This is a genomic window from Archangium sp. (genome assembly GCF_057119385.1).
This window is the reverse complement of sequence record NZ_DBNGVP010000164.1, coordinates 1-56,771: the sequence shown is the minus strand read 5'-3', so window position 1 is coordinate 56,771 and position 56,771 is coordinate 1. Positions and strand designations below refer to the sequence as shown.

The following is a 56,771-nucleotide window of genomic DNA, read 5'->3' as shown; positions in this document are numbered from 1 at the left end:
GCCCTCGACGGGGCAGCGCTCGGAACAGGTACCGCAGAACGAACCCTGCCACGCGAGGCAGAGCTGGGGACGCACCCGCACGGTCATCCCGGCCACGGGCATTCCGATCCGGCTGATGCCCTCCTGCGGAACGGCGAGCCCCTCGCGCAAGGAGAACACCGGCAGCTCGCGGCCCGTCACCTCGCCCGAGCGCGCACGGGAGGAATAGAACGCCTCGAGCGAGAAGCCGGGCTCGGGCGCGGCGTGAGCGGGCACGGGAGCCGGAGCCGGAGCCGGAGCCATCGGGGGCTTGGGCTCCTCCTGGCGCCGACGAAACCCGAGGAACGCACGGCGGCTGAGCGTGACCTGGGAGCTCATGGCCGAGCCTCCATGGCCAGACCGGGCCCCCCTGCCCCACTGACGCGCTGGTCGAGCCGCGCCGAGGAGCCATGGCACTGCTGGCAGTTCTGCCGCTCGGGGTGCGAGGTGCGCAGCCCGGGGAGACCGCGCGGACCGTGGCAGCTCGCGCAGTTGTCCCGCATGAGCGTCGGGTGGGGCATGGTCGGCGGAGCCCCTGGCCACGCCCGCTCGCCCTTCCCCGCCGAGGCCAGTCCCACGAAACCATTCCTCGGAGAGTCCTTGTACGGAGCCAACGGACGCGGCGAGTCCCCCACCACATGGCACTGCGTGCAGCTCTGGTACGGCGGATGGCTGATCTTCGGAGCCACCCGGTTGCCCAGCTTCATCCCCTCGCCATGGCAGGCCAGACAGCCGGGCACCTCGCGCTGATCAATCTCATGGGGAATGGTGGGCGGCGCTCCGTCATAGGCGCGATGGCCCTGACGCTGTGCCACTGCCTGTGCGCGCTGCTCGGGGGTGGCCACGGGCAGCGGCTTCACCGGAAACGGCTCTTCCGCCAACGCGCCGATGGCCCCCTCGTACATGCGCGCATTGGCCCCTCGCCGCTGCTCTCGCAACTCGCCGTAGCTCGGAGCACGCTCGGCCCGTTGCGCGTGGGGATCCGAGGCCACCGGACGCTCCGGCATCTCCGGCGCGCGGATGCCCGCGAAGTACCCCGTGGCAGCGAGCGCCACCGCCACGGCGGCGCCCACGTGGAGCCAACGCGCTCCGAGACCACTGCCCTGTCCACCCTCGGGGCTCATCCCTGCTTCTCCGCGACGAGCTCACGCCGTCGCACACGGGCCGCGCACTTCTTGTAATCGGGCTGCTTGGAGAACGGGTCATGCTCGTCGAGGGTGAGCCCGTTGATGAGCAGCCGCTCGTCGAAGAACGGAACGAAGAGCGAGCCCTCGGGCGGCTCACCGCGGCCGCCGACCCACACGGGCAGGTCCAACTTCCCGCGCCGCGTCTCCACCGTCACCTGGTCCCCATTGCCCACCCCGAGCCGCCGCGCATCCGCGCGGTTCATCTCCACATACGCCTGGGGCATGGCGCGCTGGAGCTGCGGAATCCGCATGGTCATCGTGCCCGAGTGCCAGTGCTCGATGACGCGGCCGGTGCACAGCCAGAAGGGAAACTCGGTGTCGGGGGACTCGGGAGGAGGCTCGTAGGGGCTGAACCAGATCTGCGCCCGGTCGTCGTGCGTGGTCGAGTGGTAGAACTGGATGTCCCGCCCCTTCTTCACGTAGGGGTCATCGAAGCCGGCGAAGCGGAAGCGCGTCTCGCGCCAGCTGCCGTCCGGCTGCTGCACCACGGGCCAGCGCAGGCCGCGCGCCTTCACGTACTCCTGATAGGGCGCCAGGTCCTTGTGCTTGATGCGGGTCGTCTTCCGGTACTCCTCGAAGAGGTGCTCGTCCACGTTGACGTCGTAGTAGTGGGCGAAGTCCCAGAGGGGCACGGGCTTGCCGTCCTTGCCCTTCACCTCGAAGAGGAAGCGGCCGTCCTTGTCCTTCATGCCCTCGAAGCCAAGCTCGAGGAGCCGGTGGGCCACGGCGATGAGCTGCCAGGCGTCGTCACGGGCCTGGCCGGGAGGCTTCACCATCTTGAACCACTGCTGGGTGCGCCGCTCGGAGTTGCCCACCATGCCGTTCTTCTCCACCCACATGGCCGAGGGGAGGATGAGGTCCGCGATGCGCGCGGTGGCCGAGGGGTAGACATCCGAGACGATGAGGAACTTGTCCGCCAGCTTCCGGCTGGGGTCCACCAGCTTGTGCGTGTTGGGCAGCGTCTGCGCGGGGTTGGTGACCTGGACCCAGAGGGTGTGGATGTCGCCACCCTGCTCGGTGGGCGTGGAGAAGCGCTTCCACATCTCCAGTGTGTGGTAACCGGGCTTGTCGTGGAGACGGCCCTTGGGGACGTTCCAGATCTCCTCCATCTGGGCGCGGTGCTCGGGCCTGGCCACCACGCGGCCACCGGGGAGCGCATGGGCGAGCGTGCCCACCTCGCGCACGGTGCCGCACGCGGAGGGCTGGCCGGTGAGGCTGGTCGGCGCGTCCCCCGGCTTGCCGAAGTGTCCGCTGAGCAGGTGGAGCCCGTGGACCAGGTTGTTGATGGCCGTGCCCCGGGTGTGCTGGTTCATCCCCATGCACCACAGGCTGGTGATGCGCACGTCGCGCCGGCCGAACAGGTCCGCGAGCATCCGCAGGTCCTTCGCCGGCACACCGGAGATCGCCTCCACCTTCTCCGGGGTGTAGGGCTTCAGCAGCTCGCGGTACTCCTCGAAGGTGATGGCCTTGCCCTCGAGCGCGGCGGGCTCGCTGGGGGCGCGGAAGGCACAGTGGGCCTCGACGAAGGCCTTGTCGTAGGTGCCGTTCTCCACCAGCAGGTGGGCGATGCCACACGCGATGGCCAGGTCCGTGTTCGGCTTGAAGCGCAGCGAGTGGTCGCAGAAACCGCTGGTGCGCGTCTTGCGCGTGCCGATGTCGATGAGCGTCACCTTCTCCCCGCGCGAGCGGCGATCGATGACGCGCGAGAAGAGGACCGGGTGCATCTCCGCGGGGTTGTTGCCCCACATGATGAGCACGTCGCAGGCGTCGAGGTCGTCGTAGCAACCGGCGGGCTCGTCCACGCCGTAGGTGGCGAGGAAGCCCGTCACCGCGGACGCCATGCACAGCCGCGCGTTGGCATCCAGTTGGTTGGAGCCCAGGCCGCCCTTGACGAACTTCGAGGCGGCATAGCCCTCGGGGATGGTCCACTGGCCGCTGCCGTAGAGGCCGAAGCCCTTGGGGTCCTTCAGCACGCGGCGGGCGACGATGTCGATCGCCTCCTCCCAGCTGATGGGCACGTGCGTGTCACCCTTCTTGAGGAGCGGCGTGGTGAGCCGGTCGCTCCCGTAGAGGGCGAGCCCCACGTGGTAGCCCTTCACGCACAGCAGGCCCTTGTTCACCGGCGCCTGTTGATCACCCGCGATGGCCACCACCTTGCCGTTCTGCACGCCCACCTGCACGTGACAGCCGGTGCCACAGAAGCGGCAGGGCGCCTTGTTCCACTGCACGCCCTGGCCACCCGTGACAGCGGGCGGAGTCCCCGCCGCCTTGTCCTGGCCATACGCGAGGCGGCTGGCGGCGAGCGTCGCCGCCGTCATGGCCGTGCCCTTGAGGAAGTCCCGGCGATCCATGGTTCAGCGCTCCTCCTCGGAGAAATCCACCATCACGACGTCCACGAAGCTCACTCCGGGGAGATCCCTCAGGGACTCCGCGAGCGCCTCGCCCTCGGAAAGACTGCCGGTGTCCGTCACCACCGGAAGCCAGCGCTCCTCCAGGGGAGTCCCCAGGGTGATGCGCGGATCTCGAGCGACTTCACGAAGCGCGCTCGCCCTCCGTTCGGGAGAAGCATCGAGGGTGAGCACCAGACTGCTGATGGGCATACAGGCTCCGTCCATTCGGGCATGACCCCCAGGAGCAAGAGGTGGACCACCCCGGCCCCCGAGAGGAGCCGGCGGAGGTGACGCAAAGCCTGCGTTCAAAGCTGCCTCGCTGATGCAGGTTTTTCGCGGGCAGGCGGGCGGACCGGGACGTCTTCACGGTGGGCCCACAGGGACGGGAGGTGCTGGCACGGACGCTGCTTTGCGCAAGCACCCGTGGAGAATCCTCTCGACAGATGGATGCGCCCGGCGTTCGCCGCCGTGCTGCTCGCGTTCGGCGGGTGCGGGAAGGATCAGCCCGCTCGCTTCCAACCGCCCCCGGGGGCGCCCACCGGCAAGGAGACGCTCCACCAGCCGGCGAAGCTCACCTCGGTGGAGAGCGACCAGAAGGACGCGCTGGGCCGGCCGCTTCGCGTGGCGTGCGAGAGCTGCCACTCGCTGCGTGAGACGAAGCCCATGCCCTCGCGGCCCGAGGAGCTGAAGGAGTTCCACCAGGGCCTCCAGTTCCGGCACGGTGAGCTCGCCTGCACCTCGTGCCACCAGGCCAGCCAGCCGCGCTCGCTGCACCTGGCCACGGGCGAGCCGCTGCCGATGCCGGAGGCGGTGACGCTGTGCGCGCAGTGCCACGGGCCGCAGTACCGCGACTTCAAGGCGGGGGCGCACGGCGGCATGACGGGCTACTGGGATTTGTCGAAGGGAGACCGCACGCGGAACCACTGCGTGAGCTGCCACGACCCACACTCGCCGAAGTACGCGGGCGGGCATCCGGTGATGCCTCCGCGCCACCCGTCCGCCCAGGGCGAGCCGGACACGAAGGAGCCCCAGCACCATGAGTGACATCTTCTCCCGCCGCACCGTGATGAAGGGCGCCGGGGCCACGCTCGGGGCCGCGGCCTTCGCGCACGCGATGGCGCCGCTCACCGAGTGGACACAGGACCTGAGCGTCGATGCGTTCCTCCAGAAGCACTACAAGGAGCTGACGCGCGACGAGATGGCGCGAATCCTGGTCCACCTGAAGGCCGAGGCGAAACAGAAGTACGGCCGGGACGTGGACATCCAGGACCTGCCGCCGCAGGAGGGCGTGTCGTTCGGCTACGCGCTGAACCTGAGCGTGTGCATCGGCTGCCGCCGGTGCGCCGAGGCGTGCCACCAGGAGAACAACCACGACCGGAGCACGGGGAACTCGTACATCCGGGTGCTGGAGATGCAGCAGGGCAGCCTGGACCTGGAGCACGGCAACGCGAACTACGACCATCCGGTGCCGGCCGAGGGGAAGTACTACCTGCCGGTGCAGTGCCACCAGTGCGACAACGCGCCGTGCGTGAAGGTGTGCCCGGTGCAGGCGACGTGGAAGGAGCCGGACGGCATCGTGGTGGTGGACTACAACTGGTGCATCGGCTGCCGGTACTGCGAGGCGGCGTGCCCCTACCACGCGCGGCGCTTCAACTGGACGAAGCCGGAGATTCCGCCCGAGGAGCTCAACCCGGACCAGGGCTACCTCTCCAACCGCGTGCGTCCGCGGGGCGTGGTGGAGAAGTGCACCTTCTGCCTGCACCGCACGCGGGCGGGCCGGCTGCCGGCGTGCCTGGAGGCGTGCCCCACGGGGGCGCGGGTGTTCGGCAACCTGTTGGATCCGAAGAGCCCCATCCGCTGGGTGCTCGAGAACAAGCGCGTCTTCGTGCTCAAGGAAGAGCTCGGGACGCGGCCCCGCTTCTTCTACTTCTTCGACAAGTGAGCCATGGCCGCTACCCGACACCTGCTCGACTACCCGCGGTTCCTGGGCCGGCTCCTGTGGATGAGCACGGATGGGAGCTGGCGCTTCTACACGTGGATGACGGTGCTCACCGCGATTGCCCTGGTGGGTGCCAATGCCTGGGCACACCAGCTGGCCGGGGGCATGGCCCTCACGGGGATGAGCGACCATGTCTCATGGGGCCTGTACATCGCCAACTTCACCTTCGGGGTGGGACTGGCGGCGGGCGCGGTGATGATGGTCATCCCCGCGTACCTGTACCACGACCACGAGATGCATGACGTCACGCTGATCGGCGAGCTGCTGGCGATCGCGGCGATCTCCATCTGTCTGTTGTTCATCGTGGTGGACCTGGGGCGTCCGGACCGCTTCTGGCACATCATGCCAGGGATTGGCCGGTTCAACTGGCCGGTGTCCATGCTCTCCTGGGACGTGGTGGTGCTCAATGGCTACCTGCTCATCAACCTGCACATCTGCGGCTATCTCCTCTACATGCGGTTCCTGGGCCGCAAGCCGCGCAAGCAGTGGTACCTGCCGTTCGTCTTCCTCTCCATCTTCTGGGCCATCAGCATCCACAGCGTGACGGCGTTCCTCTACAGCGGGCTCGGGGGCAGGCCGTTCTGGAACTCGGCGCTGCTGGCGCCACGGTTCATCGCGTCCGCGTTCATCACGGGCCCGGCGTTCGTCATCGTGCTGTTGCAGGTCATCCGCCGCTTCACGGGGCTGCCCATCGGCGAGGGCCCGCTGCGCACGCTGACGTCGGTGATGCGGGTGACGGTGCTCCTCAACCTGTTCATGCTGGGCTCGGAGCTGTTCACCGCCTTCTATACGGGCGGCTCGCACGCCACGGCGGTGCGCTACCTGTTCTTCGGCTCGCACGGACACCATGCACTGGTGCCGTGGATCTGGTCGGCGGTGGCGCTCAACATCGCCTCGGCGGTGCTGGTGCACCTGCCGGCCACGCGGAAGCACGTGGGGCTGCTCAACCTGGCGTGCGCGCTGGCCTTCGCGGGTGTGTGGATTGAAAAGGGCATGGGCCTCATCATCCCTGGCTTCGTCCCGAGCACCCTGCACGAGGTGGTGGAGTACGTCCCCACCCTGACGGAGTGGAAGATCACCGCCGGCATCTGGGCCGTCGGACTGATGGTGCTGACGGTGGCGGTGAAGGTGGCATTGCCAGTGCTGAGCGGCCAGCTCGCGGCCTCGCACGGGAAGAGCGGGCACGGCGACGTGGCCCCCGAGGCACAACAGGCGGCGTAGGCCCTCAGGAGCAGAAGGGCGTGGAGCTACCTACCAGGGATTCGTGTGGAACGCAGGAACCGATCCTGGAGCAGACCGTACTCGAGAGCGGTGGCATGTCCGGCCCGCACCGCGAGCATTCGCTCGGACGGGTGCCTGCGCCAGGGCGAGGCCGCCCCGGCACCCGTCATTCATTTCGGAACAACTCCGGAGAGATGCCCAGCGCCGCGAGGATCCGCTCGGGCGAGTGCTCGTCTTTGATGGTACTCACCGCCGGCATGAATGAATCCTCACGAGGCGGCAGCGAGAAAAGGCCGATGCATTCTCCGCCCCGAAGAACGGTGACAAAGAACATATCCAGGCCTGGTGAGGCAACTACTCCATAGGCCGTTACATGTGGAAGCCATTCTGAGAGGGTGATGTCAGCGAAGCCTACGTCGCCAGTTCCGCTGGAGATCCGGAGCCCTTGCGGCGTGTCCTCGAAGCGATAGCGCCCCGGAGTGAGTGGCTCGCCAACATCCTCCTCCAGAACCCGAATCGCCTCTTGTGCCCGGACTCCTTCCACCACCGAGACCTTCCGCAGGGGATTTTTCGCGCTGCGGTTAGCCGCTTCCTCGCCTCCTGGCAGCGGACAACCAAGAGACTTCGCCAAGCCGTCTGGGCTCACCTCCAAGATTTCAAGCGCACCGTTTCGCCACGACATGACGGTCCAGGGGTCGTTGGCGCGCTCAATCGAGTACACCGGCTCATCGCATTCGAGCGACAGGGCTTTGGCGATTTGCATCTCGGCGCCGATGTCGATGGGGTCAGCTCCCACAATGGCATGGTAACGGCCACTGCCCAGGACGAACTCGAAAGGCAGTTCTTCTCCGTCCTCTTCGTCCCAGTCCGGCATCGCAAGGGCTAGGGCGCGGCTCTCCAGCCGTGTGGGCTCGCCTGGAGCCAAGACCGCCCAGATAGGCCACCGGTTCATGGCGCACCTCCGGACAAATCCTCGGGAAGCTTGAATGCGGCGCGCAACTGCTTCGTCTGCTCCAGTATTCGGGCTTCCTCCACTTCAATGACCTGTGTGCTCGGCGAGTGGTTCAACAGAAAGCCTTGAAGCTTGGCCTTGGTCGGCCCACTTAGCTTGTCGGTGATAACGAGAAAGGGTTTCCCCCGGGGCGCCTTCGCTGCATCGGCGAGTTGTTCGAGTAGGCGCTGCAGTTGATCTGCTAGTGCAGCCTGCTGGTCGCTGATTGGTTGCGCGCCTTGCTTGGCATACCATGCATTGAGCGCCATGCGCCACCTGTCTTTGTTCCAGCCCTTTGCTTCCACTCCATGTTGGAGCCGCGAGCCAAGTATTGCCGTTATCTCATTGTCGATGACGTGCCCCCCTTTCAATGGAACCTGTCGCCCCGTGAGCCGGAAGCCCGGGAAGAGCTTCTGTGCGTTGCGCTCTGTCAGCATCTCCATTGCGATGCCTCGGAGTTGCTCACGCGCCCGTCGTTGCACCGCTAAGTTCCACGGTTCCGCTGCCGCCTGCTGGAACAGTTTCCAAGCCGTCTTCTCGTTCCTGCCTAAGAAGTTGAGGTACTCCAGGGGAAGCCCCGTTGAGCGCAGCCAGCCCAGATCCACTCTGTCCCTACATGCCTTCCCCGCAAGCTTGGCCACGGCCTCGGCGTCCAGCTCCGGGTGGCTGACGAGCCACTCGGCTTCCTTCATGAAGGCGAGCGAGTCCACCAGGCTCGGCGCTCCAGAGCGCCTCAGCAACTGCGCCAGCGCAGGCTTCGCCGCACTGCGCGCGGAGGAGCGCAGTGATTCCACGGCGGCGAGGTACGCTTGGGCTTTGTCCGCCGGCAAGGCCGCCGCGCGCCGCGCCACTGCACCGTAGGCGCTCGCCATTTCCTGGCTCTCCGCCGACAACTGCTTGAGCGCCTCCAGCGTTTTCTCGGCCTCCTCGGCCGCGAGCCCCGCGCCGCGTATGCCCCCGAGGGCCCGTGCGGCGGCCATCTCTCCGCGGACGGCGAAGAAGGCCTGCTTGAAGGCCTCCGCGCCGCCAGGAAGGGAAAACCGCAAGCCCTCCGGCGTCGCAACGGCCTTGCCCTCGGCGAGCATCCGCTCCAGCGTTTTCACCAGGGCCTGGAGGGATTCCACCGACTCGCGCAGCCCGGACGAGGCCCGGGCACCCGCCGCGCTCAACACCAGCCCTCCCCGGTACACCAGCTCGCGTCCTATGCCCGAGGTGGTGAGCTTGTAGATGTCCCGGGCAGCCAGCGCCACCATGGCCGCGTCGTGCACTGCGAGAAAGTCCCGTCCCGCTGGCGTCCGCGACAGCTCGTCCCGGTACGTGTCCACCACCGCCAGGGCCGCCACCAACGAGATGCGGCCCACGAAGAGGCGGACCGCCGCTCCCCGTGCCGCCGCCAGCGTCCCGCCTTGCGCTGCCGTGGCCGGCACTCCTGTCAACAGCGGCGCCCGCGCCAGGGCCGACACGGCGCCGTACACCATGTGCATCTCGCTGATGCGGCCCACCGCCGACCAGACAGGCGACGTGTCCGGTGTGGAAGCGAGCAAGGCCAGCTCCATGGCCGTCATCAGGTGTGAGCGCGGCTGTGGCCCATGCACTTCCACCCGCACCCATTCCAGTGGGTGCAGAGCCCGGCTGCGCGGCGCCTCGTCCACCGAGGACAGGTAGCGGGCCTGGAATTCCTGCCGCACCGGCTGGAAGTACAGGGCCATGCGCCTGGAGGGCCCCGCCACTTCTCCGGCCAGAGCGGGTTCGGCCCCGAGGCGCACCCCCTGCTGCTCCTCCCACGCCTCCGGCGCCACCAATGTCGTGGACACCAGTCCAGAGGGGACGTTGAGCAGGTATGCCCTCTCGCCCTCACGCCCCAGGTGGAAGGTGGGCAGGGACTCGAGGAGCTCCAGCGTGAGGGGAAACGAGGCGAGTGCCTTCTGGGTGAAGGCCTGTCCCAGCGTCACCTTGCTGTGTGGCGCGTTGCTGCCAAGCAGCTTCTCCAGCGCCCCACCGGAAGTGAGCTTGCGCTCCAGCGGGGGAAACTCCATGTCGGGCGTGGACAGCAGCACACGCGCCAGCAGGTGCACCGCGTCCTCCCTCATGTCGGAGCTGAGCGCGGGGCCCGTGAGAAGGGTGTTGAAGACGCCCAGGCGCTCGTCCGGGGTGAGGAGGGAGAGCACGTCATGGTCGAGGGCGACGAGGGGCTGGGGTGCTTGCGGTGTCGCCGTGGCGAGGGCTGTCTGGAGAAGCTCCCGTCGCAGGGCCGCCAACCCGCCCGTACCGGGGAGCCCCGGCCGCCAGTCTCCCGGGCGGATGAGGAGCGTGCCCGGGTAGTACCAGTAGACGTTGCCTTTGGGGTCCTCGAGCGGCTCGGAAACTCCGGCGGCGGTGTTGAATTCGGCGCTGTAGCCCCGCCAACGGCCGTCCTCCCCGGGAATGATGACGCGCGGGCTTCCACGAGGAGCGTTGCGCACGCGCAGCTCCGCACGCGCCATGGAGCTCTCGTCGGTGAGCAGCAGCAGGGTACGCACCTGGACGCTGGAGCCGTCGGCGAAATAGAAGCGGCCCACCACGCTGCCCGGGGTGAGGACGGGCGCGCCATCCGTGACGTTGTCGCTGGCCTTGAAGCGCTTGGAGCGAAGCGCAATGGCCTTCCGCAGGGGCTCGGCGGCTTCGCCGAGGAGGTGCCCGCGCTGCGACTCGTCCCTCAAGGGCTCGAGCGCCTGGAGGTAGCGATCGAAGTAGCTCTCCCCTGCCCCATCTGGAATGTCCGAGCGTTGAGCCCAGCGCAGGCCGCGCTCCACCAGCGCGGCGGCCCCGGCCCTCTCCAGGGAGGACGCCGAGAGCTGGGAGCGGCTCCACGCCACATCCGCCTCCACCTGAGCCTCGAGGGCGCGGCGCAGGGTGGCGAGCAACTCCGGCGCGAGCGCTGACGGGTGGCGCACGCGCACACAGGCTTGGAGGCCCTCCTCAGCGCTGGAGGGAGACGCTCGGGGCTCGAAGTCGAAGGCGCCCGCCGCCGCGGCGTCCCCGAAGAGCCGCGAGGCGATGTCCTCGCGCGAGGCGTACCCGGGAACCCAGAGCAGCTCGGGCCGAGCCGGGTCCACCTGGACGGGGAGCGGCGCTGGTTCGGGCGAAATGACGGCCTGCGCGCCGGCTTCGTCTTCGAGCATGTCCTCTCGCTCGGGCTCGGACGGCTCGTCCTCCAACCACTCGGGTGGAATCTCCTCCGCAGGGGGGAGGCGCCAGGAGCGCACCAGGGCGGGCTCCCCCGCGTGCTTCCAGTCCCACTCATAAGAAAGCGTGAGGTGCTCTCCAGCGCCCACTCCCTCCGGGACGTCTACCTCCACCTCCTCCCGTCCGCGCTCACGGTTGACGACCCGGGGCAAGGCCTCGGGCGGGTAGGCCTCGAGCGAGTCCACCCGCAGCCGCTGGTCCTCGCCCCAACCGAGCGCCGCCGCGGCGATGACTTCCGCACCTGCCTTCACCACCAAACGGCCAGGGTCCACCACACGCAGGGCGAGCACGCCCTCCCTCCAGTCTTCCAGGCGGGGGCTGAGGGCTTCCGCTCGCGAATGCGCTTCGGCCGAGAGCGTCACCCGCCCCCGTCTCGACTCCTCGCCGGTCGCGCTCATGCTGGCGACGAGGCAGCTCACCGCCAGGAGGACTTGGAGGCTGCCTGCCGTGAGCGGGTGGAGCCTGTTTCTGCTCTTGCTCTCTTCTCGCCCACACCGGCCCCGCGCTGCATCGCCTTGCCCAACACGAGGGCCCGGCCGGCTTGGCGCCGGCGCGCTCCTCGCACGCCCGCGGGCGGACCTGCTCCACCGCACTGGCGCCTCGAGGGGCGGGACGAGTGCGCCGAGGTTGCCCGGCAAGGGGCGCTTCCCGGCGACGAGCGCGTGGTGTTTCGCCATGTGGAGTGGTCCCTCGAAAGGACAAACGCCCAAGAAGATAGCCCGCCGAGCAGACTCCTGAGAAAGGAGGGTAGCTCCGTTCCCCTTTCAAGTGGCCCCCTTTCAACTCTGTCGGACTGGTCGGGCACTGCCCTGGAACCTCCTCCGCCGCGGACCCCGAGGGCTGCCCAGGCGCTGGAGATCTCAACTCGCCAGGGGGCTCCGTCGCCGCGTCACTCGCCATCCGCGACACGATGGAGTACGTGCAACCGCCCATCACCACCCTCTGCATGCGTCAGTGCCACGGCACGGCCGCGATCCTGCTCCCCCGTCCGCCCGCCCGGCTGGCGGACACAGCGGCGTAGCCAGCGCAAGGGGCCATCCAAACATTGAGCGAAGCGTCTTTGCTCCCCACCAGGAGAGGGCTGATGGCTTCGTCCAAACAAGGAAACACCCGACAGTTCGCCGTCGTGACCGGTGCCTCCAGCGGCATCGGCTACGAGCTGGCCAGGCAGTTCGCCCAGAACGGCTTCGACGTGCTGATCGCCGCCGAGGACGATGGCATCACGGAGGCCGCGCGGAGCCTCTCGAACGGCGCGCACATCGAGAGCCTGAAGGTCGACCTCGCCACCTATGACGGCGTCGAGCGGCTCTACGCGAGGATCCAATCGCTCGGCCGTCCCGTGGATGCCATCGCCATCAACGCGGGCGTGGGCGTGGGCGGAGAGTTCACGGAGACGAAGCTGGAGGACGAGCTCAACCTCATCCAGCTCAACGTCACCTCGGCGGTCCACCTGGCCAAGCGGGTGGCCCGGGACATGGTGAAGCGCGGCAGCGGCCGGATCCTCTTCACCTCGTCCATCGCGGCCATCATGCCCGCGCCCTTCGAGGCGGTATACGGCGCGTCCAAGGCCTTCCTGCTCTCGTTCTCGGAGGCGCTGCGCAACGAGCTGGCCGACGCGGGCATCAGCGTCACCGCGCTCCTGCCGGGCCCCACGGAGACGAACTTCTTCCACCGCGCGGGGATGGATGACACGCGGGTGGGCCAGCAGAAGAAGGACGATCCGGCCCAGGTCGCGCGCCAGGGCTTCAAGGCGATGATGGCTGGCGAACAGAAGGTCTTCGCCGGCTCGGTCAAGACGCGGCTCCAGGCCGCCGTGGCCCGGGTCCTTCCGGATCCCGCCAAGGTCCAGATGCACCGGCTGATGTCCGAGCCCGGCTCCGGATCCGCTCCAGAGCCCGAGCACAAGTAGTCCGGAGTCAAGGGGCTCCCCAGGGCGACAGTCGGCGCGGTAGGGTCGGACCTCCCTCCACCCTCCGCCCGCCATGAAATCCGCTCTGACCATCCCCGGATTCCTCCGCGTCTACGCGCTGCCCGCCCTGTGGCTCTTCGCGCTCCCCGTCTTCGGCCTCTGGTTCTCCAGCCACGCCACCTCGCGCTTCGACCAGACATTCCTCTCCGCCGTCGAGGGGCAGCTCTCCGAGGACACCTCGCTCGAAGAAGGGACGCGGCAGGAGCTGCTGCAGTTCTTCCGCGCCGTCCCGGCCTCGGAGGCCTGTCTCTCGACGTCGGAGGAGCTGGCGGGCTTCCGCGACAAGCTCGGGGAGGCGTGCTCGGACCTGGAGCAGTTCGACTTGATGGGCCTGCTGGCGCTGGGTGCCGTGTTGCTGGGGCTCGTCTCCGGGATGATCGCCCTGGCGTGCGCGCTGGCGGCGTTCATCTCGCGGCCCTTCCAGTACGGCAGCTTCGTGGTGGGTTGGAACGTGCTCCGCATCACCGGGGCGCTGCAGGTGCTCGCCCAGGGCGTGCTGGCCGTGTGGCTGTCCTACTGGGTGACGGCGGTGTGGTTCGAGATCTACATCCCGAAGCTCATCGGCATCATCGGCCTGCTCGCGGCCTTCGCCCTCTTCCAGGTGGTGGCCGCCATCTTCCGCCGTCCCGCCATGGACTTCGAGGTGGAGGCGGAGGTGCTCGAGCCGTCGAAGGCGCCGGAGCTCTGGGCCCACGTGCGCCAGCTGTGCGAGCAGCTGAAGACCCAGCCGCCGGACCACATCCTCGCCGGCATCGACACCAACTTCTTCGTCACCGAGAGCGAGGTGCACGCCGGAGGGCGGACGCTCACCGGCCGGACGCTCTTCGTGAGCCTGTCCCTGCTGCGCCTGCTCGAGAAGTCCGAGGCGGACGCGGTGCTCGCGCACGAGATGGGGCACCTGCTCGGAGGGGACACGGGCCACGGCAAGCGGCTCGCGCCCATGCTCGCGCGCTTCGGCAACTACCTCCAGGCGCTGCGCGAGGGCGGGCTCACGCTGCCCATCTTCCACTTCATGCTGGCCTACCGCGGACTCTTCGAGCTGTCCCTCGGCCGCAGCCGGCGCGCGAGCGAGCTCGCCGCGGACCGGCTCGCCGCGGGCGTCACGTCGGGCCGGGACATCGCGCGCTCGCTCGTCAAGGTGGGCGCGTACGCGAGCTTCCGGGACCGCGTGGAGGCGGACCTCTTCAACCGCGGCGAGCAGCAGCAGACGGTGGCCATCGCGGAGCGGGTCGCGCTCGGCTTCGCGCAGTACGCCGGCTCCGAGGCCGTGCACGGAGACCTGAATGGCTCGGTGACGCCGCACCCGTTCGACTCCCACCCTCCGCTCGCCGCGCGCCTGGAGAACGTGGGCGAGGCGCTCTCGCCGGATGACGTGGTGAAGGTGCTGCTCGAGCCCACCCACTCCTCCTGGGTGAGCGCCATCCTGGAAGCGGAGGCCATCGAGGCGCGGCTGTGGGGCGCGTACGAGGAGCGCTTCGCGAGGGCGCATGATCTGGCGCTCGCCTACCGCTACGAGCCGGCCAACGAGGCGGAGCGGCAGCACGTGGAGAAGCACTTCCCTCCCCTCACCTTCCAGGGCAAGGAGGAGAAGTTGGAGGTCCGCCTGGACTACGCGCAGGTGAGCTGCACCGAGTGGGAGGAGCCCGTCCGGCTCGAGCAGGTGAAGACCGCCACCACCGAGGAGCGCCTGTTCAAGAAGTACCTGGACCTGCAGCTCGAGGGCGGCGGCCTGTTCAAGGGCAAGCGCTCCATCTGCCTGAGCAAGCTGCAGGACCCGGACGGGATGCTCAACGCGTTCGGGCACTACCTCGGGCGCCACAGGACCATGGAGGCGCACCGCAAGAGCACCCAGCAGGCGGCGTGAGCGGGCCTCACCGGGAGGGGGTGGCGGGGGACGCCACCAGCAGCTGCGCGAGCAGGTCGCTCTTCTGTCCCTCGGGGATGAGCGTCACGTTCGCGCTGCCCTCCTGGATGCGCTGCAGCTCCAGCACCTCGAACATCGCCGCGGCGACGGCCGGGTCCTGGGAGATGCGCTGCAGCGCCGCGCCCACGATTCGAGGGCGCAGGGCCGCCGCCTTGGCGAACTCGATGGCGGCCTGACGCTCGGCGGTGCTGGTGATGATGCTCACCTGGTTGGCGCCGTCCTGGCGGATGGCCGACGTCACCTGCCGCAGCCGGTTCACCACCTTCTCCTCGATCTGGCGGATCATCCCCACGTCGCGGAAGTGCACCTTGCGGATGTAGACGGAGCCGAGCTGGTAGCCGTAGGCGTGCGACATGGGGGAGACCTCGGTGCTCACCGTGCGGCTCATCGCGTGGCGGCTCTCCATCATGGTGGCCAGCTTCATGTTGGACAGGCAGCGCACGGTGGCGTTGCTCACGTTGGCCGCCAGCGAGCCGCGCGGATCCGCGTTCTCGAACAGGAACTTGAGGGGATCCGAGATGAACATCTCGTACCAGATGCCGATCCCCATGGGCGCGCCCTCCTCGGAGTTCACCGCCTGGCTGCGCAGGTACTGCTGGTCCAGGCGCAGATCCAACACGTAGCAGCGGCCCACCCAGTTCACCAGGAACGCCTTCCACCCCAGCCGCTGCCACAGGAGGTGCAGCCCGGGCTCGTCCAGCACGGCCACCACCTTGCCGAGCAGCACGTAGACGCGGCACGTGCGCTCCTCCACGGTGACGTAGAGGCCGAACACCCGGCACAAGCCCAGGAAGAGGGGCACGCCCACCCCCATGGCGACGAAGCCGAGCACGGCACCCACGAAGAAGCCCATCATGACTTCACCCCCAGCACCACGCGGCTGGCCTTGGAGAAGAGGCCGAGGCGGATGTTGCGCAGGTAGGACTCCAGCGCGCCGGGTCCGCTCTGGTGGAGCAGGGTGAGCTGCGCGGCCAGGGCGTTCAGGGGCTCCACCTCGGCCTGGGCCCGGAGGGTTTCAATCTCCACGGCGCGGCGCGACTGGACGATCTTCTGGTCCGCCGCCGCCTGCGCGAGGCTGATCTCCGAGGAGACGTGGTTGTGCGCGGTGTTGATGGCGGCGAGCGCCGACTCCACATCCCCTGGTGGATCGATGCCCGTGATGAGCGTGGCCTCCAGGGTGATGCCGTAGCGCGACAGGCTGCCTCGGCACTCGCGCTCCATGTGCTCGTTGAGATCCCTCAGGTTCTTGCGCAGGTCGTTGATGGAGACGCCGGACACGGCCGTGACCTCGACGGCCTGCAGGGTGCCCTCGACGACGGGCTCGGGGGGCGCCTCGAAGCTGGCGATGCGCTCGCGCAGGATGGAGATGAAGTAGCCCATCACGTGCGCGATGGGGTTCTTCACCGCGAAGAGGTACGCGTAGAGGTTCTGCTCGGACACGCGGTAGCGCAGCTGCCCGGTGAGCCCGGTGTTGAGCTGATCCTTGGTGACGGCCTCGAGCACCTGTCCGCCCTGGTTGGCGGTGGGGGATTCGGGGTCATGCGCCAGGCTGAGCGTCTGGGTGGCCACGGACACCTTCACCACGCGCTCCCAGGGCCATTTGAAGTAGGGGCCCCCGGGTTGGATGACCTCGAGCTGGGGGTAGACGTAGCGATCCTCGTCCGTGCGCGCGAGCCCCTCGCTGACGGGACCCCGCTTCGTGGTGGGCTCTCCGGCGAGCCGGACCGCGCGGCCGAAGCGCACCTTCACCGCTCGCTCGCTCTGGTCCACCGTGAAGAAACCGGTGATCACGCACCGCAACACGAACCAGCCCACGGCTCCAAAGACGATGCCCGTGCCCAGACCCACGGGCCCGAGCCCCAGCGTTTGCAGGAAGTCCATCCACCCCTCCTCGGAAAGTGCCGCCACCGCGCGGACATCATCCGCGAAGCGCCGCCTGCCCGGTCGTCCCAGTTCCGCACACCTGTTGCCCGGAAGACGGCGGTTGCTCGCACGCCCTCCCTCGCGGGTCCAAGGGAAGCCCTATTCCTCCTGGAGCCCTGGAGATAGAATGACAACCACCCGGCACCGCCCGCCTTCGCGGACCCGGACGGCTTGGATGCCTGCCCATCGCGAGCACATGGAATTGCTCCTCGTCAGTCCGCACCCCGGGTGCTCCATGGGCCAGCTCCTCTCGGACTGGGGGCACGCGGTGCGCCACGCTCCGGCGGCCGGGCAGGCGGCCGCGCTGCTCCCGGGCGTGGAAGGGGTGCTGGTGGTGGGCACCGGCCATGCGGTGGCCGAGGAGATGGCCCGGTTGCGCACCGCGGACATGCGGCCCCGGCCCTTCCTCCTGGCGCTCGTCACCGCGTCGGCGGAGCAGGTGCCGCTGGATGCGCTGCTCGCCGCGGCGGTGGATGACTTCCTGCTCATGCCCTTCGAGCCCGCCCAGCTCCAGACCCGGCTCGAGTGGCTCTCCCGGCGCAGGCGCGTGGGGATGCAGGCGCCCCTGGAGGCTCCCCGCTCGCGGGGCGTGCATGACCGGCTCTCGGCCATCATCCAGACGCAGAGCGACATCGCCAACGCCGGCCTCGAGCTGGACAAGGTGATGTCGCTCATCGCCGAGCGCGCCATGCGGCTGTGCGGTGCGTCCGGAACGGCGGTGGCCCTGGCCGAGGGCGACGAGCTCGTCTACCAGGTGACACACGGCAACTCGATGCCGCATCGCGGCTTCCGGCTGAAGCTCGCCCAGAGCATCACGGGGATGAGCATCCTGCGCGGCGAGGTGCTCCACACCCGGGACACCGAGGACGATCCCCGGGTGAACGTGACCGCCACGCGCGCCACCGGCATCCGCTCGATGATCATCGTCCCCCTGTACCGGGTGGGCAGCACCGTGGGGGCCATCAACGTCAGCTACCCCGAGCCCAACGCCTACGATGCCCTCGACGTCCGGACGCTCGAGATGATGGGCCGGCTGCTGGGCGCGGCGCTGAGCAACGCCGCCGAGTTCGAGGCCAAGCAGGCCCTGGTGGACGAGCTCGCCGCCACGCTCGCCGCGCTCCAGCAGAGCCAGGAGCTGTTCCACTCCTTCATGAACCACAGCCCGGTGCTGGCCTTCATGAAGGACGAGAAGGGCCGGCGCACCTGGGTGAACGAGCCCTACGCCCGCTTCTTCCACCGCGACGTGGAGTCGATGCGGGGAGTCGAGGACGCCGAGCTGCTGCCGCCCACGGCGGCCGCGCGGCTGAAGCGGGAGGACCGGGCGGTGCTCGCCAGCGGGCTGCCCCTCCAGTCCGAGCAGGTGGTGCCCTCTCCGGACGGGTCTTTGCACCACTGGCTCAACCACAAGTTCACCCTGCGCGATGCGAACGGCCGCCGGCTGCTCGGAGGCGTGTCCATCGACATCACCGCGCGCAAGCACGCCGAGAAGGCGCTGCGCCGCTCCGAGGAGAGCTTCCGCGCGCTCATCGAGGGGCTGCCGGAGGCCATCTTCGCGCACCGCGAGGGCAACCTGCTCTACATCAACCCGGCGGGGCTCGCCTTCCTGGATCAACGCTCGGTGGAGGCGCTCGCCGGACGCTCCCTGCTGGAGCTCATCCACCCGGATGACCGGGGAGCCGCCGCCAACGTGCTCGAGGGCTCGCTCGAGCAGGGCCCCGCCACCATGCGCGAGGTGCGCTTCCTCCGGGCGGGCGGCCAGGTGATGACGGCGGAGCTGAGCGCCCTGCGGCTGCTCTTCGACGGCGAGCCGGCCACGGTGGTGAGCGCGCGCAACGTCACCGAGCGCAAGCAGATGCAGGCGCGCCTGCTGCTCGCGGACCGGCTGGCGAGCGTGGGCACCCTGGCCGCGGGCGTGGCGCATGAGATCAACAACCCGCTCGCCTTCGTGCTCTCCAACCTCGGCTTCCTCGAGGAGGAGTGCCAGCTGCTGAAGGACCTGCTGCCGGAGGATCGGCTGCGCGAGCTGGAGGACGTGCTGCGCGAGACGAAACAGGGCGCGGAGCGGGTGCGGCACATCGTGCGCGACCTGCGGACGCTCTCGCGCGATGAGGGCGAGCAGCTGTGCGACGTGGACGTGCGCGCGGTGATCGAATCGAGCCTGGGCCTGGTGCGCAACGAGCTGCGCCACCGCGCGCGGCTGGTGAAGGACTTCGAGCCGGTGCCGCTGGTGCGGGCGAGCGAGGGGCGGTTGGGGCAGGTGCTGCTCAACCTGCTCATCAACGCCTCCCAGGCGGTTCCCGACGGACGGCCCACCGAGCACGAGGTGCGCGTGCGCCTGCGCGCCATCGCCGGGCGGGTCGTCATCGAGGTGCGGGACACGGGGTGTGGCATCGCCCCCGAGGTCCGCGACCGCATCTTCGATCCCTTCTTCACCACCAAGCCGGTGGGGACGGGAACGGGGCTGGGGCTCTCCATCTGTCACGGCATCGTGACGGGCATGGGAGGCGACATCTCCGTGGAGAGCGAGCTGGGACGCGGCAGCACGTTCCGCATCACCCTGCCCATTCCCCAGGCCTCCTCGGGCGAGCCCGGGTCGAAGGACGCGATGCCCGCGTGACGATTCCGGAACATCCCTCGTAACGCGGAATCCCTGTCAGACCCCCATGTTAAGAGCGCGGTCCCCCCAAGGAGGGCCTCTCGGGGCTCTCGACAAGGAGTGCCGCATGAAGTCCAAGTCCCTGAAGACGATGCTCGGAGTGCTGGCCGTCGTCGCCGCGCCCGCGGCCCTGGCCGGCCTCAGCATGACCCAGCCCATGTTCGAGTCGCGGATGAGCACGGCGCGCTCGGCCACCAGCCCCGAGGGCGCTGTCGTCAACCGCTCGGAGATCCGCGGCGCGCTGGGCAGCTTCCTGTATGACGACAGCCTGGTGGACAGCGGCGAGCGCGCCTATCTGGCCCCCAAGGTGAACGACGCCACCTTCCTCACCGGCTTCACCACCGACGCGCGGTCGTACTTCTCCAGCTTCTACGAGCTGAACGACGCGGCCACCAGCAGCGCGCCGCTGTCCGTCTACCCGGTGGACGAGACGCCCGCCCAGGCGTTCGGCGTCAGCGGCGTCCTGTCCAACAGCGCCGCCATCCAGGAGGGCTTCATCCCCTCCAACCAGGGCGTGGCCAACCAGTACACGCTGCAGTGGACGTACTACAGCTCGTTCGACATCACGAACGTGGGCACGTTCGACCCGAAGTCGGAGGCGGAGCTGAGGAGCGAGCTGGCGCTGCCCGGCGCCACGCAGGCGGAGATCGACGGCGCGGTGGCCTACATCAACCAGATCGCCGGCAACAGCAAGCGCATCTACATCGCGAGCTGGAAGAACGAGTACGGCCGTGGCGCCCCGGGAGACCTGGGTGGCTTCGTGGTGGCCGCCGTCAGCACGGACCGCCGCTTCGTGCGCTACGTCGAGTTCCAGACCTGGTCGGAGTAGCCGTCTCCGAGTAACGCCCCCCTGCCGGGCCTCAGCGCAGGCCTGGCAGCCGGGCCTTGAGCGAGGGCAGCACCACCCGGTCGTCCATCATCCGCTGGTCGAAGACGAAGTGCTCGGTGGGCTCCACCTGCCACCGGCCTCCGAGCCGCTCGTTCAGCGCCTGGACGATCTCGTAGTACGTCCACCGCTCGTTGGCGTCGAGCAGGTAGAGCCCCGGCTCGGCCCACGCGAGCGCCTGCAGCGCCCGCACGGTGTCATCCAGGAAGGAGCAGGCGGGAAACCACCGCGTGCTCGCCTCCACCCTGCCCCGCTCGCGCATCTGCGCCTCCAGCGAGGCCACCATGTTGTTGCCCGAGGGCCGCTCGTCGATCTGCCACCCCAGCCGCACCACGCGGGCCTCGGGGTTCTGCTCGAAGGCCCGCGTCTCGGCGCGCCGCTTCTCGTACCCGTAGCCCTCGGGCGCCTCCGGCTCCGAGTCCACCGTGAAGGGCCCGCGCGCATGGTTCGAGAACACCATGGCCGTGCTGGAGAAGACGAAGCGCACGCCGAGCTGCCGGGTGATCCACGCCAGCTCGCTCGTCCACTCGTAGTTGATGAGCCAGGACTCGTTGGCCCGCCCCGAGGGCCGCGAGGCCGTGGCCAGGTGGAAGAGCACGTCCGGCGCCACCGAGCGCACGAAGCGCTCCATGGCCCAGTAGTCGTCCACCGGGACGCTGTCCCGATCCCAGCAGGACACCTCGACGCCGTGGCGCCGCAGGTCCTCGCACAGCCGTGAGCCGACGGTGCCGGTGGCACCCGTGACGAGGGCCCTCATGGTGTCTTGCGTCCCTTGTGCGTGCGCGGGAGCGCGTGGTGGATGAGCTCCAGGTAGTCCACCGTCTGCGCCGGAGGCGGCGGGGGCGGCGTGCCCAGCGCGGCCAGGCGCTTGGTGAAGGCGGAGATGATGTCCGGCACCGGCCGCAGCGCCTGGATGAGCGTGTTGGGCCCCTCCAGCGCCTGCACCAGCGCCGTGGCCGCCTGCTGCAGCGGCAGGCCCCGGCGCAGCAGATCCTGGAACGAGTTGGACAGGGTGATGATGTTGTGCCCCGCCGACTGCACCATCTCCACGGCGATCTTGATGACCTGGGGGGCCGTCAGGTGCCCGTCGGCCAGCAGCACCAGGGCGGCCTGGAAGTAGTTGAAGATGGGCACCACGCGCGGGCCGTAGTTGGCGAAGTGCGCGGGCGGCGTCAGCCGGTCCAGGTGGATGAAGATGCGCCGCACGGGGTCCGCCACCGGCGTCTTCTTCCACGCGGAGAGCACCCGCTTCGCCTCGTCCGGGTACACCGCGGCCGCCTCGAGAATCTGCTGGAGCACCCGCTCGTCCACGCGCCCGGCGATCATGTCCGCGTAGAGCGAGTAGATGAAGGCATCCGCCTCGGCGTCATCGCCGAAGAGCACCTCCTCGGCCTCCACGGGGGCGTTGGCGCGGCTCTCCAGGAGCGCGGGCAGCTTGTAGCCCACCTGCCCGCGCAGGGCCCGGAAGCGCCCGCGCATGAGGTTGCCCACGTTGTCCTTGAGGACGAACTCGTCCCACACCACGCCGTCCAGCTTGAGCTTCTCCTCCAGCACCGAGCGCAGCTGCTTGGGGCTTCCGGAGACGATGCACAGCCGCGAGTCCCCGTTGGAGGCCAGCTCGCGGATGAGCGCGGACGCGCCCGGCACGGCCTGCTTCTCGTGGGCCTTCTGGAAGGCGGTGCGCAGCAAGTCCCGGAGCGAGTCGAACTCCGTCTGCAGGTACGTCTTGTCCAGGTCCCAGCGGTAGATGCGGCGCGGGGGCCTGGGATCGATGCGATCCGGAAGACTCACCGCGCCAGACCCTGCTGGATGGCCTTGCCCAGGTCATGGGCCACCGCCTTGGCGGCCACCTTGCCGGCATTGGAGATGGCCCGCGCCTTGGAGCGGCCATGCGCCTTGATGAAGATGCGATCGAACCCGAGCACCGGTGCGCCCCCGTACTGTTCCCAGTCGGTGATGTCCTTGATGCGCTGGATGCCCCCGGACAGCATCGCCAGGCCGGCGCGCCAGCGCAGGCTCTCCTTGTAGGCGTACTGGGCCAGTTCCACCACCGTATCGTGCACGCCCTCGAGCATCTTCAGGCACACGTTGCCCACGAAGCCGTCCGTCACCACCACGTCCGCGGTGCCCTTGGGGATGTCCACGCCCTCCACGTTCCCGATGAACTGCAGCCCCTGCATGGCGGACAGCGCCGCGTGCGCCTCCACCACCTGGCGCGGGCCCTTGTTGGGCTCGGTGCCGTTGGACAGCAGCGCCACCTTGGGATTCTCGTTGCGTGAGATGATGCGCGCGTACGCCGCCCCCATCACCGCGAACGTCACCAGGTCCTCGGCCGTGGCCTCCACCGTGGCCCCCACGTCCAGGATGAGCGAGAACGGATCCGCCTTCTGTCCGTGCCTGTCGCGGGTGGGGTACACGGCCGCCAGCGCCGCGCGCCGCACCCCGGGCAGCAGCTGGAAGTGACGGGCGCACGAGAGCACGCAGGCCCCCGTGTTGCCGGCGGACACGAGCGCATCCGCCTCGCCCTCGGCCACCAGCCGCGCCGCCACGGACACGGACGCGTCCGGCTTGCGCGCCAGCGCCTCGCCGGGCTTCTCGTCCATGCCCACGTGCTCGGAGGCGTGCTGCACGGAGATGCGCTCCCCGCTGTGCTTGGTCTCGGCGAGCGCGTCGTCGATGAGGGCTCTGTCCCCCACCAACAGCGCGTGGATGTGTGGTGACTCCAGCGAGAGCTGCGCGGCGCCCCTGACTACCTCCGCGGGGCCGTGGTCGCTCCCCATCACGTCGAACGCAATGGTGATGAGCTTGGTGGCCATGACAGCACCATCTTACACGTTCGTGGCAAACGCAAAGGGGCTGGATCCACTCGGATCCAGCCCCTGAGTTACTGGGAGTCCGGGCTCAGTTGCTCTCGCTGGCCTGGATGGTCCGGTTGGCGGTGTCGCGCTGGATGCAGCCCTTGGTCAGGGTGTACTGGTAGGTGCCCAGCTCGTCGCGCCAGTACTCGCCCTCGTACGGCCAGTACAGCTGGTCATCCGCCACTGCCACCGAGAACCTGTACTTCTTGACGACGGCCGTCTTGCCACCCGCCTTGAGCTGCTCCTCCAGGAACTCCTTCTCCTTGGTGACGGTCTCGAACTTGATGCGCAAACCGTTGGCCAGCAGCTGCTTGAGCGCCACCAGCTCCGTCTCCAGCTTGCCCTTGGCCATGATGCCGGCCTTCTCGATGAGGCTGGTGCGCTGCACCTTGAGGCCCTCGAGCAGTTGCTTGGACAGCTCGGAGTAGCGGAAGGTGTCGCCCTTCTCGCCGAAGGTGTCCATCTCCGTCTCCAGCTCGAGGATGGACTCGTTCGTCTTCTTCAGGTCCTGATCCGTGAGGGCCAGCCGGAGGATGCGCTCGAGGATGACGTCCGTCTCGCCCTTCTCCAGCCCCTCCTTGTTCTTCTTCTGCACGTCGGAGAGCACGCCGTAGTACTCGCTGGCCTCCAGCTGCTTCTTGGTGATCAGCTCCAGCTGATCATGCACCGGCAGGTAGGTGCGCTCGAAGTCCTGGAGGATGAGGCTGGATTCCCGGTAGCGGCAGTTCTCGTAATAGATGACCGCCTTGAGGATCATCGCCTCGGGGAAGTACTCCTCGCGGAAGAAGGGCGAGGACAAGGTGATGAGATTACCGAGGGCCTGCTCGTACTGGCCGACGCGGTAGTTGGCCCAGCTGGACTCGAACATGGACTCGAGCCACTGCGAAGTGCCGCGCTCCACCTTGTTGAAATAGAAGAGGGCGTAGCGGTTCTGCTGCATGCCGTAGTGGGTACGGCCCAGCTGCATGAAGGCCAGCTCGCGCAGCTTCTGGTTGGCCGTGGCCTGCTCGGCGTCCAGGCCCGCGCCGGAGCGGGTGACGCGGATGATCTCCTTCATGGCCTCGATGGCGCCCACGGTGTTGATGTCCGTGCGCCGGGCGGCCGCGCTGGTGGCGCGGTTGCCGAAGCGGAAGAAGGAGAGGCCCTCGAGGTACTTGGCGCGCGGGTAGAAGACGTCCGTCTTGGGGATGAGCAGCGTGAGCCGCTTCACCTCGTTGAAGCTCTTGTCGGCGTCCTCGGTGCGGCCCACCTGATCCAACGCCTTGCCACGCACGAAGTGGTAGCGGGCCAGCAGGTAGTGGAACTCGGTGCGGAAGCGCTCGGGGAACTCCTGGTTGGCGTACTTGGCGATCTCATCCAGGATGACGGTCTCGTTCTTCGTCTTGCGGCTGATGAAGAAGAGCCACTCCAGGCTGGTGCGGAAGAACTTCGTCTCGGGACCGACGGCGAGGATCTTCGAGAACTCGCCCAGGGACGAGTGGTACAGGCCCATGCGGTAGAGGGCCTTGGCCAGCACGTAGCGCGCCTCCAGGTGGAGGCCGGCGAGCCTGGCGTCCTGGAGCATCTCGAAGGAGCTCATCGCCGCCTTCTCGTACTCCTCGTTCTTGAAGAGCGAGATGGCCACGTCCAGGCGCTGGCGGTCACCGCTCTTGCCGGACACGTCCACCGCGTCGAAGGACATGGTGGGCGCGGCCTTGGGCTGGCTGGGCGTCTCCGCCGTCAGATCCAACCCCATGCCGCCCGGGTTGGCGGACGCATCCTGCGCCGCGGGAGCCGCGGGAGTGGCCGTCGCCGTGCCGGTGTCGGCCGGGGTGGTGGCGGAGGTGTCACCCGAGTCCGAGTCGGAGTCCTCCTCGGAGGCCTGGGTGGCCGTGGGCTTCTTGCCCTTGGGCGGCTTGCGGGAGGCCTTCTTCTTCTTCTTGGAAGGCTGGGAGAGATCCAGTCCCTCGAAGCTCTGAGCGGGCGAGGGCGTCGCCCACGCCAGCGAGAGCCCGAGGGTGGCGAGACAGAGGGGCCGGAGCAGACGTTTCATGGCTCGGGATGGGCGGAGGGGAAGAAGAGGGACACACCCAGCTCGAACATGAGCTGGTTGCGCAGCGTGGTGGCCGGGTTGAGGGCCTTCTCGACGTAGATCAGATCACGGAACTCGGTGCGCACCGTCACCCAGCGGTTGAGGAAGAAGCGCATGCCGACGCCGACGTTGCCGCCACCGGTGAGCTCCGCCGTCTTGGCGGGCCCGCGGTACTGCACCGCGGTGGCGCCCACCACGCCGTAGAGATCGAAGTGGAGGAACTGCTCGGCCAGCAGGGAGATCTTCCCGTAGATGGGCGCCCACTGCACGTCCACGCCGCCCATGAGGGTGAGCTGGCCGGGGGCCTCCCCATCCAGCTCCTCATAGGTGGGCCGGCGGCAACCGCGGGTGCTGCCGTCATCGCCGGTGAAGGTGCAGATCTGCGCCGCGCTGGCCACCGTGTTGAGGGCGTAGCCGGCGCGCAGGCTCAACCCCAGCGTCTCGGAGGGGTGGTAGGTGAGCGTGCCGCCCAGGATGTACTTCGAGAAGAAGGCATCCTTGATGGAGAGGGTGGCGGACGGGCTGAACTCGAAGCGGCCCTGCTTGAGGAACAGGTGGCCGGAGACGGGACGGACGCGCTCGCGCAGGGGGCCGAGACGATCCTTGTCCACCTCGGACACGTCGCCGGCCTCCTGCTCGGAGGAGCCGGACGCGGACGGAGCGGGCCTGGCCGGAGCGGCGGGAGCGGGCGCGGGGGCCGCGTCCTGGGCCAGGGCGGGCACGGGCGCCAGACAGAGCGCGATCAGCAGACGGGTGGCGGTCTTCATTCGGACTCCCGACCGGTCGACTTCATCGGGAAGAAGAAGGAGATGCCGGCATTGAGGGTCATGAGGTTCTGGGTGGCGCCCTTGCTCGTGTTGAGGGGCTGATCCACGTAGGACGTGTTGATGAGGGCCACGTTCACCGCGAGGTAGTCACGGGCGACGAAGCGCACGCCCACGCCGAGGTCCGCGGCGAAGTTGGGGCCGCGGGGCGTCCTGCTGGTCGTCAGCACCTGGGACGTCTGGGTGTTCACCACGCCGAGGCCGCCCAGCAGGTAGGCATCGAAGTGGAGGATGTCGTTGAGGAAGGCCACCTTGCCGTAGAGCGGGCTCCACTCCACGTCGCCCATGGCGGACCACTGGGGCACCGAGAAGAAGATGCGGCTGTCGAAGGTGCGCTTGGCGATGCGCACGTCATCCTCGGGCAGCACCTGCATGACGGAGAAGCGCCCGGCCACCGCCAGCGTGTCCGCCAGGTAGTAGGCCCCGCGCAACCCGGCGCCGAACTTGGTGTAGTACGGATCGTTCACCGACAGCGTGACGGCGGGCGCCAGCTCGAAGCGGCCCTTCTTCAGGTACACCTTGCGCTGCACGCTCTTGACGCGGTCGTCGAGCGTGACGTCGCGCTCCGCCGGCGAGAGCGGCTCGGCCGGGGGCGGCTCCGCCACCGTGGAGGGCAGCGGTGGCGGCTCCTCCGTGGGCGTCTCCGCGCTGGTGTCGGTTTCTTCCTGGGGCTTCTGCTCACCGCTGCTCAGATCGAGTCCGAGCCCCGTGTCTTCCTGGTTCTGGGCAAATGCAGAGGCTGGCGCGATGCACAGCGCGAGCACGATGGCCTGGAGGCGATTCACTTCCGGGAGCTCCGTGTCATGGGGGCGTCCGCCCACCGATACACCTTCGAAATCGGAGGCTGAGGCAGGCGCATCCTATCCGTCACGCTCGCAACCCATCAACCTAACTCCGCTCGCCTGCTCCCTCTGTTGCATGGCGAGCGCGACGAAAGGGCCCCGTTGTGTATCCACCCGGTACAGTTGCAGGGGGAGTGTCCGGCGCTCTCGCAGAGGGAGCATCCATGCAACCAGGGTCCGGTTGGCAGGGCGAGTCACTGTGCTACGGTGGCCGCCCACATGAGTCTCGTGAGGTGCACGTCGATGTCTTCGCGTCTGGCCCTGCTGGTGAGCGCCGTGCTGCTGTGCGGCGGTTGCAAGGTCAATTCCGATATCGGGAAGCGGTGCCTTCTGGTGAAGAAGAGCACGGACCCCAGCCGGGAGTCGGATCCCGTGGTGGTGAATGATCTGTCCGCGGGCCAGGACTTCATCTCCTTCGGCTCGCTGGATTGTGAGGATCTGGTCTGCGTGAAGGACGCGGACATGCCCGTGGAGACGGCCGACAACGGGCAGGTCTTCGGCTACTGCAGCAGCGCCTGCGTGCCGGACGAGCTCGTGGATCCCTGCCCCGTCACCGACCCGGAGGCGATCGAGTCGGTGAAGAGCCGCATGAGCTGCCGCGCCCTGCTGTTGGATCAGCAGGCCCTGGACGACCTGCGCCAGAAGGACCCGGCGACGTACCGCTCCTATTTCGGCGACAGCAACTCGCCCTACTTCTGCGCGGGCAACAAGATCACCCCGTGAGACGGGCGTAGAACTTTTTCGCGCGCCGTACGTCGACAGAGGGGCCCTCGCCGCAAGGAGCCCTCTGTCATGAACAAGACGGTCGCCTTCGTCTCCCTGGCCGCCGGACTCGCCCTCACCGCCCTGGTGCTGGGCCTGCCCCACGTGGCGCCGCCCCACCCCGCCACCCCGGTGGAGCCGCCCCGGCCCGCTACCGCCTCCAACGGCTCGTTGACCATGACGAGCCGCCTGTCCCACCCCTACATCACCCCGGGCAGCACGGATCTCTTCGTCACGGTGGACGTCACCGGCGTGGAGGTGCCGGGCTCCAAGCGCACGCCGGTGAACCTGGCGGTGGTCATCGACCGCTCGGGCTCCATGAGCGGCTACAAGCTGCAACAGGCCAGGCAGGCCGCGCGGCACCTCGTGGGGCTGCTGGGCCCGGAGGACCGGCTGGCCATCGTGCACTACGGCTCGGACGTGAAGAGCCAGCCGAGCCTGCCGGCCACGCCCGCCAACCGCGAGCGGATGCTCCAGTACATCGAAGGCATCTGGGACGATGGCGGCACCAACATCGGCGCGGGCCTGCACGCGGGCCAGTCGCACGTGGCGGCCGCCCGGGGTGACTCCACCGTCAACCGCATCATCCTGCTGAGCGATGGCCAGGCCACCGAGGGCATCACCGACGACGCGAGCCTGACGGAGATCGTCAAGAGCATCCGCGCCGAGGGGGTGACGGTGAGCGCCATCGGCGTGGGCACGGACTTCAACGAGGATCTGATGCAGGGCTTCGCCGAGTACGGGGCGGGCGCGTACGGCTTCCTGGAGGACGCGGGGCAGCTGGCCTCGCTCTTCCAGAAGGATCTGCGGCAGGCGTCCACGAGCGTGGCGCGGGGCGTGGAGCTGCGCTTCCAGCTGCCCGAGGGGGTGACGCTGGGCGAGGTGCTGGGCTACCGGTTCCACCAGGAGGGGCGCACGGTGCGGGTGCCGCTGCCGGACTTCTCCTCGGGCCAGGTGGAGCGCGTGGTGGCGCGGGTGACGGTGGTGGGCTCGCGGGCGGGGAGCGCGGTGGACGTCACGGGGCTGAAGCTGGCGTACACGGACCTGCTCAAGAGCGCGGGGGTGGAGAGCGCGGCGAGCCTGTCCGCCATGGTGACGGAGCGGCGGGAGGAGGTGCTGGCGCGGCAGGACAAGGACGCCACGGTGTACGCGACGCGGGCCCTGAGCGCGAAGAACCTGAAGATGGCGGCGCAGGCCCTGCGGGAGGGGCGCAAGGAGGAGGCGAAGGGCTACGTGATGCAGAACCAGGCCCTCTTCCAGGAGGCGGGGGCGGTGGCGAGCCCGGCGGCGGTGGCGGCGGACCTGGAGGAGCAGCGGGCGGTGCTCCAGGAGTACGAGCAGGCGTCCGACGACGAGTCCGTGGGGGCGGCGGTCAAGCGCACGAAGAGCAAGGCCATGAAGAGCTTCGGCAAGCTGGGCTCCACCTACTGAGCCCCCTCCCCCCCCGGATTTCGCCGCCTGGCCGTACGCTTCCGGTTGACCTGCGGAATCGCCCCACCCTATCTCCGCGTTCCCCGCACCTCCTGGGCATCACCAGGAGGGCGCACCGGAGGCGAGAGCTTGAGCGCGGACACACCGTGGGTGGGCGTCATCATGGGGGGCAAGAGCGACCTGGAGCATCTGCGCCCCGGCATCGACGTGCTGAAGGAGCTGGGCATCCCGCATGAGGTGCGGGTGGTGTCGGCCCACCGCACGCCGGACTGGATGATGGAGTACGCGGAGACGGCCGAGAGCCGCGGCCTGTCCGTCATCATCGCGGCGGCTGGAGGCGCGGCCCACCTGCCCGGCATGGTGGCGAGCAAGACGCTGCTGCCCGTGCTCGGCGTGCCCATCCCCGCCACGGTGCTCAACGGCTTCGACGCGTTGATGTCCATCGTGCAGATGCCCAAGGGCGTGCCGGTGGGCACCATGGCCATTGGCAAGCCGGGGGCCATCAACGCCGCGCTGTACGCCGCCTCCATCCTGTCGCTCAAGTCCCCGGAGCTCCGCGCGCGGCTCGCCGCCTGGCGGCAGGCCCGCACCGACGAGGTGCTCCGGGACAGGGAGATCGCATGAACAGCAAGAGGACCATCCTGCCGGGCGGCACGCTCGGCATCCTCGGGGGTGGGCAGCTGGGCCGGATGATGGCGCTGTCCGCGCGCACCCTCGGCTATCAGGTGCAGGCGTTGGATCCGGACCCGGCGTGCTCGGCGCGCTTCGTGGTGGACCAGTGCTACACGGCCGACTTCGGCAACGTGGGCGACGCCACCCGCATGGCGCGCGCGTGCGACGTGGTGACGCTGGAGATCGAGAAGATCCCCATGGACACCCTGCGCGCCGTGGCCCAGCACGCGCCGATGCGGCCGGGCCCCGGAGTGCTCGACGTGGTGCAGAACCGCGGGCGGCAGCGCGCCTGGCTGGCGAAGCACGGCTTCCCCCAGGGTCCGTGGAGGCAGGCGGACCTGCAGGAGGCCCTGGCCACCGCCGCCACCGAGCTGGGCGGCCGTTGCTTCGTGAAGGCCTGCGAGGGCGGTTATGACGGCCGGGGCCAGTACCAGGTGAAGTCCGCCGCCGAGGCCCCGGAGGCCTGGCGCGAGCTGGGCCAGCGCCCCGTGGTGGTGGAGGCCGCGCTGGACCTGGAGGCCGAGCTGTCCGTGCTGGTGGCGCGCTCGCCCAACGGCGAGGTGGCGGTGTACCCGCCCGCCTACAACCACCACGAGGAGCGGATTCTGGACTGGTCCCTGCTGCCGGGCCAGGTGCCGCCCCAGGTGAGCACCCAGGCCACGGAGATCGCCCGGGCCATGGCCACGGCGCTCGAGGTCGAGGGCCTGCTGGTGGTGGAGATGTTCCTCCTGAAGGACGGCCGGCTGCTGGTGAACGAGCTGGCGCCCCGTCCGCACAACAGCTTCCACGCCACCGAGGTCGCCTGCCTCACCAGCCAGTTCGAGCAGGCGGTGCGCGCGGTGTGCAACCTGCCCCTGGGCTCGGTGGAGGTGGTGCGGCACGCGGCCATCGTCAACCTGCTGGGCGACCTGTGGCTGAACGAGGGTGGGCCCAGGTTCGAGTCCGTGCTGGCCATGCCGGGCGTGCGCCTGCACCTGTATGGCAAGCGCGAGGCGCGCAAGGGCCGGAAGATGGGGCACCTGTCCGCCGTGGGCACCACGCCCGAGGAGGCGCTCGCCCGCATCAAGGCCGCCCGCCAGGCCCTGGGAGCGTGACACCGTGAAGACGAACGCGGCACGGTTGCTGGACTCGCTCGGCATCCGCTACGAGCTGCGCGACTACGACGTGGACCTGGAGGACCTCTCCGCCGAGACCGTGGCCGCCAAGGTGGGCATGCCTCCGGAGCAGGTCTTCAAGACGCTCGTGGCCCGCGGGGATCGCACCGGCGTGCTCATGGCCGTGGTGCCGGGCAACGGCGAGTTGGACCTCAAGGCCCTGGCTCGGCTGAGCGGGGACCGCAAGGTGGACACCGTGCCACTCAAGGAGCTCCAGCCGCTCACCGGGTACATCCGCGGCGGCTGCACGGCCATCGGGGGCAAGAAGGACTACCCCGTATTCGTGGATGAGACGCTCGAGCTCTTCGACGTCATCGCCGTGTCCGCGGGCGTGCGGGGCACGCAGCTCGTGCTCGCTCCCGCGGATTATCTGCGCGTCACCCGGGGCAAGGTGGGGCCTATTTCTCGCGACAAGCCCCACCCGTAGACCCTCACCCCGGCCCTCTCCCAGAGGGAGAAGGAGTTCCGCTCAGGCCAGCGGCAGGGTGAAGGTGAACGTCGTGCCCTGACCGAGCTGGCTCTCCACGTCGATGCGCCCCCCGTGCGCCTCGACGATGCCCTTGACGATGGCGAGCCCCAGCCCCGCCCCGGCGTTGCGCGCATGGCGCGCCTGCCAGAAGCGATCGAAGACGTGGGGGAGGTACTCGGGCTCGATGCCCTGCCCCGTGTCCGAGACGGAGATGCGCACCACGCCCTCTCCCGGCTCCGCGCGCAGGCGGATGAGGCCTCCCGCCGGGGTGAACTTGAGCGCGTTGCCCACGAGGTTCTGGAGGACCTGGTGGATGCGGACGCGATCGGCGCGCACGGGGGACAGCCCCGGCGCCAGCTCCACCTCGATGCGCAGGGACTTGTCCGCGGCGAGCAGTTCGTTCGTCTCGCGGGCCATCGTCAGCAGCAGGGCGACCTCCACCTCCTCCATGTCCATCGACAGGCGCCCCGCCTCCAGCCTGGCCACCGCGAGCAGATCCTCGATGAGCCGGTTCATGTCGAGCACGGACTGGCGGATCCGCCCCAGGGACTCGCGGGCGCCGTTGCCGGCCTCCCCCTTGGGGATCTGATACTGCTCGGTGAGGGTGGTCAGCAGGGAGATGGCGCTCAGGGGCGCGCGCAGATCATGCGAGACGATGCTGAGCGTCTCGTTGCGCAGCGTGATGGCCTGCTGCGCGGTGACGTACAGGCGCGCGTTCTCCAGGGCCTGCGAGGCCCGGTGGGCGAGCGCCCGGAGCAGGACGAGCTCCTCGGGGCCCTGCGCCTGGCGCGCCGGACCCAGTACCAGGACGAGCGCGCCCAGGCTGCGCTCGTGCACCACCAGGGGCAGGGCCAGGAGCCGGCCGCCGGGCACGAGCACCGGCTCCCCCGTGCGCACCGCCTGCTCCATAGCCTCCCCGAGGGAATCGCCCCGCATAGACGCCTCCCACGTGGGCTCGCTGGCGGCCACCACCCGCTGCCGCTTCTCCAGGGGCCCCTCCCCGAGCAGGAGCGCGCACCCATCCGCGAGCGCCGGCACCACCAGCCGGGCCACCGCCCGCGCCGTTTCCATGTAGTCCAGGGAGCGCGCCAGCGAGGCCCCCACCTCCGCGAGGAAGCGCTGTGACTCCTCCCGCTTGCGCTGCTCGGTGACGTCCCGGAGCACGGCCGCGTAGATGCGCTCGTCGCCCAGCTCCAGCCGGGTGATGGACACCTCCGCCGGGAACAGCTCCCCATCCTTGCGCCGGCCCTCCACGCGCCGGCGCGTCCCCATGCGGCGCGAGGCCTTCTCCGCGGACGTCGCGAAGCCCTGGAAGTGCTGGGCGTGGGGCTCGCGCTCCCGCTCCGGCAGCAACAGGTGCAGCGACTGGCCCATCACCTCCTCGGGCTGGTACCCGAAGGTGTGCCGCGCCCCCTCGTTGAAGAGCCGGATGCGCTGCTCCTCGTCCACCGCGATGATCGCGTCCGCCGCCAGCGAGACGAGCCCCGACAGCTTCGCCTCCGAGTGCCGCAGCGCCTCCTGGGTGCGCCACTGCTCGGTGATGTCACGGAAGTAGACGGAGACCCCCTCCGGCGAGGGGTACATCACGAACCGCGACCACCGGCCCGGGATGGCGGAGGGCACCTCGGCCTCGAGCGGCACCTGCTCCCGCGCCGCCCGGACCATCAGCTCCTCCAGCTGCGCGCCCGCCTCTCCGGGGAAGCACTCGCGCAGGTGCCGGCCCAACAGTTGCTCCCGCTTCAGCGAGAGGTACCGCTCCGCGTGCTGGTTCGCGTAGGTGGAGCGCCAGTCGCGATCGAAGGCGAGGAACCCATCGGTGATGCGCTCGAACACCGCGTGCAGGCGTGCGCGGGCCGCCTCGGCTTCCTCGCGCGCGGCCTCCTCCCGCGCCAGCCGCCGGGTGGCCTCCTCGGCGACCCGCCGCGCGGTGATGTCCTCATGTGTTACCACCACCCGCATGGGCCCGGGTCCCACGTAGCGGGTGACGCGCATCTGGAACCACTGCGGCGCGGATGCGTCACCGCCCAGGGCGTACTCCTGCTCGAAGCCCTCCCGGAGCCCGGCGAGCACGTCCCGGATGCCCCGCGCGGCGGCGCGCGAGTCCTCCAGCCCCTGCCGCGCGGCCGCGTCCGCCACGGCCAGGTAGTTCTCCCCCACACCGCAATGGCAGTCGCGGCACGTTCCAGCCACCAACCCATGGCGCGCCGCGAAGCGCCGCCAGGCCTCGTTGACGGAGACGATGACACCGGCCTCGTCGAGCACCGCGATGTGCGCCGACAACGAGTCCAGCACCGAGCGCAGGAACTGCTCCGACTCGCGCAGCACCCGCTCGGCCCGCTTCCACTCCTGGATGTCCCGGAAGAAGATCGACAGCCCGTCCTCCGACGGGTACGCCCTCACCTCGAACCAGACGGACAGCGGCGGGTAGTACTCCTCGAAGCAGACCGGCACCTGCTCGGCCATGGCCCGGTGGTACTGGCGATGGAACGCGGAGTGGACCGCCTCGGGGAACTCCTCCCAGACGTCGCGGCCCAGCAGCTCCTGTCTGGAGCGCTGCAGCAACCGCTCCGCCTCGGCGTTGAGGTAGGTGAAGCGCCACTGGCGATCGAATGCGATGAAGGCATCCGTGATGCGTTCCAGCGTGCTGAGCTCGAGGCCCTCGGCCCAGACCGTCTTGGGCAGCAACCGAGCCGCTGGCAGGAGCAATTCCATTCGGGCGTCCATTCACGGAGAGGAGAGAGCAGTGACTTCGTCCGTGAAACCCCAGGATGTCTAGACTCTGTGTAGGCGCGCAAGGGGACGCCCCTCCCGAGGCGCCCCCACGTCCGTCCCCACTCACCTGAAGTTGAGACAAAGGTTGGACATTTTGCGCACCGAGGAGCTCAGCGCTGTCCGCGGGAGCCGAGCAAGCCAATCACCACCGCGGGGATCAACACCGGCAACGCGCGGCGGGTGTGGTGGCTCCACGAGTCGACCCGGATGCCCAGCGCGCGATGCATCGGCCCGCCCGCGGCCTCGCAGCCCACCGCCTCGATGGTGGCATCCGCGCCGCGGCCTTCCGTCATCCCCTTCACCGTGGTGACGAGGTCCAGGTCCTTGAAGTTGAGCGTCTCGACGCCCAGCCAGCTCCGGGCGAACTCGAGCCGGTAGTCGACATGGTCGACGGCGATGACCCGGCCCGCGCCCATGGCCCAGGCCGACCACATCGCGAACAGGCCCACCGGGCCGCACCCGAGCACCAGGACCGTCTCACCGCCCTTGAGATCGCACATCTCGGCGGCCTGGTAGCCGGTGGTGTACGCGTCCGTGATGGGCAGGGCGTCCAGGTCCTCGACGTCCTCGGGGATCTTCTCGGCGTCCACGCCGATGAAGGGCACGCGGACATACTCGGCCTGGCCGCCGTCGTAGCCGCCCATGGTGTGCGAGTAGCCGTAGATACCGGTGCCCGCGTCGGTGGCCGGGTTGGTGTTCTCGCAGCACGCCGTTAGACCCCGCGTGCAGTAGTAGCAGCCGCCACAGAAGATCTGGAACGGCAGCATCACCCGGTCGCCCTTCTTGATGCCCTGGGCCCCCGGGCCCACCTCCTCCACGATGCCCGTGAACTCGTGGCCGAACGTGAACCCGATGCGGGTGTCCGGGACGAGCCCGTGCAGCAGGTGGAGGTCGGAGCCGCAGATCGCCGCGCTCGTCACGCGGACGATGCCGTCCTGGGGATGCTCGATCTTCGGCTCGGGTTTGTTGCGTACGGAGACTCGATACGGTCCGTCATGGGTGAGAGCTCGCATGTCGCGACGTTGTGCACCTTCACGGCAGGTGACACCGCCCGTCCGTCGAGCCCCCAGCGGGCTGCCAACCGATGCATTCGAGCAGCGCTCGCTGGCCTCGGACGCACACCAGCCAGCCTCGTGCCTGCCTGAGCGCCCTCCAGCCCCTCGTGCCTCAACTGGAACGAGCCCGCTTCACCACCTCTGTCCTGTCAGGGGTCCTCCCGTGCCATCAGCTCCAACGCGGCCCGGACCTGCACCAGGCCGAAGCCGAACGCCGCGTCATGGCCCGGAGGCCCGAGATCCTTCGCGGAACGCTCGAGCAGGTCGCGCACCTGGAGGGGGGTGGGTGCTTTGGGTGTCGCGGGAACAAGCTCTCGCGTTCGAGGTGCAGCGACTGCATGTCTTCATCGCTCACCTTCACGCCCGTCGGGTATTCCTCCGTATCGAGCGTATCGAGTGCCGCCTGAATGCGTAGCCCTGTTTCTGTCGTTGTACTCCCAATCAGGTTGACGACGACTGCAACGTAAATCCCCCCCTACCACTCCTCCGCCTGGGCGACCGGCACGGGCGCGGAGAAGCCTGGCGGCGGCGTCCCGCGGAAGGCCCGGGGAAGCTCCACGTAGAGGCCCTCCCCCTCCAGGTCCATCACCTCCTTCTCGGTGACGTCCGCCTTGTCCAGGTGGGCGCGGGCGCGGAGCACCTTCGAACGCCACTCGCCATCCACCAGCATGCGGCGGACCACCGGGTCCAAACCGGGGCGAATGGCCATGAAGCTCCCCTTCACGGGCCACCCCTCGGCCGTCTCTCCCTCCAGCCGGAACTCCTTGGCGACGACCTCCCGGTCGCGCTCCGGCTCGAATTGGATCTGGGTGAGGATTCCACCCGAGGCAATCCGCGAGGCGCCGAGCACGTGGTCCGGGAAGAGCTCTTCCACGGCCGGCCTGGACGGTGGGTTGCGCTCGTCCGCGTGTTGAAGCTCCAGGCCCCGGTGGCGGCGCAGCTTCACCGCCTTCACGGTGATGGGGGTGCCCCACTGGTGCCAGAGCCGGACCGGCACAGTGAGCCGCCCTTCGCCGTCCGCCGTCGCGGGCCCCGGCTGGGCCAGCAGCCGCACCGTCCCCTTCGTCATGAACACCTCGAACGCGGGATTCTTCAGCTCGAGGGCCTTGCTGGCACCGAGCGAGTCTCCCTTCGCGTCGAAGGCCTCGCACCGCACGAGGAAGTACGAGTACAGGGCCGTCTGCGCACGCGCGCTGAAGTCGTGGACGACCGTGCCCTCCGTGGTCTCCACCGTCGTGCCATCATCGAATGACCAGACGTACCGGACCGGGTGGAAGCGCGGATTCTCATCCCGCCCCTTCGCCAGGAAGGAGTCGATGTCGGGGTTGTGGCCGATCGGCGAGGCCGTCAGGCGCACGACGTCCCCGCTGCCGGGCTCCAGGGAGTGCACGAGCTCGAACTCATTGGGGAGACGGCAGTCCTTCACCTCGATGTCCGGCAGCGGGACGGTGGCGTGGGTGCCGTCACGGCCCGTCACGCTCACCGTGTAGCCGCCGCGCTCGGGAAGCCCCCCCTTGGAGGACAGGGAGAGGCGGCGCAGGGAGACGACGGGGCCCGCCTCGCCGCCGACGCGGTAGCGGAGGAAGGCATCATCGGCTCCACCAGGCGTGCGCGCCTTGACGGTCACCAGGACGTCCTCGTTGAAGCAGACGGACGTCTTGTCGGCGGAGACCTCTTCGATGACCGGCGCCGCCGGTGGTGGCAGCCTCGCGATGGGTGGCACCGGCTCTCCCGAGGGCTGCGGCCCGGGGCCACGCGGTGCCAGCATGGAGGGCTTCTGCCAGAGCGGCTCCCTCCCAGCGTGCGGCTCGACAGGCGAGGTGTCCACCGGCCCGGCGGACAGTGGAACCGCCTGCTCCTCGCGCTGGAAGAACCAGCTCAGGAGGGCGAGCGCGGCGAAGCCCGCGAGGGCGAGGAGGGCTTTGTTCCGGCGGCTGCTCATGAAGTGCATCAGTGAACCCATCCCCACCGGTAGGTGTCGGAGGACGACGTGCACTTGCACGTATTGCCGCTCCACCACGCCGGGTTCAGCTCGTACTGGTTGGCATCGCAGTAGCCGCCCTGGCACGCCCAGTCGAACAAGGCGTAGGCGGACGACACGGTGCCGCCCGTCTTGTAGCCCTGCGCCCCGGTGCGCTCGTAGAAATAGCCGCTCGTCTCGATGTCGGTTCCCGAGGGCCCGTCACTGCCCGAGCCCCACTGCGCGGTGCGGTAGCCCCCGGTGTACGCGAAGTCGTGGCCGAACGCCCATCCCTCGGCGGGATCCGTATAGAGCCAGCGCGCGCAGTCGCCCTTGTTCTGGCACTCGACGGCGCGGTCCCACTCCCAGCTACAGAGATCCGGCCTGGACTGGGCGTGGTCGAGCGGATACTTGGATTCACCGTAGCCTCCGCTGCCGGCGCACACGTCGGCGCCCACACCGGTGACGGCCGCGTGGCTCTTCGTGCAGCACGTGTCGTGGGCGTGGGCGCCCGGGTTCGCCTTCATCGCCGTCCAGCCATAGGCATCCCGCATGAAGCCCGTCGGGTCATTGCCGTCAGCGGGACACGTCCTGCCGAGCAGGCCACCGAACACCGCCTCGCAGTTCTGGCCATCGCCCGCCAGACCGTGGGCGTAATCGAGCGTGTCGAACGCGATGTCGTTGTCGTGATTGTCGTTGCGCCAGAACTGCACACAGTCGGCGTCGTAGCCAGCGTGTCCCGCGGCGGGGTAGACCTTCACCCAGGCGGTGACATAGTCGGTGCCGTACCCGCGGGTGCCCGGCCATACCCGGTAGTAGTCGGACACCGAGACCTGCACGGTCTGGCTGAAGATGCGCCCCTTCTTGTCCTTGGCCTTGCCCTGACGCCAGTGGTGGCTCGCACGCTGGACGGACGCGCTTGAGCCCGAGTCCCAACTATAGACATGGAGCGGAGCGCCGTTGTTCCAGCGCTCGATGGGCGCGCGCTGGTTGGAATAGCCATAGTCGGACCACTGCTTGTTGCTGGTATAGACGGTGACGCTGATGATCGACCCGGCGGGAATCTGCCACCAGCCCAGCTCGCGGCTCTCCCACCCGTTGGCCGCGTAGAATTTGGTGCTGGAGTAGCCCCAGGCGTTGCAGGCGCGCAGAACCCGGTGGGTGTACTGCTGCGCCCGCGCGGGCGTGGGCGCCACGAGCACTCCCACGGCGAGGCTGAGAATGAATGCAACTGCCTGGAACCGCTTCATCATGGATTCTCCGGAGGGAGGCGGATTGCGGCCGGAGAGCCAAGACGAGTGTTCCTGAAAAATCAAGTATCTCCAGGATAGGCCGTCAGCGTCCCCCGCGGGGTGCGCTCCTGTACGAGCCAGCCCTCACGGGCCAGGAAGGCCGACACGCGCGCGCGCACCTCGTCGCGAATCCGCCGCACGCGCTCCACCGGCTTGCCCTTGGGATCCTCCAGCGGCCAGTCGTCGCGCTTCAGCCCGGGCACATGCGGACAGGCCTCGCCACAGCCCATGGTGATGAGCCACTGCGCGTCCCGGGCCAGCTCGTCCGTGAGCCGCTGGGGCTTCGCTCCCGACAGGTCGATGCCCAACTCGGCCATGGCGGACTGGACCTCCGGGTGTACGCGCTCCCCGGGCTGCGTGCCGGCGGACACACCCCGGGCCTTCTGGGGATCGGCCAGCGCGTTGAAGAAGGCCGCCGCCATCTGCGAGCGGCCGGCGTTGTGGACACAGGCGAAGATGACCGTCTTCATGCTCTCTCCTGGACAGGGGCTACTTCGGGCCACCGAAGCGGCGGGGCAGCACGGTGGACTCCGCCCCCGGGAAGAACCGGCGCCGCAGCCACAGCGACAGATAGACGAGCGCGATGAGCGCGGGCACCTCGATGAGCGGCCCCACCACCCCCGCCAGCGCCTCGCCCGAGGCCATGCCGAACACGCCCACCGCCACAGCGATGGCCAGCTCGAAGTTGTTGCCCGCCGCGGTGAAGGACAGCGAAGCCGTCTCCTCGTAGCTGAAGCCCAGCTTGCGCGAGAGGAAGAAGGCCGAGGCGAACATGATGATGAAGTAGAGCAGCAATGGGAGGGAGATGCGCACCACGTCCATCGGCAGGCGGGTGATCTTCTCCCCCTGCATCGCGAACATCAGCACGATGGTGTAGAGCAGCCCGAGCAGCGCGGTGGGCCCCAGGCGGGGGAGGAACTTCGTCTCGTACCACTCCTCGCCCCTGAGCCGGGAGAGCCCGATGCGGGTCAGCGCTCCCGCGGCCAGCGGCACACCGAGGAAGATGAGCACGCTCTTCGCGATGCTCCACATGGACACATCGAAGGCGGAGCCCTCGGCCCCGAGCCAGCCAGGGACCACGGTGATGAAGAACCAGCCGAGCACCGAGTAGAAGAGAATCTGGAAGACGGAGTTGAGCGCCACCAGCACCGCCGCCAGCTCGTTGCTGCCGCAGGCGAGCATGTTCCACACCAGCACCATGGCGATGCAGCGCGCCAGGCCGATGAGGATGAGGCCCGTGCGGTAGTGCGGCAGGTCCGGCAGCAGCAGCCACGCCAGCGCGAACATCAGCACCGGCCCCACCACCCAGTTGAGCAGGAGCGAGACGCCGAAGAGCCTGCCTCGCGAGCGCAGCCGGCCCAGCTCGCCGTAGCGCACCTTCGCCAGCACCGGGTACATCATCCACAGCAGCCCGAGCGCGATGGGCAGCGACACCGTGTCCAGCTTCACCGTGTCCAGCCTCGCGCCGAGGTCCGGGAAGGCCCTCCCCAACCCGATGCCCAGCGCCATGGCGGCGAAGATCCACACCGGCAGGAGCCGGTCGATGAAGGAGAGTTTCCTGACGATGCTGTCGGAGGCCGCCGCCGTGGTGGTCATGGTGAGAAGGAGCTCCAGGAGAGAGGAGCCAGCGAGGCGCGCCTCACCGGCATGAATCGGGGCCTCGCGCCGCCAGCAGGCGCTCCACGTCCTGCCTCAGCACCTCGCGCCGGCCGAAGGCGGAGACCAGCGTCTTGAGCTGCTGCTTGCAGAACTCGTCCAACTGAGGGGCCAGCCGGTAGTAGACCCAGCTGCCCTCCCGGCGCGACTCGACGATGCCCACCGAGCGCAACACGCCGAGCTGCCGCGACGCGTTGGGCTGGGACAGGCCCAGCGCCGACTCGAAGTGACAGACGCACAGCTCCCCATGGGAGAGCAGCGCGACGATGCGCAGCCGCGTCTCGTCCCCGAGCGCCTTGAAGAAGCGGGAGGCCTGACGGACATCCAACGTGGAGACAGCGGCGGACATAACGACATCACAATATTCGAATGTCCTGCTGCCGCAACAAGCCCCGGGTGACATCCGCGTCACGGAGCCCGCCTGCTCACTCCCAGTCCAGGTGCAGCCGCCCGTCCGGATAGACGCGGCCCGCGTCCTCCAGGCCGGTGGAGCCGTTCTCCAGCGTCTGGTGCACGTTCCTCGGGGGCGCCAGCAGCGTGTCCCGGCCCTTGATGAAGGACTGCTCCCGCACCAACGCGAGGTACGCCTTGTCCAGCGCCAGCGCCCGCTCGCGCGAGGGGCTCACCAGGAAGGCGAGGTCCTTGTCCCCTCCCCTCGCCGCCCGGCGCACCGTGGCCTCGTCCAGCACCCCGCCCGGGAAGAAACGCGTGAGGATCTCCTCGTTGGCGCGGAACTCGTCGCCCCCCTTCACCCGCTGGAAGTACGTCAGCACCTCGGGGTCCACGTGGCCCCGCTGCGGTACGTCCTTCATCCCGCGCAGGTCCTGGTACCGCCAGCCCTCCCGGCCCGGCACCTTGCGCACGAAGGCGAACGTCTGGTCCACCGTCACGCCCAGGTTGCCGTGGCAGCCCATGCAGTACAGGTGCTCCTCCATCGTCTGCAGGCGCAACCGGCCCTCGGCGTCCTCGATGAACCCCTGGAGTTGCCAGCCGAAGTCGTTGAGCAGCCCCACGTCCGGCGTGCCCGCGTACACCGGCAGCAGGCCGCGCATCTTCTTGTCCTTCTCCTCCTCGTACACGTTCAGCGTGCGCCAGGTGTCAGAGCCCCCCACCTTGCGCATGTAGCGCAGCTCCTTCATGCGTGTGGCCAGCAGCGCGGGCTCGTCCGGATCCACGTAGCGCACGGAGTGGAGGAACTCGGTGCCGCCCGGGTACACGTTGGTGGCCACCGGCTCCTTCCCCGCGCCTCCCACGTACGTCGCCGGCAGGCCGATCAGCTCCGTCACCTCCGCGGAGAGCTGCCCGTCCCGGTCCAGGTCCACTCCAGCCACGCGCTCGTCCAGCGGCTCCACCGTGCGGCGCAGCTTCTCCGGCCGCGACTCGGTGGGCTCGGCCGTCATCGCTGCTTCGAGGATGGACAGGTTGATGCGGTACACGTCCCGCGACGGCCTGCCCGCCGCGTCCCGCCGGAAGGCCGGTGGCAGACGGATGAAGACGTCATCCGTGCTGCCGTTGGTGGGCCAGAAGGTGCCCAGGAAGGGCTTGTAGCGCAGCGCCCGCCAGCCGCTGCCATCGCGCGCGAAGCCGTCCTCGTCGAAGCCCTTCGCGAAGTCCAGGTCCGGCGTGTAGCCCGGGTAGCCCTCGAGCCGCTCCAGCGCCTCGCGCAGCGGTGAGTAGTTGTCCTCGCGGATGTACGCGAGCACCTCGTCGTCCGAGATGCGCGCCACCGCCGCCGAGCGGTCCGCGAAGAGGTTCGTCCAGTGGTTCGTCATCCCCACGTCCGAGAAGGCGTACTCGGACTGCAGGGCGGCATCGTCCATGCCGTTGAGGCCGACGCCTCCCGTGTGACACGTCCAGCAGGGGTTCGCCACGCCGTCCGTCTTCGTGTAGCACATCGAGGGAATCGGAGCCTCCCGGTTCTCGATGCGCATCCCCACCGCCCTCGCCTGGGCGAGCGGATCGTACGCCGGCCTCCGCCCCACGAGGGCCCCGGCCGCCAGCACCGCCAGAAGCGCGGGGGCGATGAAGGCCCCTCGCGCGCCGCTCTTCACGAAACGACGGAACATCCGAAGCGAGCTCCCTGCCGCGTGACTGCGTGACCGCCTACTTCGCGGGCCAACTGCTGAAGGTGTCCTCGCCCGGGTGCTGGACGCTGAAGAACAGCGTCTTCATGTCCGAGCTGAACGCGGGGCCGGTGGCCTCGGCATCGCTGGGCGTCGCCACCACGCGGAAGGCCTTGCCGAAGGTGGGCGCGACCACGCCGTCGGCGCCCGTCTTGTGGGCCGGATCCAGGTCCAGGTAGTAGAGCGCGTCCGCGGAGCTGTTGCCGCTGGCGCCGTAGTTGCCGTCCGTGCCGAACCACACGCCGCCCTCGCGGTCGATGGCGAGGTTGTCCGGGTTGGCCGCCACGTACGTCTGGTCCGTGCCCGGCGTCACCTTCGAGCCCTTCCACACGCGCTCGAAGCTGAACGTCTTCGAGGCGCCCGGGTGGGCCGCGTCGGTCTCGCGAATGGCGAAGATGGCGCCCGTGGTGTCCGTGCGCGCCTTGGTCTCGTCCACGCCCTTGTACGTGGTGCGCGTGCGCGCCACCCACGTGTTGTTGGCCTTGTCCAGCGCGGCGGTGATGAGGGTGCCGTTCTGGCGCAGCGCCGTCTGCTGGCCGTGCTGCGTGAAGGCCACGTAGAGCGTCGGCGTGCCGCTCGGGTCCTTCGGGTTCCAGTCGAGATCCTCGGGCCGGTTGAGCTCCTTCACGCCGATCTTCATGGTGGCGGTGAAGAGCGCGCGCCGGACGTCGGCGTCCGTGGGGAAGCCGCCCATGCCGTTGTAGCTCACGTCACGCAGCGCCTGGCCCACCGTCAGGTCCGGCAGGGTGAGCTCCTCCGCGTTGCCCGCGTACGGCATGGCCTGGCCGGCGTTGGGCGCCTTGTCCTCGTCGTTGTCCACCGACAGGCGGATCCACCTGCCCTCGCCCGGCGCGCCGCCCACGGTGTCGATGCCGCTGGCGTTGTCCAGGTTGGCGAAGTGGGCCACGTAGAGCGTGCCCTCATCCAGCAACTGGCGGATCTCCGCGCGCGTCATGCCCGCGGTGTAGACGCCCTTGCTGACGAACTTGTAGATGCCTCCGCTGCGCCGGTCGTCACCGCCGTAGACGACGATGGGCTCGCCAGGGAGGAGCTTCCAGTCCGCGCCCACCGCGAAGGTGGCGTTCTCCCAATGCGCGCGGCCCATGCCGCCCAGCTTGCGGTGGCCCACGCCCGCCGTGGTCTTCCCGTAGTACTCATCCGGGGCCGCCTCGGGATCGATCTCCGCCAGATAGCCGTTCATGTCCCGCGCGTGGCGCGCGTTCCTCGAGGCCGTGTCCTCGTTGGGCGTCGGGCTGAACTGACCCGACTTCTCCGCGGCGAAGAGGGGCGACACGTTGGCGCCCGCCGCGAAGGGGTTGGTGGTCACCGGGTCCGTCGTCCGGGGCCGGAAGTTCTGGCCGCTCCAGCCCGACTCCAGGTCCCCGTAGTAGTCCTGGACGTTCTCCTCGCCGGAGAAGATGGTGCCCCACGGCGTCTGGCCGCCGGAGCAGTTGGCCTGGGTGCCCACGACCACGCCCTCGGGCAGCTCGGTGCCGTCGTCCTTGTGGTCCAGGCCGGACAGTGGCTGGCCCACCACCTTGAGCAGCGTGCCGCTCGTGGCGTCGAAGCGCTTCGCCGCCGCGCCCCGATCCACCTGCCACTGGTGGGTGGCGTAGTCCTTCACCACGCGGAACCAGGAGCCGCCCACCTGGCGCTTGTACTGCTGCGTGTAGGTCTGCAGGTCCGCGTCCGCCCACCGGGAGGCGTTGACGTCGTTGTTGAGCACGCCCACGTAGCGCAGGAAGCGCGCCAGGACGTGGTGCTGGCCCGACGCGCCGGTGCTCGGCGTGGGACGGCTGTTGGAGATGTACTCGTGGTTCACCCACACCCAGCCCGCGCCGCCGCTGCCGTTGAACTGGGGCGCGCCCGCTCCCTGCCAGCCGTCACCGAAGTAGGCGATGTAGTCCGCGTTGGCGCCGAAGCGCGGCGACGTCTTCGCGTCGTAGCTCTTGAAGGTGAGCGGCTCCAGCCAGCGCACCACCACGTTGGAGCTCAGCCCCGGCACCGTGCGCACGGTGTCCGTGGCGGCGGCCGTCAGCGGGAAGCCGTCCGTGGCCGTGCCCCGCGCCTGGAGGTCCACGCGGCGCTTCACCAGGTCCACCAGGTTCGTCGCGCCCTCCCCGCCCACGAAGTTGACGGCCACCATGGAGGACAGCGGCGTGGTGGGATCCAACGGCGTACGGCCCTCGGCACCCGTGGGGCCCTGCGAGCCCGGAGCACCGTCCGCTCCCGGAGTGCCCGGAGCACCGTCCGCTCCCGGAGTGCCCGGAGCGCCGTTGGTGCCGTTGACGCCATCCCTGCCATCGGCGCCCGGGGGACCCTGCACACCCTGGCAGCCGACTCCGGCCAGGGCGCTACCCAGCAGGAGCGCGCTCGTGGCGAGCCCCAGAAAACGAGAAGACATGAGTGAAACCTTCCTCGGAGTCGTGGAAACGCCCGCCGTTCGGGCACGGGCGCGCGCATCCTGCGAGCACCGTGTGGCGTTCCCTTGAGAAGGGGGTCACATCTTCATCACGGCACGACGCGAATGGACTCCAGGCCCTGGAAGCGCACGGTGCCACCGCGCTCGAGGCCGTGGGCCCTGCTCCAACCGCCGGGCACCTCCAGCACGTAGCGTCCGGGCCGTCCCACCGAGCGCGAGGTGAGCGTACGCGGCTGGGCGTTCTCGACGATGCCGACGATCTTCCCCGCCGAGTCGATGAAGATCATGTCCAGCGGGATGAGCGTGTTGCGCATCCAGAAGCTCTGGACCTCTTCCTCCGGGAAGATGAAGAGCATGCCCTGCCCGGCGGGCAGTTCCTGGCGCCACATCAGCCCGCGCGTGCGCGACTCCGGCGTGGCGGCCACCTCCACGTCCACCCGGTGCACACCGCCCGCGGCGTCCTCGAGCAGCACCCAGGCCCTCGGCAGCGTGGCTCCTACGTATTCCTTCGCATCCACGTCCAACACCTTCCGGCCCCTACCCACTGGCGGGGATGGCTTGTCCCTGGCCTCGGGAGCCTCCCAGGCCATCAGCAACAGCAGCACGGCCCACGGCCCGCGCGGCCAGCGCCGGCTCAACCCTGGTGGAGCTGCTTGTTGAGCAGCTTCTCCGTCAGCTGCGTGCCGAGGCTGTCCGCCATCAACCGCTCCACCACGCCCTCGAACTCGCCGCGCTGGCGGTCGTCGTTGTAGATGAAGCGGATGCCCATGCCGGGCTCCTCGGCGTCGCCCTTGGACCAGACGACCTCGCCGAGCAGCTCGAAGGGCGCCTCGCGCTGGGGCACGGTGAGCTTGAAGAGGAAGCGCGTCCCGATGGGCAGCGGCTTCTTCGTCTTGATGAAGGTGCCACCCTTCGAGATGTTCTTCGTGTAGTCCGCGAAGAACGAGTTGAGCTTCTTGTAGTCCACCTTCAACTCGATGGGCGCTCGAGTGTGTTGGCGGATTTCGGCGCTTGTCTTCTGTTCGGCCATGCTGGGGGGAGTATAGGAGAAGGCCATGCGGCAAGTCCTCTTCCGTGCCACAGAGCTGCTCCGGCGCCCCCCGGTGCTGGTGCTCGCCGGGGCCCTGGCGGCTGGCGGCTCGGCCCTCGTGTTCCTCCCCCTCTTCGGGGTGCCCGGCTTCGAGCTGGGCCTCACCCTCTCCATCGCCGTGGGTCTGCTCGGGGGTGGGGTGGGCATCGCCGCGGTGCACCAGGAGCGCCGCCTGCTCGCCGGACAGGCTCCCGGGCAGGCTCCGGACGCACCGCGCCAGGACACCCCCGGCCGCATGGCCTGGAGGGCCCTGGCCCCCGCCCTGCTCCTCGACCTGGCCGTCCTGGTGCCGCCCTTCCTCGCGGCCACCCTGTACGCCCTGGTCGGCACCCGGTGCGACCCCTTCTCCCTGGTGGGCTTCTACCCCCTGCTCACCGTCCCCTCGGCGGTGCTGTCCGCCGTCGCCGGTGTCTTCTGCGGCTTCGCCACCCGCCGCTGGGGCCGCGCCGTCCTCCTCTACCTGGGGCTCTTCCTCCTCTCGGCGGTGCCCACCGCCTGGCCGCTCGTCTTCGGGCCCCAGGTCTACGCCTTCAACCACTTCCTCGGGCACATGCCGGGGCCCCTCTATGACGAGGCGCTCTCCATCTCCTCCGCCCTCCTCTGGTTCCGGCTGGAGACGCTGCTCCTCTCCCTCGCCCTCCTCGCGCTCACCGTGCTCTGCCTGGACGTGCCCGAGGCCCGCCTGCGCCGCCCCCGCCTGCGCGCCGGGGCGCTCGTGCTGCTCGGCGGGGTGCTCGTCCCCATCATCCTCCTGGAGGCGCATGGCACGGACCTGGGCCTGCGGATGACGGACGAGGCCCTGCTGGCGCGGCTCGGCGGGGTGCGCGACACGGAGCACGTCCAGCTCGTCTACCCCCGGGGCCTGCCCCGCGAGAAGGTGGAGCGGATGGCGCGGGACATCGAGTTCCGCTACGCCCAGCTCGCGCGCTTCCTCGGCGCCGCCCCCGAGGGCCGCATCCGCGTGTGGCTGTACCGCTCGGACGAGGAGAAGCAGGCGCTGGTGGGCGCGGGCCGCACCCAGTTCGCCAAGCCCTGGCGCCTGGAGCTGCACATCAACGGACGCGAGTTCCCCCACTCCGTCCTCAAGCACGAACTGGCGCACGTGATGGCGGCCCCGGCGGGCAGCGCGCCCTTCCGCGTCACCACCCGGCTGGGCGTGTGGCCCCTCATGGGCGTCATCGAGGGCATGGCGGTGGGCGCGGACAACGCCGTCCAGGGAGATCTCACCCTGCACCAGTGGGCCGCGGGCATGCGCCGGCAGAAGCTGGCCCCGGACATCCGCAAGCTGGTGGGCCCCGAGGGCTTCTACCAGTCCGCCCCCGCCCGCGCGTACACGCTGGTGGGCTCCTTCCTGCGCTACCTCGCCGACACCTACGGCCCGGACAAGCTGCGCGCCCTCTACGCCCACGCCGACTTCCAGGCCGCCTACGGCCGCCCCCTGGACGCGCTCGCCACCGAGTGGGAGACGTTCCTGGACTCGCTGCCCCTGGACGAGGCCACGGTGAGCCGCGCCTTCCAGCGCTTCCGCACCGGCAGCCTCTTCTCCCGCGCCTGTGCCCGCGAGGTGGCCCTCCTCCAGGAGGAGGCCCGGGACTTCCTCGCCAGCGAGCCGCAGCAGGCCCTCGAGCTGTACCAGCGCGCCGCCCGCCTCCAGCCCCAGGAGCCCTCCTTCCTGCTGGGCCAGGCCACCGCGCTGGACAGGCTGGAGCGGCCGGACGAGGCCTCCCAGGTGCTGGCCGCGCTCGCCGAGCAGGTGAAGGGCCAGCCCTCGCTGGAGGCGGAGGTGGCCCTGGCCCAGGCGGACACGGTGTCACGGCGGGGGAACAAGGAGCAGGCACGGGCCTTCCTCGAGCGGGTGCTCGCGCTCGCCCCCAGCCCGGAGGTGACGCGCACCGCCCAGGTGAAGCTCGCCGCGCTCGAGTCCGAGTCCCGCGCCGGCCCCATCCGCTCCTACTTCCAGGAGACACAGGAGGAGCTGCGCCTGTTGCGGCTCGCCACCGCCCTGGAGGGCACCCCGAAGGACCCCTACCTGAACTACCTCCTCGGCCGGCGCCTGCTCCAGGTGGACGCGCCCGTGGACGCCCTGCCCCACCTCTCCCGGGCCCTGGAGGGCGAGCTGCCCGATGCCCTGCGCCGCGAGGCCCTCCGCCTCCGGGTGCAGGCGGCCTACCTGGCCGGGGACTGCGGCACCGTCCGCCACGAGGTGGGCGCCCTGCCCGACTACGGCCCCGCCTTCCGCGCCGTCACCTCCGAGTGGGCCGAGCGCTGTGACTTCGAGGACCGCCACTTCGGGGGCCCCCTGGTGCCCCGCGACGCTTTCCGATAGACGCGCCAGCCACCCGGCTTCAATCCCCTCGCTCCCGGCACGGGGAATGCACCTTCCCGTGCGCGGTTGCCCCTCACGGAGACTCCACGACCATGAATGTCCGTCCGTTGCTCGTCTGTGCCCTGCTGGTGTTCGCCGCCTGCACCCCCCGCAACATTCCCGGCACGCAGATCGCCGACACCGAAGACAACCGCGCCATCATCAACGTGATGGAGCGCTTCCGCGCGGCCCTCGAGGCCCGGGATGCCAAGGCCCTCCAGGAGCTCGTCTCCAAGTCCTTCCGGGACAACGCCGGCACCGAGGACCCGTCGGACGATCTCACCTATGACAACCTGCCCCAGGCGCTCCCCGCCCTCTTCGCCCGGATTGACTCGCCCCGGGTGACCATGGACATCCGCAAGGTGGACGTGAAGCAGAACGGCGTGGCCACCGTCATCTACTACTGGAACGCCACGTGGCGGGCGCCGGGGCTGCTGGACAAGCCCCAGCGCGACTCCGAGCTGGAGCAGATGGTGCTCCAGAAGGAGGACGGGAAGTGGCGCATCGTCACCGGCTTCTGAGCCGGTAGGCCCGGCCCGCGCGCTCAGACACCGACGAGCGCGCGCAGGCCCTCGGGCCCCATGTGCGCCAGGGTGCGGGCCCGGGCCAGGTAGGTGCGGAAGTCCTTCGGTGCCAATTTGTCAGGCGGCAGCCCGGACAGGTGGAAATCCCGGATGCGGCTGGCGGTGTAACGCACCGCACCGAAGAGCGCGTGGCCGAAGAGGCTCTCGCGCTCCACCGGCACCAGGGAGCGCTCCACCTGGTAGCCGCGCAGCAGCGCCCGGCACAGCTCCGGCCGGTAGGCGCCATTGTCGAAGCACCACGCGTTGAGGGTGATGGCCACGTCCAGCGCGTAGAAGTCCCGGCACGCCATCTCGAAGTCGAAGAAGGCGCTCACCCGGTCCCCCAGCCACTTCACGTTGTCCATGAAGAGGTCCGCGTGGATGATGCCGCGCGGCTCCAGGCCTCCGCGCGCCGCCTCGGCCCGGGCCAGGTAGCCCCGCAGCTCTCCGGCGATGGCGGACAGCTCCGCGTCCGGGTGGCGCTCGAGCTCCTCCAGCCAGCCGCCCACCACCTCCGGGCCGTAGGGGTTGGGGCGCGAGCCGCTGAAAGACAGGGTGACGCGGTGCAGCTTGCCCAGCTCCAGGCCCAGCGACTCCAGGTGCTCCGGGGTGAGCTGCGCGCGGGTGAGCTCCTCGCCCGCCAGCCACGCGAAGACACTCACCCGGCCCCCCTCCATCTCCAGGAAGGGAGCGCCCTCGCGCGTGAGGAGGAGCCGCGGCGCGGGGCAGTGGGACTCGTGGAGCAGCGCGAGCAGCTCCGCCTCGAAGCGCAGCACCTCCGCCGAGCGCACCGTGGTGTGCCGCACGAAGAAGCGGCCCGAGGCCGTCACCAGCCGGTAGTTGGAGTTGATGGAGCCCTGGGGGATGCCGATGAACTCGCGCACCGTGCCGAGTCCGTAGGCCTCCGCCAGCCGGCTGAAAGCCTCCGCGTCGATGGTGGTGTAGAGCGCCATGATGTCCTCCCCGCGGCACACGCGCCGCCCCGGATGGGTGCCCCGCGTTGACGCTTCGGGGTGCCGTGCCTATCTACGGCCGACCCCATCGTCTCATCCATAAACGTCTGAAACCATTCAAATTTCAGGAGGCAGCCTCCATGACCCCGACGAATGGAAGCCCCGGCGGACCGCGGGACGGGAGGAGGCGGGAGAGCCTGCCGGGCGCGCTGGTGCAGCTGGGCGTGGTGGCGGTGATGCTGGCGGGCGCGGTGACGTACGTGGTGCACCGGGGACAGGTGCGCCAGCAGGTGGACGCGCGGATGAAGGCGGCGCGGACGCAGGCCCAGCGTGACAACCCGGCGGACCTGCGCAAGGCGCTGGAGGAGCTGGAGGCCCTCTTCCAGGTGGAGCCGGACGCGAAGGATGCCCGGGCGCTGGCGGCGGACGTGAACATGCGGCTGTGGCTGGAGTACCGCCAGCCGGAGGCCGAGGCGAAGGCCCGCGAGCAACTGGCGCGCGCCGAGGCCCTGGACTCGCGCTCGGGCGAGCGCTACGGCACGCGGGCGATGGTGCTGCTGGCCGAGGGGAAGGCGGCGGAGGCGGAGAAGTACCTGGAGGACTTGAAGACGCAGGGCGCCAAGAGCCCGAAGCTGGCGCTGGCCGAGGCGCAGGCGCTGCGGGCGCGCGGACGGCTGTCGGATGCGCGGCAGGCCTTCGCGCGGGCCAGTGAGGCGGCGTGGAGGGAGCCGCGCTACCCGGTGGCCCACGGAGAGGCGCTGATGGACGAGGGCATGTACGGCCAGGCCGCCGAGGCGCTGAAGAAGGCCACGGCCGCCAACCCGGAGCACCTGCGCGCACGGCTCTCGCTGGCACTCGCCCGGCTGTACCAGGGCACGGGGCGGGAGGAGGCGGCGAAGACGGTGTCGGACGTGCTGGCGCGCGAGGCCGAGCTCTCCCCGGCACTGAAGGCCCGGGCGCTGACGGTGCGGGCCGCGCTGGCGCTGACGGGAGGGAACACGGACGAGGCGCTGAAGGATGCCGGGGAGGCACTCGCCGCGTCGCCGGAAGAGCACCATGCGCTGTTCATCCGCGCGCGGGCGCTGGCGATGAAGAAGGACGCGGGCGCGCGCACGGCCTTCCAGGAAGCGGTGGCGAAGCGGCGCACGGCCACCCTGCTCTACCTGGATGGCGCGAAGGCGCTGCAGCAAGCGGGGGATGGCGAGGGCGCCCTGGCGCTGCTGGACGGCTACGAGAACGTCTTCCGCGACGTGCAGGTGCCGGCCCCCGAGGGGAAGACGGTGGCCGCCCTGGATCGGGATGACCGGTACTGGCTGGCGCGGGGCCAGGTGATGGAGGCACTGGCGCGCTCGGAGGACGCGATGGCGGCGTACGACCGGGCACTGGCGGTGAAGGGCGTGGGCATGGCGCGTGCGCAGTACGCCAAGGCCGCGCTGCTGCTGGCGCGCAAGGACTACGACGCGGCCCGGCCGCTGCTCACCGAGGTGGCTCCGGAGAACGGCATGGGCGCCATGCCCGAGGCATACGAGGCCATGGGTGAGCTGCTCTTCGCCAAGGGCGAGTTCGCCAAGGGCTGCCAGCACTACTTCTTCGGGTTGAGCCGCGCCCAGTTGAACGGGACGCCCGTCGAGGCACTGAAGGCCAAGGCCACCAATGTGGAGAAGCGCCTGGCCTCCGAGGGCCAGCCCGCCATGGCCAAGGCCTGGAAGACCGAGACGGACGCGCTGCTGCAGTAGGGGCACGGGCTCGACCAGGGGCCCGTGGCACCCTCACCCCGACCCTCTCCCGGAGGGCGAGGGAGAGGATTTCAGAACAGCTCGGTGGGGCTCAGGGAGCGGTGCTTCGCCTGCACGATGCGCCACTCGCCGTCGTCCTGCTTCTCGAATGTGCCCTCGATCAGGTAGGCGCTCAGCACGCTCTCCTGCGCCAGCGTCTCGAGCTGATCCGTCTCCGAGCGTCCGAAGATGATCTTCATCTGCACCTCACCGCGGCTCGGGTTCACCTCGGTGACGTTCAGGTCCTTCACGAAGATGCGGACCCAGTTGCCCCGGAGCACCTGCCCCAGCAGCACGCTCTTCACCTGACGCTTGTCCCACCCCTCGCCCGTCTGGAAGTTCTCGGCCACGCCCTCCATCAGCTCGGCCATGTCCTTGCGCTCGGCGGCGTCGGTCATCTGCACCACCTTGCGCGTGATGGCCTCCTTCACCCCGGGCTCTTCCCGAGGCCAGAAGGCCAGCACCGCCCCCGCCGCCACCAGCCCCAGCACCACTCCCAGTACCTGCCCTCTCGACAACGTCATCATGCGCCGCCGTCCGTCAGCAGCTCGTCCGCGTCGATGATCTCCGCGGGCCGCAACGCCTCGCCAATCTGCTTCAGCCGGCGATCCGAGAGCTGCTCCAGGTACTTCTTGATGTGCGGATACGTCTTCACCAGCTCGTGGAACGCCGCGCGCTCGAGGAAGAACGTCGCCGTCTTGCGCGCCGACACCACCGTGGCCGTCGCGCGCAGGCCCGTGAGCAGGGAGATCTCCCCCGCCACCTCCCCCTCGCGCAGCACGCCCAGGCGCACCGTGCCTCCCGCCGGATCCTCCTTCTGCACCACCAGCTCGCCCGCCAGCACCAGGAAGAGGCCCGGCGAGTGCTCGCCCTCCACCAGCACCTTCTCCCCGGGCTGCAGGGCCCGGAAGGTGAAGCGCTGCAGGAGCGCGGTCCGCTCGGACTCGGGCATGGGCTGGAACAGCGGCGAGGTCGCCATCACGTTCCGCTCCATGCGCTTCTGAGCGAAGGTGGCCAGCACCTGCGGCATCGACGGGAAGCTCTTGGCCACCGCGTTCAGGTGCTCGCGGCGGATCTCGAACACCTCGATGTCCGACACCGCGGTGATGCTGGCCGTGGTCAGCGCGCCCGTGAGCAGCGACAGCTCTCCGAAGATGGAGCCGCCCCCGAGGAAGCCCAGCGTCCGCTCCTCGCCCTCCGCCTGCCGCGTCACCTCGGCCTTGCCGGCGACGATGACGTGCAGCCGGTCCGTGGCCTCGCCCTCGCGGCTCACCACCTCCTCGGGCTTGATGGAGCGGTAGCCCATGCGGCCCACCAGGTCGATGAACGCGTCACGCTCCAGGTCCGCGAAGAGCGGCAGCGGCGGCCGATCATTCGGGTTGGCCGTGCCTCCCGGATCCGGCGCGGCGAGCACCTCGATGGCCCGGTCGCTCAGCTCCTCGCCGGACAACCCCATCAGGTCCGTGTCCACCTTGCCGTCATAGAGCGTCTCCGGCGGCAGCGGCGGAGGCACCGAGGCCCGTCCCGTCACATTGCGCGCCGCTCGAGCGTGCAGCCGCACCAGCGTGTCCTTCAGCCGCCGCTCCTGGGGCGCCAGCTCCAACCCCAGCTTGCACGCCGCCATCGCGGACAACAGGTAGTCGCGCCGCAACAGCCCCTCGGCGCAGGCGTGGTAGACGGTGACCGCCCGCTCCCGCTCTCCCAGCTCCGCCAGACACCGCGCCGCCAGCATCCGCGAGCGGTGATCCGCCGGGAGCCGGCGCACCGCCTCCGCGAACACCGCGAGCGCCCGCTCGAACTGGCGGTCCTCCAGCAGGTCCAGCCCCAGTTCCCGCAATGATGACTCGTTCATCCCTGTCCTCCACGAACCATGGACACCGACCCTACCCCACTCCCTACTGTTCGAGCGCCAGGAGTTGTGTCTCCGCCTTCGTCTTCAGCTCGGAGCCCTCGGACGCGAGCTGGAAGACGAGCCGGAACTTCTCCGTCGCCTCCTCGGGCTCCCGGTCCTTGATGAGGTAGGCCTGCCTGAACACGTCATTCAACTTCGCCTGGACGGATGCCAGTCCCGCCTGGGCCTTCTCGTCCTCCGGGCTCAGGCGCAGGGCGTCGTTGAAGAAGCCGTTGGCGTTGGCCAGGTCGCCGCGCGCCAGGGCGGCCTTGCCCGCGACGACGGCGGAGGCGGCGAGCTGGCCGTTGAGCGTGTCGCCCACGGGCCCCTTGAAGCCGATCTGCCGGTACAGCTCGGCCGCCGAGCGCAGCGGACGGGCCGCGGACTCCAGGGCGTTGGCCTGCACCTTGCGCTGGGCGTCCTGGTAGACGCGCGCGAACTGGGGCAGCAGCTTCTTGAGCAGCTTCGCCCGGTCGCGGATCTCCTTGTCATCCGAGTGGGCGTCGATGACCCGGTCGCACTCGAGCGCCGCGCGCGAGTAGTCCCCCGCGTTGAAGCGCTGCTCCACCGGGGAGAAGGCGGCGGCGATGAAGGCCTCGCGCTGCTCCTTGGCGCGGCGGGCCGCGGCGGCCCTCGCGGCGCGATCCTGGGCGGCAGCGTCCCGGTCCTCCTGGGCGATCAGCGCCTCCAGCTCCTCCAGCTTGCTCAGGTAGAGCGGCTGGCGCTCGATGGGGAGCTGACGGATGAGCGCGCGGGCCCCTTCCACGTCCCGGGCATCCAGCGCCATCTCCACCTGCTTCACCCGCCAGGCGACCTCCGCCGTGGCCAGCTCGGCGTCGAGCTTCTCGCGCATCTCCTCCGTCTTCACGGTGCCGTGCGGCGTCTTGGAGAGCAGCGCGCGGGCCTCCTCGAACCTGTTCTCGCCGGCCAGCTGGCGCACCTGCTCGAAGGCCTGCACGATGGCCAGCTCCGCGCGCGCCGTCTGCAGGAAGCCATGGGTGGGGATGCCCGGAAAGGTGGCCTCGGCCTCCTCGGCCAGCTTCACCGCCTGGGCGTAGTCGCCATTGCGGAAGGCGGCGCGCGCCTGCTGCATGAGGTCCTGGGCGAGCACCTCCTTCGGGTTGGGCGGCGGAGGGGGCGGCGGGCCCCGCTTGATGAAGAGCACGCCACCTCCGATGAGGGCGATCAGCAGCACCAGCGCGGCGGCGGCCAGCAGGCCCAGGTTGGTGCGCGGGGGCGGGCTGCGGCGCGGAATGTCCCGGATGTCGCGCACCTGCGTCTTCTTGTCGCGCTCGGCGTCGGGCTCCGCGCCCTCGGGGGTGGCGCCAGCGTCACCCGCGGTCCCGGCGGCCCCGGCCTCGGCGGCCTTCTTCGCGGCCTCCTCCGCTTCCTTGGCCTGACGCTCGGCCTCTTCCTTCTCCTTGCGCTCGGCCTCCTCGGCGGCGAGGCGCATCTGCCGGACGGCCTCCTGCTCGTCGATGAGGCGAATCCTCGTGCGGCCGATGGCGATGACGTCGTTGTGCTTGAGCTTGCACTCGTCCACGCGCTCGTCATTCACGCGGGTGCCGTTGCCGCTGACGAGGTCGCGCAGCATCACGCCGCTCTCGCCGCCGTACACCAGCTCCACGTGGCGGCGCGATACGGACTGGTCCAGGAGCATGAGATCGCAGTCCTGTCCCCGTCCGATGACCATGCGGACGCTCCGGAAGCGCTTCTTCCGGCCCTGATCCGGGCCCTCGAGGATCTCCAGCGTCAGGGGCGGACCGGCGCGCGTGGCGTCCGGGTTGTCGTCATCCTCCACGCCGGGCGTCGGGGTGCCCTCGTCGTCGTAGCCCTGATCGCCCGTGTCCTCGTCGGGCGGGTACGCCTCGTCCTCGGCGGCGCCGTACTCCTCGTCTCGGGGCGCATTGCGGCGCACCGCGCTGGCGGACTTGATGCGGGTGCTGTCCTGCGGAGCCTGCTGCGGCTCGTCGGAAGGGGACCTGCGGGAGGAGCGGCGGTTCGGGGGGGCCATGCGGTCCGGCATCTTAGAGCGCCAGCCCCAACACGCCCAACCCCGCTTGAACACAAGAGCTTTCCGGACGGATGCGGCCGGCTTCCACCCGGATGGAGACCCCTCACTCGCAGTCGGCTACGAGTGAAGCGTCCCCTGAATGTAGGCACATGTAAGCCCGCTCGTAATTGACGACGAGTGACACCCGTTCCGGAGCGCCCGGCGCACGCACACGGCAGGGCTCCATCAGTAGACGATGCAGTCGAACTTCTCGATGACGGCGCGAAGCTCTTCGGGGGTCGTCTCGAGCAGCCTGGCGGAGGCGGGAGCGTAGTAGGTCAGTGCCCGGGTCGCCGGTGGATTCTTGAGGAGCGTATCCGGGAGGATATCTCCATGGACGCCTGGCCATTTGACGCCACGCAGCGCAGGGGCTCGCGCGATAGGGTCCAAGATGGTGAAGCAGGGCCACTTGGGAAACCGGAGGGTGGCGGGGTCACAGCCCATGATGCGGCAGCCGTCCATGCGGGCCTCGGAGAAATCACAGTCCTCGATGCCCCCGTGCCCCGCCCTCTCCGAGTAGCCAGGCCAGTGCCCGAAATCGCAACCTGATAGCCGCCCCTTGAACCGGCATCCCTTCAGGGAGGCGAACACCCATTGCTGGTGGTTCTTCAACTCCTGCTTCACCTCGAAGGTGCAGTCGATGAACCGCGTGTCCTGGTCGAAGATCAGGTTCCCGCCGGAGACCTTCAGGACGAGGGTACAGTTGCGGAACGTCACGTTGGAGCCAAGGAAGTAGAGCGACCCCTTGTCTGTCAGCTCCAGCCGCTCGTTCTCGATGACCCGGTCCTCGTAGAAGACCTTGTTGTAGAGCATCCATCGCCCTCTTCAGAAGGTGAGCATCCGGAAGAACTCGCCCGCCATGCGCCGGCCATGCCGCGCCAGATTCGCCTCCGTCCCCGAGAGAATCTCGTACTTGAAGCCTCCCGGGACTTCCACATCGACGCCCTTGTTCCGGCTGAAGTTGTAGAGGTGCTTGAACTGACGGCTGACCTCGTTCTCCACGAAGCGCCCCCGGGCCTCGCGCTCCAACAGGCGGGCCAGCCAGTATTTGCCCTGCTTCTCGGCCCTTTCGATGGCAACGAGCTCGTTGTTCGAGAGCAGATGAGGCCCCCACTTCCTGGCGGCACGGGTGACGGCCTCCTGGAGCATGTCGCCCACCTTGTCCTCGGCGGGAATATCCGCGGCCGACTTGCCCCGGGGCAGGACGGCGTCCACATACTGCACCCCCGACATCACTCCCCAGCTCCGAGCAGGTGACGGTGACCTTGCGTGGGCACCCCCTCCAAGGAGTGCGGCTGCCAGTTACTCAGGCCTTTCGTACCCAGGACG

General features: G+C 69.4%; 46 protein-coding genes and 3 pseudogenes (1 of these 49 running past the window's edge). 16 read left to right on the top strand and 33 right to left on the bottom strand.

The window, feature by feature from the left end; translation table 11 throughout:
- The 4 genes in view from AC16DP_RS40000 to AC16DP_RS39985 are tightly spaced (at most 3 nt apart) and all read right to left on the bottom strand, a layout consistent with a single transcriptional unit that may run on beyond the window.
- Positions 1-357, bottom strand: the 5' portion of a protein-coding gene (locus tag AC16DP_RS40000) for a 4Fe-4S binding protein (protein WP_329732023.1). Its footprint begins 138 nt before the window's first position; 357 of the gene's 495 nt are visible here — the first part of the coding sequence; it begins with the start codon at positions 355-357; the stop codon falls past the left edge of the window.
- On the bottom strand, positions 354-1,142 hold the full coding sequence (locus tag AC16DP_RS39995; RefSeq protein ID WP_329732022.1) for a nitrate reductase cytochrome c-type subunit: 789 nt from the start codon (positions 1,140-1,142) through the stop codon (positions 354-356). The genes AC16DP_RS40000 and AC16DP_RS39995 overlap by 4 nt, the downstream gene beginning before the upstream one ends.
- Entirely contained in the window at positions 1,139-3,556 is a 2,418-nt protein-coding gene (locus tag AC16DP_RS39990; RefSeq protein WP_329732021.1) for a molybdopterin-dependent oxidoreductase, read from the bottom strand. The genes AC16DP_RS39995 and AC16DP_RS39990 overlap by 4 nt, the downstream gene beginning before the upstream one ends.
- Positions 3,557-3,559: 3 nt before the next feature.
- A complete protein-coding gene (locus AC16DP_RS39985; protein WP_329732020.1) occupies positions 3,560-3,805 on the bottom strand; it encodes a hypothetical protein in 246 nt (81 codons plus the stop codon).
- A 237-nt stretch (positions 3,806-4,042) separates the two neighbouring features.
- On the opposite strand from AC16DP_RS39985, the gene AC16DP_RS39980 reads away from it, so the two are divergent.
- Genes AC16DP_RS39980 through dsrP form a run of 3 tightly spaced genes read left to right on the top strand, consistent with a single transcriptional unit; the run spans position 4,043 to position 6,815 of the window.
- Positions 4,043-4,639, top strand: a complete 597-nt coding sequence (locus AC16DP_RS39980) for a hypothetical protein (RefSeq protein WP_329732019.1) — start codon at positions 4,043-4,045, stop codon at positions 4,637-4,639.
- Positions 4,632-5,537 carry a 4Fe-4S dicluster domain-containing protein gene (locus AC16DP_RS39975; RefSeq protein ID WP_329732018.1) on the top strand — a complete coding sequence of 302 codons (906 nt, stop codon included), beginning with the start codon at positions 4,632-4,634 and terminating at the stop codon, positions 5,535-5,537. The genes AC16DP_RS39980 and AC16DP_RS39975 overlap by 8 nt, the downstream gene beginning before the upstream one ends.
- A gap of 3 nt (positions 5,538-5,540) precedes the next feature.
- On the top strand, positions 5,541-6,815 hold the full coding sequence (dsrP, locus tag AC16DP_RS39970; protein ID WP_329732017.1) for a sulfate reduction electron transfer complex DsrMKJOP subunit DsrP: 1,275 nt from the start codon (positions 5,541-5,543) through the stop codon (positions 6,813-6,815).
- 166 nt (positions 6,816-6,981) lie between these two features.
- Here dsrP and AC16DP_RS39965 read toward each other — a convergent pair whose 3' ends face one another.
- On the bottom strand, positions 6,982-7,767 hold the full coding sequence (locus tag AC16DP_RS39965) for a hypothetical protein (protein ID WP_329732016.1): 786 nt from the start codon (positions 7,765-7,767) through the stop codon (positions 6,982-6,984).
- On the bottom strand, positions 7,764-11,321 hold the full coding sequence (locus tag AC16DP_RS39960) for a hypothetical protein (RefSeq protein ID WP_329732015.1): 3,558 nt from the start codon (positions 11,319-11,321) through the stop codon (positions 7,764-7,766). Before AC16DP_RS39960 ends, AC16DP_RS39965 begins: the two co-directional genes overlap by 4 nt.
- Before the next feature lie 503 nt (positions 11,322-11,824).
- Here AC16DP_RS39960 and AC16DP_RS39955 point away from each other — a divergent pair.
- From AC16DP_RS39955 to AC16DP_RS39945, 3 genes are all read left to right on the top strand, one after another.
- Complete coding sequence (locus AC16DP_RS39955) at positions 11,825-12,052, top strand: ATP-dependent Clp protease proteolytic subunit (RefSeq protein ID WP_414640782.1); 228 nt, start codon at positions 11,825-11,827, stop codon at positions 12,050-12,052.
- A 63-nt stretch (positions 12,053-12,115) separates the two neighbouring features.
- Complete coding sequence (locus tag AC16DP_RS39950; protein ID WP_329732014.1) at positions 12,116-12,940, top strand: SDR family NAD(P)-dependent oxidoreductase; 825 nt, start codon at positions 12,116-12,118, stop codon at positions 12,938-12,940.
- 73 nt (positions 12,941-13,013) lie between these two features.
- Positions 13,014-14,864: a M48 family metallopeptidase gene (locus tag AC16DP_RS39945; RefSeq protein WP_329732013.1), complete on the top strand. Its 1,851-nt coding sequence runs from the start codon at positions 13,014-13,016 to the stop codon at positions 14,862-14,864.
- 7 nt (positions 14,865-14,871) lie between these two features.
- Here the strand turns inward: AC16DP_RS39945 and AC16DP_RS39940 are convergent, their stop codons facing one another.
- Entirely contained in the window at positions 14,872-15,780 is a 909-nt protein-coding gene (locus AC16DP_RS39940; protein ID WP_329732012.1) for an SPFH domain-containing protein, read from the bottom strand.
- Complete coding sequence (locus AC16DP_RS39935; RefSeq protein ID WP_329732011.1) at positions 15,777-16,805, bottom strand: SPFH domain-containing protein; 1,029 nt, start codon at positions 16,803-16,805, stop codon at positions 15,777-15,779. The genes AC16DP_RS39940 and AC16DP_RS39935 overlap by 4 nt, the downstream gene beginning before the upstream one ends.
- 217 nt (positions 16,806-17,022) lie before the next feature.
- Here AC16DP_RS39935 and AC16DP_RS39930 point away from each other — a divergent pair, with 217 nt between their 5' ends.
- Both AC16DP_RS39930 and AC16DP_RS39925 read left to right on the top strand, forming a co-directional pair.
- Positions 17,023-19,464, top strand: coding sequence for an ATP-binding protein (locus tag AC16DP_RS39930; RefSeq protein WP_329732010.1), 2,442 nt, complete (start codon positions 17,023-17,025; stop codon positions 19,462-19,464).
- Between the two features lie 106 nt (positions 19,465-19,570).
- On the top strand, positions 19,571-20,332 hold the full coding sequence (locus AC16DP_RS39925) for a hypothetical protein (RefSeq protein ID WP_329732009.1): 762 nt from the start codon (positions 19,571-19,573) through the stop codon (positions 20,330-20,332).
- A 31-nt stretch (positions 20,333-20,363) separates the two neighbouring features.
- Here AC16DP_RS39925 and AC16DP_RS39920 read toward each other — a convergent pair whose 3' ends face one another.
- From AC16DP_RS39920 to AC16DP_RS39895, 6 genes are all read right to left on the bottom strand, one after another.
- Positions 20,364-21,146 carry an NAD(P)-dependent oxidoreductase gene (locus tag AC16DP_RS39920; protein WP_329732008.1) on the bottom strand — a complete coding sequence of 261 codons (783 nt, stop codon included), beginning with the start codon at positions 21,144-21,146 and terminating at the stop codon, positions 20,364-20,366.
- Positions 21,143-22,180 carry a phosphatase domain-containing protein gene (locus AC16DP_RS39915; RefSeq protein WP_329732007.1) on the bottom strand — a complete coding sequence of 346 codons (1,038 nt, stop codon included), beginning with the start codon at positions 22,178-22,180 and terminating at the stop codon, positions 21,143-21,145. Before AC16DP_RS39915 ends, AC16DP_RS39920 begins: the two co-directional genes overlap by 4 nt.
- On the bottom strand, positions 22,177-23,205 hold the full coding sequence (plsX, locus tag AC16DP_RS39910) for a phosphate acyltransferase PlsX (protein ID WP_329732006.1): 1,029 nt from the start codon (positions 23,203-23,205) through the stop codon (positions 22,177-22,179). Before plsX ends, AC16DP_RS39915 begins: the two co-directional genes overlap by 4 nt.
- 85 nt (positions 23,206-23,290) lie before the next feature.
- Positions 23,291-25,279, bottom strand: coding sequence for an adventurous gliding motility protein GltC (gltC, locus tag AC16DP_RS39905; protein ID WP_329732005.1), 1,989 nt, complete (start codon positions 25,277-25,279; stop codon positions 23,291-23,293).
- On the bottom strand, positions 25,276-26,085 hold the full coding sequence (locus AC16DP_RS39900) for an outer membrane beta-barrel domain-containing protein (RefSeq protein WP_329732004.1): 810 nt from the start codon (positions 26,083-26,085) through the stop codon (positions 25,276-25,278). Before AC16DP_RS39900 ends, gltC begins: the two co-directional genes overlap by 4 nt.
- A complete protein-coding gene (locus AC16DP_RS39895) occupies positions 26,082-26,927 on the bottom strand; it encodes an outer membrane beta-barrel domain-containing protein (RefSeq protein WP_329732003.1) in 846 nt (281 codons plus the stop codon). The genes AC16DP_RS39900 and AC16DP_RS39895 overlap by 4 nt, the downstream gene beginning before the upstream one ends.
- A 300-nt stretch (positions 26,928-27,227) precedes the next feature.
- On the opposite strand from AC16DP_RS39895, the gene cglC reads away from it, so the two are divergent.
- From cglC to ybaK, 5 genes are all read left to right on the top strand, one after another.
- Positions 27,228-27,707, top strand: a complete 480-nt coding sequence (cglC, locus tag AC16DP_RS39890) for an adventurous gliding motility lipoprotein CglC (RefSeq protein ID WP_329732002.1) — start codon at positions 27,228-27,230, stop codon at positions 27,705-27,707.
- Between the two features lie 69 nt (positions 27,708-27,776).
- Complete coding sequence (locus AC16DP_RS39885; protein ID WP_329732001.1) at positions 27,777-29,177, top strand: vWA domain-containing protein; 1,401 nt, start codon at positions 27,777-27,779, stop codon at positions 29,175-29,177.
- Between the two features lie 162 nt (positions 29,178-29,339).
- Complete coding sequence (gene purE, locus AC16DP_RS39880; protein WP_329732091.1) at positions 29,340-29,801, top strand: 5-(carboxyamino)imidazole ribonucleotide mutase; 462 nt, start codon at positions 29,340-29,342, stop codon at positions 29,799-29,801.
- A complete protein-coding gene (gene purK / locus AC16DP_RS39875) occupies positions 29,798-30,943 on the top strand; it encodes a 5-(carboxyamino)imidazole ribonucleotide synthase (protein WP_329732000.1) in 1,146 nt (381 codons plus the stop codon). The genes purE and purK overlap by 4 nt, the downstream gene beginning before the upstream one ends.
- Before the next feature lie 4 nt (positions 30,944-30,947).
- Positions 30,948-31,430, top strand: a complete 483-nt coding sequence (gene ybaK / locus AC16DP_RS39870) for a Cys-tRNA(Pro) deacylase (protein ID WP_329731999.1) — start codon at positions 30,948-30,950, stop codon at positions 31,428-31,430.
- Positions 31,431-31,472: 42 nt separating this feature from the next.
- Here the strand turns inward: ybaK and AC16DP_RS39865 are convergent, their stop codons facing one another.
- The 13 genes and pseudogenes from AC16DP_RS39865 to AC16DP_RS39805 all read right to left on the bottom strand — a co-directional run bounded on the left by AC16DP_RS39865 (position 31,473) and on the right by AC16DP_RS39805 (position 45,809).
- Positions 31,473-34,184, bottom strand: a complete 2,712-nt coding sequence (locus tag AC16DP_RS39865; protein WP_329731998.1) for a PAS domain S-box protein — start codon at positions 34,182-34,184, stop codon at positions 31,473-31,475.
- 266 nt (positions 34,185-34,450) lie between these two features.
- Positions 34,451-35,257, bottom strand: a pseudogene (locus tag AC16DP_RS39860) (alcohol dehydrogenase catalytic domain-containing protein); the annotation flags it as partial.
- A gap of 191 nt (positions 35,258-35,448) precedes the next feature.
- Entirely contained in the window at positions 35,449-35,571 is a 123-nt protein-coding gene (locus AC16DP_RS39855) for a hypothetical protein (protein ID WP_329731997.1), read from the bottom strand.
- Positions 35,572-35,609: 38 nt separating this feature from the next.
- Positions 35,610-35,756, bottom strand: a pseudogene (locus AC16DP_RS39850) (ISAzo13-like element transposase-related protein); the annotation flags it as partial.
- Between the two features lie 18 nt (positions 35,757-35,774).
- A complete protein-coding gene (locus tag AC16DP_RS39845; protein ID WP_329731996.1) occupies positions 35,775-37,241 on the bottom strand; it encodes a hypothetical protein in 1,467 nt (488 codons plus the stop codon).
- Positions 37,242-37,249: 8 nt separating this feature from the next.
- Positions 37,250-38,512, bottom strand: a complete 1,263-nt coding sequence (locus tag AC16DP_RS39840; RefSeq protein WP_329731995.1) for a hypothetical protein — start codon at positions 38,510-38,512, stop codon at positions 37,250-37,252.
- Positions 38,513-38,571: 59 nt separating this feature from the next.
- Complete coding sequence (locus AC16DP_RS39835; protein WP_329731994.1) at positions 38,572-39,021, bottom strand: arsenate-mycothiol transferase ArsC; 450 nt, start codon at positions 39,019-39,021, stop codon at positions 38,572-38,574.
- Between the two features lie 19 nt (positions 39,022-39,040).
- Positions 39,041-40,147, bottom strand: coding sequence for an ACR3 family arsenite efflux transporter (gene arsB / locus AC16DP_RS39830; RefSeq protein ID WP_329731993.1), 1,107 nt, complete (start codon positions 40,145-40,147; stop codon positions 39,041-39,043).
- Positions 40,148-40,190: 43 nt separating this feature from the next.
- Complete coding sequence (locus AC16DP_RS39825; RefSeq protein ID WP_329731992.1) at positions 40,191-40,556, bottom strand: ArsR/SmtB family transcription factor; 366 nt, start codon at positions 40,554-40,556, stop codon at positions 40,191-40,193.
- 76 nt (positions 40,557-40,632) lie between these two features.
- Complete coding sequence (locus AC16DP_RS39820; RefSeq protein ID WP_329731991.1) at positions 40,633-42,273, bottom strand: hypothetical protein; 1,641 nt, start codon at positions 42,271-42,273, stop codon at positions 40,633-40,635.
- A 37-nt stretch (positions 42,274-42,310) separates the two neighbouring features.
- Positions 42,311-44,734 (bottom strand): alkaline phosphatase PhoX, encoded by a 2,424-nt coding sequence (locus tag AC16DP_RS39815; protein ID WP_329731990.1) that lies wholly within the window; start codon positions 44,732-44,734, stop codon positions 42,311-42,313.
- A gap of 107 nt (positions 44,735-44,841) precedes the next feature.
- The gene (locus tag AC16DP_RS39810; RefSeq protein ID WP_414640781.1) at positions 44,842-45,342 is read right to left on the bottom strand and encodes a DUF192 domain-containing protein; all 501 of its coding nucleotides are present in this window, start codon (positions 45,340-45,342) and stop codon (positions 44,842-44,844) included.
- A gap of 44 nt (positions 45,343-45,386) precedes the next feature.
- The gene (locus AC16DP_RS39805) at positions 45,387-45,809 is read right to left on the bottom strand and encodes a TIGR02266 family protein (protein ID WP_414640779.1); all 423 of its coding nucleotides are present in this window, start codon (positions 45,807-45,809) and stop codon (positions 45,387-45,389) included.
- Between AC16DP_RS39805 and AC16DP_RS39800 the strand changes: the two genes are divergently transcribed.
- Together AC16DP_RS39800 and AC16DP_RS39795 are read left to right on the top strand one after the other, a co-directional pair.
- Positions 45,808-48,168, top strand: a complete 2,361-nt coding sequence (locus tag AC16DP_RS39800; RefSeq protein WP_329731988.1) for a hypothetical protein — start codon at positions 45,808-45,810, stop codon at positions 48,166-48,168. The genes AC16DP_RS39805 and AC16DP_RS39800 overlap by 2 nt on opposite strands.
- 92 nt (positions 48,169-48,260) lie before the next feature.
- Positions 48,261-48,728 carry a YybH family protein gene (locus AC16DP_RS39795; protein WP_329731987.1) on the top strand — a complete coding sequence of 156 codons (468 nt, stop codon included), beginning with the start codon at positions 48,261-48,263 and terminating at the stop codon, positions 48,726-48,728.
- Between the two features lie 23 nt (positions 48,729-48,751).
- On the opposite strand, the gene AC16DP_RS39790 is transcribed toward AC16DP_RS39795, so the two are convergent.
- Positions 48,752-49,723 carry a homoserine kinase gene (locus tag AC16DP_RS39790; protein ID WP_329731986.1) on the bottom strand — a complete coding sequence of 324 codons (972 nt, stop codon included), beginning with the start codon at positions 49,721-49,723 and terminating at the stop codon, positions 48,752-48,754.
- 140 nt (positions 49,724-49,863) lie between these two features.
- Between AC16DP_RS39790 and AC16DP_RS39785 the strand changes: the two genes are divergently transcribed.
- Positions 49,864-51,459, top strand: a complete 1,596-nt coding sequence (locus tag AC16DP_RS39785; RefSeq protein WP_329731985.1) for a tetratricopeptide repeat protein — start codon at positions 49,864-49,866, stop codon at positions 51,457-51,459.
- A gap of 71 nt (positions 51,460-51,530) precedes the next feature.
- Here the strand turns inward: AC16DP_RS39785 and AC16DP_RS39780 are convergent, their stop codons facing one another.
- The 5 genes and pseudogenes from AC16DP_RS39780 to AC16DP_RS39760 all read right to left on the bottom strand — a co-directional run.
- Positions 51,531-52,025, bottom strand: coding sequence for a hypothetical protein (locus AC16DP_RS39780; protein WP_329731984.1), 495 nt, complete (start codon positions 52,023-52,025; stop codon positions 51,531-51,533).
- Positions 52,022-53,350 carry a cyclic nucleotide-binding domain-containing protein gene (locus tag AC16DP_RS39775; RefSeq protein ID WP_329731983.1) on the bottom strand — a complete coding sequence of 443 codons (1,329 nt, stop codon included), beginning with the start codon at positions 53,348-53,350 and terminating at the stop codon, positions 52,022-52,024. The genes AC16DP_RS39780 and AC16DP_RS39775 overlap by 4 nt, the downstream gene beginning before the upstream one ends.
- Positions 53,351-53,393: 43 nt before the next feature.
- Positions 53,394-55,403 carry an FHA domain-containing protein gene (locus tag AC16DP_RS39770; protein ID WP_329731982.1) on the bottom strand — a complete coding sequence of 670 codons (2,010 nt, stop codon included), beginning with the start codon at positions 55,401-55,403 and terminating at the stop codon, positions 53,394-53,396.
- 225 nt (positions 55,404-55,628) lie between these two features.
- Positions 55,629-56,255, bottom strand: a complete 627-nt coding sequence (locus AC16DP_RS39765; RefSeq protein ID WP_329731981.1) for a hypothetical protein — start codon at positions 56,253-56,255, stop codon at positions 55,629-55,631.
- 12 nt (positions 56,256-56,267) lie between these two features.
- Positions 56,268-56,645 (bottom strand): annotated as a pseudogene (locus AC16DP_RS39760) (AHH domain-containing protein); the annotation flags it as partial.
- Positions 56,646-56,771 lie beyond the last annotated feature (126 nt).

Coding starts and splice junctions, on each gene's coding strand:
- AC16DP_RS39995 (WP_329732022.1), bottom strand. CDS start 1,142: ATGAGCCCCGAGGGTGGACAGGGCAGTGGTCTCGGAGCGCGTTGGCTC.
- AC16DP_RS39990 (WP_329732021.1), bottom strand. CDS start 3,556: ATGGATCGCCGGGACTTCCTCAAGGGCACGGCCATGACGGCGGCGACG.
- AC16DP_RS39985 (WP_329732020.1), bottom strand. CDS start 3,805: ATGCCCATCAGCAGTCTGGTGCTCACCCTCGATGCTTCTCCCGAACGG.
- AC16DP_RS39980 (WP_329732019.1), top strand. CDS start 4,043: ATGCGCCCGGCGTTCGCCGCCGTGCTGCTCGCGTTCGGCGGGTGCGGG.
- AC16DP_RS39975 (WP_329732018.1), top strand. CDS start 4,632: ATGAGTGACATCTTCTCCCGCCGCACCGTGATGAAGGGCGCCGGGGCC.
- dsrP (WP_329732017.1), top strand. CDS start 5,541: ATGGCCGCTACCCGACACCTGCTCGACTACCCGCGGTTCCTGGGCCGG.
- AC16DP_RS39965 (WP_329732016.1), bottom strand. CDS start 7,767: ATGAACCGGTGGCCTATCTGGGCGGTCTTGGCTCCAGGCGAGCCCACA.
- AC16DP_RS39950 (WP_329732014.1), top strand. CDS start 12,116: ATGGCTTCGTCCAAACAAGGAAACACCCGACAGTTCGCCGTCGTGACC.
- AC16DP_RS39945 (WP_329732013.1), top strand. CDS start 13,014: ATGAAATCCGCTCTGACCATCCCCGGATTCCTCCGCGTCTACGCGCTG.
- AC16DP_RS39940 (WP_329732012.1), bottom strand. CDS start 15,780: ATGATGGGCTTCTTCGTGGGTGCCGTGCTCGGCTTCGTCGCCATGGGG.
- AC16DP_RS39935 (WP_329732011.1), bottom strand. CDS start 16,805: ATGGACTTCCTGCAAACGCTGGGGCTCGGGCCCGTGGGTCTGGGCACG.
- AC16DP_RS39930 (WP_329732010.1), top strand. CDS start 17,023: ATGCCTGCCCATCGCGAGCACATGGAATTGCTCCTCGTCAGTCCGCAC.
- AC16DP_RS39925 (WP_329732009.1), top strand. CDS start 19,571: ATGAAGTCCAAGTCCCTGAAGACGATGCTCGGAGTGCTGGCCGTCGTC.
- AC16DP_RS39920 (WP_329732008.1), bottom strand. CDS start 21,146: ATGAGGGCCCTCGTCACGGGTGCCACCGGCACCGTCGGCTCACGGCTG.
- plsX (WP_329732006.1), bottom strand. CDS start 23,205: ATGGCCACCAAGCTCATCACCATTGCGTTCGACGTGATGGGGAGCGAC.
- gltC (WP_329732005.1), bottom strand. CDS start 25,279: ATGAAACGTCTGCTCCGGCCCCTCTGTCTCGCCACCCTCGGGCTCTCG.
- AC16DP_RS39900 (WP_329732004.1), bottom strand. CDS start 26,085: ATGAAGACCGCCACCCGTCTGCTGATCGCGCTCTGTCTGGCGCCCGTG.
- cglC (WP_329732002.1), top strand. CDS start 27,228: ATGTCTTCGCGTCTGGCCCTGCTGGTGAGCGCCGTGCTGCTGTGCGGC.
- AC16DP_RS39885 (WP_329732001.1), top strand. CDS start 27,777: ATGAACAAGACGGTCGCCTTCGTCTCCCTGGCCGCCGGACTCGCCCTC.
- purE (WP_329732091.1), top strand. CDS start 29,340: ATGGGGGGCAAGAGCGACCTGGAGCATCTGCGCCCCGGCATCGACGTG.
- purK (WP_329732000.1), top strand. CDS start 29,798: ATGAACAGCAAGAGGACCATCCTGCCGGGCGGCACGCTCGGCATCCTC.
- AC16DP_RS39865 (WP_329731998.1), bottom strand. CDS start 34,184: ATGGAATTGCTCCTGCCAGCGGCTCGGTTGCTGCCCAAGACGGTCTGG.
- AC16DP_RS39845 (WP_329731996.1), bottom strand. CDS start 37,241: ATGAGCAGCCGCCGGAACAAAGCCCTCCTCGCCCTCGCGGGCTTCGCC.
- AC16DP_RS39840 (WP_329731995.1), bottom strand. CDS start 38,512: ATGATGAAGCGGTTCCAGGCAGTTGCATTCATTCTCAGCCTCGCCGTG.
- AC16DP_RS39835 (WP_329731994.1), bottom strand. CDS start 39,021: ATGAAGACGGTCATCTTCGCCTGTGTCCACAACGCCGGCCGCTCGCAG.
- arsB (WP_329731993.1), bottom strand. CDS start 40,147: ATGACCACCACGGCGGCGGCCTCCGACAGCATCGTCAGGAAACTCTCC.
- AC16DP_RS39825 (WP_329731992.1), bottom strand. CDS start 40,556: ATGTCCGCCGCTGTCTCCACGTTGGATGTCCGTCAGGCCTCCCGCTTC.
- AC16DP_RS39820 (WP_329731991.1), bottom strand. CDS start 42,273: ATGTTCCGTCGTTTCGTGAAGAGCGGCGCGCGAGGGGCCTTCATCGCC.
- AC16DP_RS39815 (WP_329731990.1), bottom strand. CDS start 44,734: ATGTCTTCTCGTTTTCTGGGGCTCGCCACGAGCGCGCTCCTGCTGGGT.
- AC16DP_RS39810 (WP_414640781.1), bottom strand. CDS start 45,342: ATGGCCTGGGAGGCTCCCGAGGCCAGGGACAAGCCATCCCCGCCAGTG.
- AC16DP_RS39800 (WP_329731988.1), top strand. CDS start 45,808: ATGCGGCAAGTCCTCTTCCGTGCCACAGAGCTGCTCCGGCGCCCCCCG.
- AC16DP_RS39805 (WP_414640779.1), bottom strand. CDS start 45,809: ATGGCCTTCTCCTATACTCCCCCCAGCATGGCCGAACAGAAGACAAGC.
- AC16DP_RS39795 (WP_329731987.1), top strand. CDS start 48,261: ATGAATGTCCGTCCGTTGCTCGTCTGTGCCCTGCTGGTGTTCGCCGCC.
- AC16DP_RS39790 (WP_329731986.1), bottom strand. CDS start 49,723: ATGGCGCTCTACACCACCATCGACGCGGAGGCTTTCAGCCGGCTGGCG.
- AC16DP_RS39785 (WP_329731985.1), top strand. CDS start 49,864: ATGACCCCGACGAATGGAAGCCCCGGCGGACCGCGGGACGGGAGGAGG.
- AC16DP_RS39780 (WP_329731984.1), bottom strand. CDS start 52,025: ATGATGACGTTGTCGAGAGGGCAGGTACTGGGAGTGGTGCTGGGGCTG.
- AC16DP_RS39775 (WP_329731983.1), bottom strand. CDS start 53,350: ATGAACGAGTCATCATTGCGGGAACTGGGGCTGGACCTGCTGGAGGAC.
- AC16DP_RS39770 (WP_329731982.1), bottom strand. CDS start 55,403: ATGGCCCCCCCGAACCGCCGCTCCTCCCGCAGGTCCCCTTCCGACGAG.
- AC16DP_RS39765 (WP_329731981.1), bottom strand. CDS start 56,255: ATGCTCTACAACAAGGTCTTCTACGAGGACCGGGTCATCGAGAACGAG.